The sequence below is a fragment of the Streptomyces sp. NK15101 genome (assembly GCF_020400725.1).
Classification (GTDB): domain Bacteria; phylum Actinomycetota; class Actinomycetes; order Streptomycetales; family Streptomycetaceae; genus Streptomyces.
Window position 1 is genome coordinate 1 of the sequence record NZ_JAINVG010000005.1, and the last position, 56,612, is coordinate 56,612.

Here is a 56,612-nt window from a genome sequence, read left to right on the forward strand (position 1 = left end):
CCTGGACGTCCTCCTGCTCGACCTGCCGCCGGGCACCGGCGACATCGCGATCTCGGTCGCGCAGCTCGTCCCGAACGCGGAGATCCTCGTGGTCACCACCCCGCAGCAGGCGGCGGCCGAGGTCGCCGAGCGGGCCGGCTCGATCGCCGTCCAGACCCACCAGAAGATCGTCGGCGTCGTCGAGAACATGGCGGGCCTGCCGTGCCCGCACTGCGACGAGATGGTCGACGTGTTCGGCACGGGCGGCGGCCAGAAGGTCGCGGACGGTCTGACGCAGACCACGGGCGCGACGGTCCCGGTCCTGGGCTCGATCCCGATCGACGTGCGGCTGCGCGAGGGCGGCGACGACGGCAAGCCGGTCGTCCTCTCCGACCCCGACTCCCCGGCGGGCGCGGCCCTCCGCGCGATCGCCGGCAAGCTCGGCGGCCGCCAGCGCGGCCTCTCGGGCATGAGCCTGGGCATCACGCCGCGCAACAAGTTCTGAGACGGCACGGCGAAGGGCGCCCCCGGCGGGGGCGCCCTTCGGCGTCTCCGGGCGCCGTACGGCGCCGAGGTCCTCGTCTCCGGCCGCCGTACGGCGTCGGGGCCCTCGTCCCTAGGCGCCGTACGCGCCGAGGTCCTTCACCTGCGAGAAGCCGAGCCCGTACGCGCTCATCCCCCGGCCGTACGCCCCGATGTGCACGTCCCCCGCGGACCCGGCGAGGACCCAGCCGAACTCGGACTCCCGGTAGTGGAAGGGCACCGGCACCCCGTCCACGGGCAGCGACAGGGTCGTCCAGGCGGGCCCGTCGAGGTCGTCGGCCAGTTCGAAGGCCGTCTCCGTCTGCTGGTCCAGCCAGTGGTCCCGCAGCGCGTGGTCGAGGGAGGCGGGCCAGGTCTGGGCGAGGAGCCCGGAGCCGGCCAGCCAGGCGGCGGAGGAGACGGTGGTGGCGTCGAGGACGCCGGTGCCGTCCCCGGTGCGGCGCACGGGGTTCGCGGCGACCGTCACGACGACGGCGAAGCGCTCCTTCTCCGCGCTGCCGGCCTCGGACTTTATCGACGGCTCGTCACCGTGGCCCATCGAGCCGTACTGGACGGTGCCGTCCGCCGCCGTGCCGACCTGCATCAGCCGGCGCGGTCCGGTGAACGCCTCGTCCAGCCCGTACCAGGCGAAGGGTGCGCGCAGAAAGCCGTCGGCTTCCACCCGACTCGTCGTCTTCATCTCGGCCGCCTCCTCGTTCCGTCAACAGAGGGAGGATAGCCACCGATGAGGAGCGGTTCGGTGACAGGCCGTCGTCAGGTGGCGTCGGAGTCGTACGGAGGGCGCTCGGCAGTGCCCTGATCGTCCCGCTTGTCCTGCTTCTTCAGCAGGTCCGGGGAGCCGTTGACCGCGGCGGGCGCGGGCGCCGACTCGCGGCCGTGGACGGCGTCGGCGACCTCGTTCATCTCCTTCTTCAGGTCGAAGGTGCCGCGCAGCTCCTTGAGCTCCTTGAGGTCCTCGTTGCTCTCCAGCTGCTTGCGGAGGAACGTCTTGGGGTTGAGGTCCTCGAACTCGAAGTCCTTGAACTCCGGTCCCAGCTCGCTGCGGATGTCCTGCTTCGCGCTGTCGGAGAACTCGCGGACCTTCCGGATGAAGCGCGAGACGTCCTGGATCACCTTCGGGAGCTTGTCCGGCCCGAAGACGAGCACGGCGAGGACCACGAGCGTCACCAGCTCGAGTGCGCCTATGTCGCTGAACACCTAGTAGCTCCTTCACGCCGGTCCAGGGCCCGGTCCACGGTACCCGCCCAAACTGTCGGACGGGTACCTCGCGGTGTCCGCCACACGGCGCTCAGGTGCCCTGGGAGGACCCGAGCGTCAACGTCTTTGTCAGCTCTTTGCCGTCCCGGCTCAGGGTGAGCTCCAGCTCGTCGCCGGGGCGGTGGGCGCGGATCTTCACGATGAGCTCCTCGCCGTTGTGCACGCGCTGGCCGTCGACCTTGGTGATGACGTCCCCCGGCCGGAGCCCGGCCTTGGCGGCCGGGCCGCCGGGGGTGACGGAGGCGGAGCCGTCCTTGCCCTTCTCGCCGACCCGGGCGCCGTCGCCGTTGAACTGCATGTCGAGGCTCACACCGATGACGGGGTGGGTGGCCTTGCCGGTGTTGATGAGTTCCTCGGCGACGCGCTTGCCCTGGTTGATCGGTATGGCGAAGCCGAGGCCGATGGAGCCGGGCTGGCTCGCGCCGCCGCCCTCGCCCTCGCCGGAGCCGCCGCCGGCGGCGCGGATCGCGCTGTTGATGCCGATGACCCGCGCCTTGGAGTCGAGCAGCGGGCCGCCGGAGTTGCCGGGGTTGATGGGGGCGTCGGTCTGGAGCGCGTCGACGTAGCTGATGTCGCTGCCGTCGCCCTTCTCGCCGCCGGCGGTGATCGGGCGCTCCTTGGCGCTGATGATGCCGGAGGTGACGGTGTTGGAGAGGTCGAAGGGGGCGCCGATGGCGACGACGGGGTCGCCGACGCGGACGTTGTCGGAGTTGCCGAGCGGCAGCGCCTTGAGGCCGGAGACGCCGGTGACCTGGACGACGGCCAGGTCGTAGCCGGTGTCCTTGCCGATGAGCCTGGCGCGGGCCGTCTCGCCGCTGGAGAAGGTCACCGAGATGTCCTCGGAGGACGCGGCACCGTCGACGACGTGGTTGTTGGTGAGGATGTGGCCCTTGGTGTCCAGGACGAATCCGGTGCCGGTGCCGGAGGAGCCGTTGCCCTTGACGTGCAGGGTGACCACGCCGGGCAGGGCGCTGGCGGCGATCCCGGCGACGCTGTCGGGGGCGCGGCCGGTGTCCCCGGCCTCGGTCTGCGGCAGCTCGACGGTGGTGAGGCCGCCGTTCCGCTCGACGTACGCGCCGATCCCGCCGCCGATGACGCCGGTGACCAGGGCGAAGACGAGCGCACCCGCGAGCGCGAGTCCCTTCCGGGACTTCTTCGCGGGCAGCGGCGGGACGCCGGGCCCGGGGGCGCTCCAGGGGTCGTACTGCACCCAGGGCGTGCCACCGGCCGGCGGCTGCGGCTGCGGGTGGGCGTGCACCTGCGGCTGAGGATGCGGCTGCGGGTGGGGCTGGGGGTGGGCCTGCGGCGGTACGGAGGCGGGCGGGCGCTGCACGGGCGGTGCGGGGGCCCACGGCCCCGGCTCGCCGTAGGGCGGCGTGCGGTACTCGTCGGGCGTGTGCAGGGGCTGCCGTGCCTGCGGCGCGGGGGCCTGGGCCTCGGGGGCCTGCGCCTCGGCCCCGGCGGGCACGGGGGCCGCCGCGGGAGCCGGTGCCGCCGCGGGCACGGCGACGGGCTCGGCCGCGGGCTCCGGGGCGGGCGCGGACTTCGTCAGCTCGACCGCGGGCGCGGCCTCCGGTGCCGGAGCCTCCGCCGCGGGCCCGGACCCGGCCGCCGCGGGCTCCGCCGCGAGCGGCGCGGACGCCTGGGGTCCGGGGGCCGGCGCCGTGCCCGTCGGATCGGCCGGCTCCTGCCCGGGCGAGGGCTGGGGCGCGGGCAGGGGGAAGTCACCGTCGCCCTCCTCGGCCGGCGGCGGCGTGGGTATCCGCGCCGCCTCCGGTGTGCTCGACGGCCGGCTCCACCAGTTCGGCTTCCCGTTGTTCATGCTCTCCCCGCAACAGCTGACCCGTCCGCGCCCCTGGGTCGGGCGCCCCTGTCCCTGGATTCAACCAGGTCGCGGGTCAGCGGTGGGAGCCGAGCGGTCCGGTCGTCGGGCTCGCCATCGGGCTGGGCCCGGGGGCGAAGGCCAGCTGGAGGGCCGAAGCCGTCGGCCGTACGAACGGCGAGAGGGCGAGGAGCGACTGCGGGGCCGGGCTCCGGAGCCGTACGGCCACCAGCGGAGCGGCGGCGGAGCGCACCGCGTCCGGCGGTACGGCGCCCGACGGGACGGTGCCCTGGGCCGCGGCCACGACCGGCCCGTGCGGGACCGCGGCCGGGGTCACCGCGGCGAGCGGCTCGGCGTCGCCGACGGACTGGGCGCCCGTCCGCTCGCCGGAACGCGTGCCGCGTCCGGTTCCGGTGCCCGTGCCGCCGCCGGTCGCGGTGGCGCGCAGCGGGGTGACGGCGCTGCCGGTGCCCTGGCCGCCGCGTGCGCTCGCGTTCACCGAGGCTTCGAGGGGCAGGGTGCCGCCGAGGGCGATCGCGGCGAACGAGACGGCGCTGGCCGCCGCGAAGGCGAAGCGCCGGCCCCGTCCGGAGGTCCCGGAGGGGCGGTGGCCGACGTCGTGGATGCGGAAGCCCGCACCGGGGACGCCGGGGCGCGGGGTGACGACGGCGGTGGCGAAGCCGTCCGACTTCACTCCGCCCGCGTCGAGGAGCTCTTCGAGGGGGCCGCGCGGTCCGCCGGACCCTCCCGGCCCGCCGGGTCCCCCGGGGAGCCCCTGGAGCCGGGCGAGGAAGCCCTCAGAGGGCGGTGGCGGAGCCGCCGAGGCGAAGACGCTCTTCAGCGTGCGCTGGGCGTCGGCCTCGGCCTTGCAACGGGCGCAGGTCGCGAGGTGGGCGAGGACCCGCTCGCGGGCGTCGTGGCCGAGTTCGCCGTCGACGAGCGCGGCCAGCCGGTCCCCGAGGTGGTGCTCCGCAGGGGTCGGCGACGTGGGACGTGTGCCGCTCACGCTGTCGCTGCCTCCCATCCGACGGAGGCGAGCGCACGCTCCGCCCGGGCCTCGGGCGAGCGGTGCTTGAGCGCCTTGCGGAGGTGGGAGCGGCCGCGGTGGATGCGGCTGCGGACGGTGCCGAGCTTCACGCCGAGGGTCGCGGCGATCTCCTCGTACGACAGTCCCTCGATGTCGCAGAGGACGACGGCCGCGCGGAACTCGGGCGCGAGGGTGTCGAGGGCCTGCTGCACGTCGGCGTCGAAGTGCGTGTCGTTGAACACCTGCTGCGGCGAGGGCTCACGGCTGGGGAGCCGCTCGGCGGCGTCGTCGGCGAGCGCGTCGAAGCGGATGCGCTGCTTGCGGCGGACCATGTCGAGGAAGAGGTTGGTGGTGATGCGGTGCAGCCAGCCCTCGAAGGTGCCCGGCGTGTACGTCGACAGCGAGCGGAAGACGCGGACGAAGACCTCCTGGGTCAGGTCCTCGGCGTCGTGCTGGTTGCCCGTCAGGCGGTAGGCGAGGCGGTAGACCCGGCCGCTGTGGGTGCTGACGATCTCCTCCCAGGTGGGAGGGGTCCACGCCTGCGATTCCGCATCCGATGCGAAGGTCGCGGTGGTGGGAGCGGAGTCGGTGGTGCGGAAGCGGTCAGCGGTGTCGGTCACGGATTTCGGCTCACCCGCCGACCTGAGAAGACGCCGAAGCACTCCTCCCCGATCCACAGGCGCAGCCGCACCTCCCCTGTCGGCTCTGGTGGTGTCCAGTGGAGCCCCTACCATAGCCACCCCGCCCGTTAGCTCCGGATAAGAATCTTTACGCGAATTTGGGGCCGGCTCGCCCGGCTGCCTCCTTCGCGTCCTCACCCCTGGTGAACGCACGGTCCCATCTGCGGGTTCCCGCTGACAGCGGATACAGTCACCGTTGCGTCAACTACGGGGACAGGAGAGGGCCATTACCGCCAACCGGCAGACGAGCTGGTCGTTCGCCGACGCCTTCGTCGCCGAGGACGAAGCTCTGCGCTGGGCCCGTGAGCGGGCCCGGGAGGCAGGGCTGCCCTCGGTGTCGCCGGGCACCGGTGGGGCGCTGCGCCTGCTCGCCGCGACGGCGGACGCCAAGGCGGTGGCGGAGATCGGCACCGGCACGGGCGTGTCCGGGATCTATCTGCTGCTCGGGATGCGGCCGGACGGCGTCCTGACGACGGTGGACCTCCAGCCGGAGCGCCAGCAGCTCGCCAAGACGGCGTTCCGGGCGGCGGGCTTCGCGGGCAACCGGGCCCGCTTCATTCCCGGCCGCGCCCTGGACGTGCTGCCCCGGCTCGCGGACGGCGGATACGACCTCGTGTTCTGCGACGGCGACCGGCTCGAATACCTGGACTATCTCGCTGAATCGTTGCGCCTGCTGCGACCGGGGGGTCTCGTCTGCTTCGAGGGGGTCTTCGCGGACGGCCGCACGGTCGATTCGGGGGCCCAGCCGGCGGAGGTCCAGCGGGTCCGCGAGCTGCTGCGCGCGGTGCGGGAGAGCCAGGAGCTCGTCCCCTCCCTGCTGCCGGTGGGCGACGGTCTGCTCTGTGCGGTACGACGCGGCTGACCGCTCGCCGCGCCGGGGCGCACCGCCCCGGGAGACACCGCTGCCCCGGTACGGCGGACCGTACCGGGGCAGCGCTCAGGAATCGTGGAGAAGAGGGTCAGCCGACGACCTTCTTGAGGGCGTCGCCCAGCGCCTCGGCCTCGTCCGGGGTCAGCTCGACGACAAGCCGACCGCCGCCTTCGAGCGGAACGCGCATGACGATGCCCCGCCCCTCCTTGGTCACCTCGAGCGGGCCGTCACCCGTCCGCGGCTTCATGGCCGCCATGCTTGTTCCCCTTCCTGAAACCAGCTCATCGTCAGCCGGGCAGCTCCTTGGTGTGGAGCACGCGTCACCGGCTTCGAACACATTGCTTCCAGGTCATTATCCCGCATGGCAGGACCCGATGACCAACATCGCTTGGCATCGCTTGCGCAACGCGCTCTCTCAAAACCCCACATTTCGGGGATCGGCCTGCGATACTTCGCCGCTCGACGTCGGAGCGGCTCCTTCCAATCTTTGACGCACCTCACATGGGCGGCACGGGTGATCTCCGCCATGCTGGGCTGGTCAACCACGCAATGAGGCGAAGGGAACCCGATGGCCGACACGGTGCTGTACGAGGTGAGCGACGGACTCGCCACCATCACGCTCAACCGGCCCGAGGCCATGAACGCGATGAACGTCGCGACGAAGGTCGCCCTCCGGGACGCCGCGGAGACGGCCGCGGCCGACCCCGCCGTCCGGGCGGTGCTGCTCACGGCGGCGGGCGACCGGGCGTTCTGCGTCGGCCAGGACCTGAAGGAGCACGTCGGCCTGCTCATGGCGGACCAGGAGTCCGGCACGCACGAGACCATGAACACGGTCCGTGACCACTACAACCCGATCGTGAAGGCGCTCACCGGCATGCGCAAGCCGGTCGTCGCGGGCGTGAACGGCGTCGCCGCCGGCGCCGGCTTCGGCTTCGCGCTCGCCGCGGACTACCGGGTGGTCGCGGACACGGCCTCCTTCAACACCTCCTTCGCGGGCGTGGCCCTCACCGCCGACTCGGGCGTGTCGTGGACGCTGCCCCGGCTGATCGGTGCGAGCCGCGCCTCCGACCTGCTGCTCTTCCCGCGCTCGATCAGCGCCCAGGAGGCGTACGAGCTGGGCATCGTGAACCGGCTGGTCCCGGCCGCCGACCTGGCCGCTGAGGCGGAGAAGGTGGCCCGCGCCCTCGCCGAGGGTCCGACGGTGGCGTACGCCGCCCTGAAGGAGTCCCTCGCCTACGGCGCCGACCACTCCCTCGCGGAGGCCCTCGGCAAGGAGGAGGAGCTCCAGACCCTGGCGGGCTCCTCGGAGGACCACACGATCGCGGTCCGCGCCTTCATCGCCAAGGAGAAGCCGCGCTACCTGGGCCGCTGAGGCCCGCGCCCGGGGCGGCTAACCGTCGCCCCGGGCCACGCAGCCCTTCAGGTGGTCGTCGACCAGGCCGCAGGCCTGCATCAGGGCGTAGGCCGTGGTGGGGCCGATGAAGCGGAGGCCGCGCTTCTTGAGGGCCTTGGAGAGGGCCGTCGACTCGTCGGTGACCGCCGGGACCTCGGCGAGCGTGCGCGGGGCGGAGCGGGTCGCCCGGTCGGGGGCGTACGACCAGATCAGCGCGTCGAGCTCGCCGGGGGACCAGTCGGCGAGCAGCTTCGCGTTGGCCAGGGTCGCGTCGACCTTGGCGCGGTTGCGGATGATGCCCTCGTCGGCGAGGAGCCGCTCGCGGTCCGCCTCGCCGAAGGCGGCGACGGAGGCGATCTCGAAGCCGGCGAAGGCGCGCCGGAAGCCCTCGCGGCGGCGCAGGATCGTGATCCACGAGAGGCCCGACTGGAAGGCCTCCAGGCAGAGCCGCTCGAAGAGCGCGTCGTCGCCGTGGACCGGGCGGCCCCACTCCTCGTCGTGGTACGCGACGTAGTCCTCGGTCGACAGGCCCCAGGGGCAGCGCAGACGGCCGTCGGGCCCGGGGATCGCCTCGCCCGTCACTTCTCGCCGCCCTCCCCGCCGGCGTCACCGGCGTCACCCGCGGGGCCCGCGCCCGCGAGCGCCTCCTCCAGCTCGGCGATCCGGGCGTCGCGCTCGGCGAGTTCGGCGCCGAGGCGCACGAGGACGTCGTCCACGTCGGCCATCCGGTAGCCGCGCGGGGCGACGGGGAGACGGAGCGCCTCGACGTCGGCGCGGTCCACCGGGCGGGCGACCGGGAGCGGGTCGACGAGCTGCTCGGGAGCCACCTCGGGCAGTACTTCGCCGTCGCCGCCGCCGACCACGGCGAGGGTCACCGCGGCCACGACCACGACCATCGTGATGAGCAGAAACCAGAACACCTGCGCGCCTCTCCCCGGAGTGGAAAACGTCCCGTGCCGATCGTGCCATGCGCCACTGACGGTTAGGGTCGCAGGCGAACGGACGCGAGGGAGGACAAAAGGGATGCTGCGCTTGGGACGGCGTGAATTCGGGCCGCACGAGCCGGTGATCATGGCGATCGTGAACCGGACCCCGGACTCCTTCTACGACCGGGGCGCGACCTTCCGGGACGAGCCCGCGCTCGCCCGGGTCGAGCAGGCCGTGGCGGAGGGGGCGGCGATCATCGACATCGGCGGGGTGAAGGCGGGCCCCGGCGAGGAGGTGACGGCCGAGGAGGAGGCGCGGCGCACGGTCGGTTTCGTCGCCGAGGTCCGCAGGCGCCATCCCGACGTGGTGATCAGCGTCGACACCTGGCGGGCGGACGTCGGCGAGGCGGTCTGCGAGGCCGGGGCGGACGTCCTCAACGACGCGTGGGGCGGGGTCGACCCGCGGCTCGCGGAGGTCGCCGCGAAGTACGGGGCGGGGCTCGTCTGCACGCACGCGGGCGGCGCGGAACCGCGGACCCGGCCGCACCGGGTGGAGTACGAGGACGTGATGGCCGACATCCTGCGGGTCACGGTGGGCCTCGCGGAGCGCGCGGTCTCGCTCGGCGTGCGGCGGGACGGGATCATGATCGACCCCGGGCACGACTTCGGGAAGAACACCCGGCACAGCCTGGAGGCGACGCGCCGGCTCGGCGAGATGACCGGGACGGGGTGGCCGGTGCTGGTGTCCCTGTCCAACAAGGACTTCGTGGGCGAGACGCTCGACCGGCCGGTGAAGGAGCGGGTGCTGGGCACGTTGGCGACGACCGCCGTCTCCGCCTGGCTGGGCGCCCAGGTGTACCGGGTGCACGAGGTCGCGGAGACCCGTCAGGTGCTCGACATGGTGGCGTCCATCGCGGGGCACCGGGCGCCGGCCGTGGCCCGGCGGGGCCTGGCGTAGGCCCCGGGGGCCGGGGCCCTGTGCAGGGCGCCCGGCACCGCGGGCACGACCGTCAGCGGCCCACTTCCTTCGTCACCAGGGCCACCGCCTCCTCCACGTCGTCCGTGACGTGGAAGAGGAGGAGGTCGTGCTCCGAGGCCTTGCCGCCGGCGACGACCGAGTCGCGCAGCCAGTCGACGAGGCCCTTCCAGTACTCCGTGCCGAAGAGCACGATCGGGAAGCGGGTGACCTTGCGGGTCTGGACCAGGGTCAGCGCCTCGAAGAGCTCGTCGAGGGTGCCGAGGCCGCCGGGCAGGACGACGAAGCCCTGCGCGTACTTCACGAACATCGTCTTGCGGACGAAGAAGTAGCGGAAGTTCACGCCGATGTCGACGTGCGGGTTGAGCCCCTGCTCGAAGGGGAGCTCGATGCCGAGGCCCACCGAGACGCCCTTGGCCTCCCTGGCCCCCTTGTTGGCCGCCTCCATGGCGCCCGGCCCGCCGCCCGTGATGACGGCGAACCCGGCCTCGACGAGCGCCCGGCCGATCCGCACGCCCGCCTCGTACTCCGGCGAGTCCGGCCTCGTGCGGGCCGAGCCGAAGACGCTGATCGCGCTCGGCAGTTCGGCGAGGGCGCCGAATCCCTCGACGAACTCGGACTGGATGCGCATGACCCGCCAGGGGTCCGTGTGGACCCACTCCGAGTCGCCCTCGGTGTCGAGCAGCCTCTGGTCCGTGGTGCCCGGCTGGACCTGGTCCCTGCGCCTGAGCACCGGCCCGAGCCGCTGCTCCTCCGGCTTCGTCTCCCCCTCGGGGACACCCATGGCCTGCTCCCTCCGTCGAACCGACGATCTTCTGGTGGGGTCAGGGTAGGTCCACAGAGGTGACGAAATCCGAAATTACGGGAGACGGGCGGTCAGCCAGTCGCGGAGGCGGGCCTCGCAGTGGTGGATGCGGTCGACGTGGACGTGCTCGTCGCGCTTGTGCGCGTACAGCGGGTCACCGGGGCCGTAGTTGACGGCGGGCACGCCCAGGGCGCTGAAGCGGGCGACGTCGGTCCAGCCGAACTTGGGCTGCGCGCTGCCGCCGACGGCCTTCATGAAGGCCTCGGCCGCGGGGTGGGAGAGGCCGGGCAGGGCGCCGGGGCTCTCGTCGTCGACGACGAACTCTGCGATGTCGCAGCCGTCGAAGAACTCGCGGACGTACGCCAGTGCCTCGGCCGGGGAGCGGTCGGGGGCGTACCGGTAGTTGACGGTGACGGCGCAGGCGTCGGGGATGACGTTGGTGGCGACGCCGCCCTCGATCCGGACGGCGTTGAGGCCCTCGTGGTACTGGAGGCCGTCGATGACCGGCTTGCGCGGCTCGTAGGCGGCCAGACGGGCGAGGATCGGCGCGGCGGTGTGGATGGCGTTGGAGCCCATCCAGGCGCGCGCGGAGTGGGCGCGCTCGCCGGCGGTGCGCAGGATGACGCGCAGGGTGCCCTGGCAGCCGCCCTCGACCTGGCCGTCGGAGGGCTCGAGGAGGACGGCGAAGTCGCCCTCCAGCCACTCGGGGTGCGCGGCGGCGACCTTGCCGAGGCCGTTGAGGTCGGCGGCGACCTCCTCGTTGTCGTAGAAGACGAAGGTGAGGTCGCGGTTGGGCTCGGGGACGGTGGCGGCGATGCGCAGCTGGACCGCGACCCCGGCCTTCATGTCGGAGGTGCCGCAGCCCCACAGGACGCCGTCCTCGTCGAGCCGCGAGGGCACGTTGTCGGCGATCGGCACGGTGTCGATGTGGCCGGCGAGGACGACGCGCTCGCCGCGGCCGAGGTTCGTCCGGGCGACGACGTTGTTGCCGTACCGGTCGACGGTGAGGTGCGGCAGGAGGCGCAGGGCCCCCTCGATCGCGTCGGCGAGCGGCTTCTCGGTCCCGCTGACGGAGGGGAAGTCGACGAGGGCGGCGGTGAGCGCCGCCCCGTCCAGGGAGAGGTCGAGGGGGGTGCCGGGCGGGGTGATGTCAGCCATGTGCCGACCCTAACGCGGCTCCAGTACGGTGGGCCCCGTGTCCGAGCCCACCCGCCCCCGCCGTCGTGGCCGCCGCGCCCGTTCCGCGGCCGCCTTCACCGTGCTCCTCGGCCTCGCCGCGTATGTGGCCGTCCACCAGATGACGGGGAGCACGGGGGCACCCCGGTGCAGTGTGGGCAGCGGGGACAACCGCTACGAGTTCACCCCGGAGCAGGCGTCCAACGCGGCGATGATCTCGGCGGTGGGCACCACCCGGGGGCTGCCGGAGCGGGCCGTGACGATCGCGCTCGCGACCGCGCTGCAGGAGTCCGCGCTGCGGAACATCGAGCACGGCGACCGGGACTCGCTGGGGCTCTTCCAGCAGCGGCCCTCGCAGGGCTGGGGGACGCCGGAGCAGATCATGGACCCGGTGTACTCGGCGGGGAAGTTCTACGAGGGCCTGGAGAAGGTCCCGGGGTACTCGCGGCTGCCGCTGACGGTGGCGGCGCAGAAGGTGCAGCGGAGCGGTTTCCCGCAGGCGTACGCGAAGCACGAGCCGGACGCCGCGCTGCTGTCGGCGGCGCTCACGGGCCGGTCGCCGGCGGCGCTGACCTGTACGGCGAGCGTGGCGAAGGGCCGGCCGGGCGATCCGGACCAGGTGCGCCGGGAGCTGGTGCGGGCCTTCGGCGAGAAGGCGGCGCCGAAGGCGGTGACGGGCGGTCCGAGCGCGGGCCGCTCGGCCTCGGAGCCGCCGGTGCTCGTGGTGCCGGTCCGGGGGGCGACGGGCGCGGGGAGCGCGCCGGGGGCCGGTTCGGACGAGCGGCGCGGCTGGGAGCTGGCGCAGTGGGCGGTCGCGCGGGCGGACGCGCTGCGCATCACGGAGGTCTCGTTCGGCGACCGCGTCTGGCGCGCGGGCGAGGCCGCCGGGGGCTGGTCGAAGTCCTCCCCGCCGACGACCGCGACCGACGCGTCGGTCCGCATGCGACTGGCGCAGTAGCCACGGGACGGCGCACGCGGGCGAGCGGGTCGGCGGAAGCCGCAGGAACGACAGCCGCCCCGAGCGTCCCCGGCGCGAGAGCCTTAGGACAGCCGCCGCCCCGAGCGCGCCCGGCGCCCCGGCCGACGGGGCGGCGCACGCACGCGCGCGAGTCCGCGCGAAAGCCGCCGGGGCGGCGCGCCTGTCCGGGGCGCGACGACCGGCGCAGGAACCGTAAGGCAGCCGGCCCCGCCTGCGCCCGGCCGACGGGGCGGCGCGTCCGTCCGGGCGCGACCGGCGTGAGAGCCGCACGCCGACCGTCACGGCGGCGGAGCCGGCCGTGTGCGGCCGGGCAGCCGTCGGCGGCGGTGGCGACCCGCGCGGCAGCCGCGCGGTCGGCCGCCGGGGCGGCAGGTCCGTCGCGTACGGCTCGCTCCGTGGCCGCCGGGGCGGCTTTCCGGTCGCCTTCGGTGTGGTGGGCGCCGCCCGCCGGAGGTTCCCGGCGTGGCTCGGCCGCACCGCGCACCCGTGCGGACGGTCACCCGGTCGTGGCATCGGCCGGGTGCGGAGCGGAAGGAATTCGCGCGGACTTCGCGGCTCTTTCCCCAGGCGTCACCCCTCCCCCTCGGTCCCCTTGGCGCACAAGGGAAGTGACGGTTCGGCAGAGCCCCTCACAATGACACGTTCGTCCGTTTTCCTCCCCACCCGACAATACGACGCATTGCCAACTCTTTACCTTCGGTCGCCGCAACCTCCCCCGCCCCGGGGCCGGTTGTCACGGCGTAATCGTCCTCTTCGTCGAAGGAGCACCATGTCCCTCTCCCTGACCCGCCGGATCGCCCGTGCCGCCCTCATCGTCGCGGCCGGAGCAGCCCCCGTGGTCGGTGCGGCCGGCTCCGCGAGCGCTCTGGACAACAGCCTCGCGCCGGCCGGCGCCCTCGGCGGCGTGACCGCCCTGGACGCCGCCGGGGCGGGCAGCGCCGTCGACAGCGCCTCGCAGACCGCGACCGGCGTGGTCGGCGAGACCGGCAGCAAGGCCGTCGGCACGGCCGTCCCGGCCACGGGCAAGACCCTCGGCACGGCCGGCAAGACCGCCACCCCCGCCGCGCAGGAGGTCGTCGGCAAGACGGCCGGCAGCACGGGCGAGGTCGTCGGCCAGACCGCCGGCGCCGCGGCCGAGAGCGCCGAGGGCCCCACCGGCGGCGCCCTGGGCGGTGGCCTCGGCGGCCTGCCGACCGGCCAGACCCTGGGCGGCCTGCCGATCGGCTGACCCGCGCCGGAACGCACGGAGGGCCCGGGGAGCACACGCTCCCCGGGCCCTCCGCCGCTTGCCGCCCGCTCAGCCCAGGCGCTTGACCGCGGCCTCGACCCGCTCGTCCGTCGCCGTGAACGCCACCCGCACGAACCGCTCCCCGGCCTCGCCGTAGAAGTCGCCGGGCGCGACCAGGATGCCCTTCTCCGCCAGGTACGCCACCGTCTCCCAGCACGGCTCGTCCCGGGTCGCCCACAGGTACAGGCTCGCCTCGCTGTGCTCGATCCGGAAGCCGTGCGCCTCCAGGGCCGCCCGCAGCGCCGTGCGCCGGGCCGCGTACCGCTCCCGCTGCTCGGCCACGTGCGCGTCGTCGCCGAGCGCCGCGACCGTCGCCGCCTGCACCGGCGCGGCGGTCATCATGCCGCCGTGCTTGCGGATCTGGAGCAGCTCGCCCAGGACGGCCGCGTCGCCCGCGATGAACGCGGCCCGGTAGCCCGCCAGGTTGGAGCGCTTGGACAGCGAGTGGACCGCGACGATCCCCTCGTACGAACCGCCGCAGACGTCCGGGTGCAGGACCGAGACCGGGTCGGCCTCCCAGCCCAGCTCCAGGTAGCACTCGTCGGAGAGGACGAGGACGCCGTGCTCGCGCGCCCAGGCCACGATCCGGGTCAGCTCGTCCTTGGCGAGGACCCTGCCGGTCGGGTTGGACGGGGAGTTCAGCCAGAGGAGCTTCAGCCCGGCCGGGTCCAGCTCCGTCGGGTCGTCGTAGACGACGGGCGTCGCGCCGCAGAGCCGCGCCCCCACCTCGTACGTCGGGTACGCCAGCCGCGGGTAGGCCACCACGTCGCCCGCGCCGAGCCCCAGCTGGGTCGGCAGCCAGGCCACCAGCTCCTTGGAGCCGACCACCGGGAGCACGTTCTCGTGGGCGAAGTCCACCGCGCCCAGGCGCCGCTCGCACCAGCCGGTGAGCGCGTCCTGGAGCTCCTTCGTGCCCCACACCGTGGGATAGCCCGGCGAGTCCGCGGCCGCGACCAGGGCCTCCTGGATCAGCGCGGGGACCGGGTCCACGGGCGTGCCGACGGACAGGTCCACGATTCCGTCCGGGTGGGTCGCGGCCGTCCTCTTGTACGGCTCCAGCTTGTCCCACGGGAAGACGGGAAGGCGCGAAGAGACTGCGCTCACGGGTTGGCTCACTTCCTCGTACGTACGGGAAACGCTTCGGTCCCGTACGGCGGCGAGGCCGTACGGGACCGAGGGCGAATGATCAGCCGTTCTGCGGCGGCAGGGCGGCGATGAAGGGGTGGTCGCGCTCGATCTCGCCGAGCTTGGAGGCACCACCGGGCGAACCGAGCTCGTCGAAGAACTCGACGTTCGCCTTGTAGTAGTCCTTCCACTCCTCCGGGGTGTCGTCCTCGTAGAAGATCGCCTCGACCGGGCAGACCGGCTCACAGGCCCCACAGTCGACGCATTCGTCCGGGTGGATGTACAAGGACCGCTTGCCCTCGTAGATGCAGTCGACGGGGCACTCCTCGATGCACGCCTTGTCCTTGACGTCGACACAAGGCTGCGCGATGACGTAGGTCACGCTGTCGTTCCTCCTCGATAGGGCTGGTCTGCGCGGGAGCGCGGCGTCGTCGATGCCCGCACCTAGTATCTCCGTTCTTGGGGGCGATCCGAACAGGAGGGGCGGAGAAGCTGTGGAAATCACCGGCGGAGGGCGTCTTGAAGTACGAATCACCAGCGCTGACGTGGGAAAACGTGTCTCCGTTCGGTACGTGACGGACTCGGCGGAACCGGGTGAGAAGTTCACCGACGCGGTCGGCGTTCTCACATCATGGGAAGCCGGTGTGCTGCTGATCACACGAAAGAGCGGCGAGAGCGTCCGCATCGCGGAACCCCGCCTCGTCTCGGGCAAGGTCGTCCCGGCCGCCCCGGCCCGCCGCCGCGGCCCCTCGGCCACCTTCGCGGAACTCGCCCGCGCCACCGCGCGCGCATGGCAGCCGGTCGAGAGCGAGGCCCTGGGCGAGTGGACCCTCCGCGCGGCCGGCGGATTCACCCGCCGCGCCAACTCCGTCCTCGCGCTCGGCGATCCCGGGCTGCCGGTCGCCGAGGCCCTGACGCACGCGCGCGCGTGGTACGCGGCCCGGAAGCTCCCCGCGTACGTCCAGGCCGCCACCGGCGCCGAGGGCACCCAGGAGCTGCTGTGCGCCGCCCTCGACCGGCACGGCTGGCGGCGCGAGGTCTCCGCCGAGGTGCGGATCGGGGCGCTGGCCCCGATCGGCGACCTGGACGCCGGCGTCTCCGCCGTGCGCCTCTCCCGGACGGTCGACGAGGCCTGGCTGCGCCGCTACCAGCGCTTCGAGGAGGCGAGCCCGGCCGTCCGTTCCGTCCTCTCCTCCGGCCCGAGCGTGTGGTTCGCGTCCGTCGCGGGCACGGAAGGGGTACCCGCGGCGATCGGACGCTGCGTGGTCGACGGCCGCTGGGCCGGCTTCATGGCGGTCGAGGTCGACCCCGATCAGCGCCGCCGGGGCCTGGCGACGTCGATCATGACGGCGCTCGCCCGGCAGGCGCTCGACGAGGGCGCGTCGGCGGCCTGGCTCCAGGTGGAGGCGGACAACGACGGCGCGCGGGCCCTGTACGACGGGATGGGCTTCGCGCCCCACCACCACTACCACCACTACCGATGGGTCGAGGCGTGACGGAGGACGTACCACCACCGGACGGACCGGCGGGCGCATCCGAGGAGGCGGACCGGGGCGACTGGCGGCGGGAGTTCGCCGAGGAGGCCCGCGCCGAGCGGCCCGACCTCGCCCGGCTCTGCCTGCTGATCGGCGCGGTGGCCGATCCGGCCGTCACCCGGCGCGACCTCGACGAGGCCGAGATCGAACTCGACCGGCTCGCCGGGCTCGTCCCGTACGCGACCCGGATCACCGGCGACTGGACCGCCGAACTGGCCGCGCTCCTCGGCCGCCGCGAGGGCTTCGAGGGCGTGCCGGCCGACTACCAGCGGCTGGAGTCCTCGCTCCTGCACGAGGTGCTCCGGCGCCGCCGGGGCCTGCCCATCCTGCTCTCGGTCGTCTGGATGGAGGTCGCCCGCCGGGCCGGCGCCCCCGTGTACGGCCTCGGCCTGCCCGGCCACTTCGTCGTCGGCTTCGGCGACCCGGCCGACCTGAACCTCGCCGACCCGTTCGCGGGCGGGCGGGCGATGACGGGCGCGGACGCCGAGCTCCTGGTGGCGAGCGCGACGGGCGAGGCGCTCGACCGCTCGATGCTCCGCCCCGCCGAGCCCGGCGCGATCGTCCTCCGGATCCTCAACAACATCCGCGCCTGGGCGTCCTCGCGCCCCGAGCGCTCCGACGTGGCCCTGTGGGCGGTGGAGCTCGCCCTGCTGCTCCCCTCCCACCCGGCGAGGCTCCGCTACGAGCGGGCCGAGCTGCTCGTCCAGCGCGGGGAGTTCCTCGCGGGGGCGGTGGAGATGGAGGCGTACGCCCAGGTGATGGACGCGGTGGACCCGGAGTCCGCGACGACGATCCGACGGCGGGCCCAGGCGGCACGGGCGCTGCTCAACTAGGGTCCCGCGAGTGGCTCATTGTGATCGTTCGAACACCCTGCGTGGCGATACTGTCTGCAACGGTCACGCCCACGCACGGGCGCGGCACCACGTCACCAGCAGAAAGGCCGACCTCGTGACCTCTACGACGGCGGATCTGGTCCGGCAGAAGATCGAGCGATCGTTCGACCTCATGGACGTCAACACCGACGGCTACGTGGACTGGACGGACTACCAGCAGCTCGTCGACCGGTACATCGCCAACCTCCCCCTCGGCAGGAACGACCCCCGCGCCGGCGGGATCCAGGCCTTCTACCAGATGTACTGGTACGAGCTGCTCCGGCACGCGCAGGCGAACGGCCAGCGGCTCACGAAGGAGCAGTACGTGGAGGCCAACCGCCTGGCGAGCATCGACACCAGCCGGCTCAACATGGTCGAGGGCAGCGCCCACGCGATCTTCGACTGCGCGGACGTCAACGGCGACAACCAGCTCAGCAAGGAAGAGTTCGAGACCTTCCTGGGCAAGGTCTGGAAGGTCTCCCAGGTCGACGCCATCGAGACCTTCCACAAGATGGACCTCGACGGCGACGGATCCATCTCGCGGCAGGAGTTCGTCCGGGCGGCACACGAGCACTTCTACTCGAACGACCCGAACACTCCCGGCAGCGTCTTCTTCGGGCACCTCTGACGGTCGCCGCGCCCGGTCCGCCGAGAAGGCGCCGGGCGCGTGCCCGGAACGTCCCGAGCCCCCGTCCCTCGGTGGGACGGGGGCTCGAGGCCCGAGCGGGGGCCCTCAGCCCTCGCCGCTCAGGTCGATCGTCTTCGTGCGCTCCGCGAGGGTCTTGCCCCTCAGGGCGTCGCGCATCACGAAGGCCACGTCGTCGGCGGAGACCTGGTGCTTGGTGCCGTCGCCCTTGGTGATCATGACGCCGTCGAAGGCCCCGTCGAGGAGCCGCTCGATCGCCTTCTTGTCGTAGACCTCGACCAGCCGGCCGTCGACGGCCTTCATGGAGAGGATCTGCGGCAGCGACCGCGCCGGACCGAAGTCGATGTGCTTGCCGCCCGCCTGGATCCTGATCAGGCCGGACATGGCGGGCGTCGCGAACTCCTTCATCGCCCGGTCCAGCTCGGCCTTGGTGACCTGCGGATTGCGGGTGGTGACCGGCAGCTCGACCAGCTTGTTCTGCCCCGTCTCGACCTGGGCGCGGAAGGCGTCCTGGACGGAGATCATCGAGCGCTGGACGTCCAGGCCCTTGCCGGGCCTGCCCTCGACCGGAGTCACCTTGTTCGGGGCGAAGAGGATGGTGCCCTCGGTCGCCGACGCGGAGGTGCCGGCCAGGTCGGTCAGGGCGACGGCGAGCTTCTCCTTGTCGACGGGGAACACCGGCTTCGCGACCCGTTCGCCGCCGAAGAGGGAGCCGATGACCGAGACGGGGTTGTAGTCGCTGCCCGCCGCCGCGCGGACGGTCTCCTGGCTGTCGAGCGCCAGGCCCGCCTTGTCCGGGGCCAGCTGGACCTTCTTGCCGCCGACGCCGAGCTGGAGCGGGGTGGTGGCCCGCTTGCCGAACACCGCGTCCAGCTTGTCGACGGCCTCCTCCTTCGTACCGCCGCCGATGTCCACACCGAGCACCGTGGTGCCCTTGGGGACCTCGGAGTGGTTGAGGAGCAGCCCCGCGCCGTAGGCGACGCCGGCGACGCCCAGGACGCCGGCGGCGACGAGGACCAGCTTGGAGCGGCCCTTCTTCGCCTTCGCCGGGGCGCGGTCGGCCGCCGGGGCCGGACGCGGCGCCGGCGCGGGAGCCGGGCTGGTCCGCTCCTCGATGCGCGGGGTCAGGTTCGGACGGGCCGCCGTCGGCGGGACCACGGGGATGCCGCTGGTGAGCGTGTCCCCTGAGATGTGGGCGCCGTTGTCGCCCGTCGCGCCCGGTCCGGGCCTGGGCGCCGGGGCGGGCTGCTGGGGCGTCAGGATCGCGGTGTCGTCGGACATGCGGGGCGCGCCGCCGCCGGCGAACGGGGCGCCGGCGCCCTGGCCGCCCCCGAAGGGGTGGGGGGCGGTGGCGGCGCCGCCGAGGGAGGCGGTGCCGGTGACCGGTCCCGTGGTGGGACCGGTCGGCGCCGCCGGGGCACCGGGAGCGCCCTGACCGCCCGGGCCCCCGGGGCCGCGGTAGGCGGGCGCGGCCGAAGTCCCGTCGTACATCGGCGTGCCGGCGGCCGGAGTGCCGTCGTACATGGGCGTGCCGGCGGCCGGGGTCCCGTCGTACATCGGCGTGCCGGCTGCCGGGGTCCCGTCGTACATCGGCGTGCCCGCGGCCGGGGTCCCGTCGTACATCGGCGTGCCGCCCGCAGGCGTGCCGCTCTCGTACAGCGGGTTGCCCGGCGGTGTCGGGGCGGGCGCGGTGACCGGGCGGCTCGACGGGGTGGTGCCGACCGTCGGGACGCCCGAGGTCGCCGAGCCCGCGAAGCCCGTGCCCGGGGTGTCCGGTCCCGCCGGCGCCGGGGCCGGAGCGGGCTTGGCGGCCGGCGCGGGCGCGGGAGCCGGAGCCGGACTGGGGGTCGCCGCCTTGCGGGGGGCGAACCAGTCGCTCGTCTCCTTCGCCTTCGGCGCCTGCGGGGCCTCCTCGGCCGCACGCGGGGGCTCCGGGGCCACGGGCTCGGGCTCCGGTTCCGGCTCCACGGCGGGCTCGGGGTCCTGGGCGGTCGCCTCGTTGACCGTCTTGCGGACCACGACCGGCGGGATCGGACGCGAACCCGGGATGTTGATCCGGATCCGGGTCGTCAGCGTCGTCTCGGTCTTGGGCTCCTCCGGCGGCGCGGGCGCGGCGGTCTCCTCCGGCGCGTCCTGCGTGGGGTGGAGCGACGGATACTGGCGGGATCCGTACGGCGGGGTACCCGAGGGGTACGCGGCTCCCCCGCGCCCCTGGGCGCCGGAGGACGAACTGTCAGTCTCTCGACCAGTTTCACGACTCAAAGCAGGATCTCCCGGTTGGCTCCACCGCCCGCTCTTGCTGATGCTCGTGTTGACCCGGGCGGTTCGGCGGCGCGCACCACCATACTGAACCCCGCCGACTCATACCCGACCCCTGGGTCCAGGACGACGGGCAATCCGGCCGAAGTCCGGGCGACCCCGGCCTCAAGTCGTGCTGTTCACGGGGTCGGTCGCGGCAGCCGGGGCAGAGTGGCGCACATCACAGCGAGTGCCATGCCTCCGAAGAGGAAGAGCAGCTCGCCGCCGCCTCCGCCGAACACCCCGTCGCCCTCGGGGCGTCCGACGCTGAGCAGGACGACGGCGACGAGCCAGCCGCCGGCGGCGGAGGCGACGCCGACCTGGGTGCCGGTGGCGCGGAGCCCTCCGTAGAAGAGGCCGGAGGCGGCGAGGAGCGCGAGGAGCAAGCCGCCGGGGAACCAGGCGGCTTGGACCAGGGCTCCGGCGGTGCCGACGAGGGCGCCGAGGACGAGCAGGACGCCGTACGCGGCGTACCGGACGCCCGGGGAGGGCGTCGGAGCGGAGGCCGGGGAGGGCGTCGAGGCGGTGGTGCTCACGTGGCCACCCCCGCGAAGAGGTCCGTCTCGCGCTCGCCCTCGGGGGCGCCCGGCGTGCCCTGGACCAGCTCGTAGTACTCGGTGGTGAAGATCGGCTGGGCGAGGTCGTTGGAGAGGGCGAAGAAGGGACCGTCGACGGCGACTTGGGTGGCGTGCGCGGCCATCGCGGCGCTCTTGCGGGCGGCGTACGCGGGCTCGGCGGCGATCTCGGTGGTGATCCGGTCCTCGTCGACGACGCCGGGGACGTCGTCGATCGCGGCGACGGCCGGGAAGACGGAGCCCTCGGCGCGGAGCCGGGCGAACGCGGCCTCGGCGGCGGGGCGCGGGACGCGGTTCCAGTAGATCTTGGCGATCGTGTGGGCCGGTCCGAGGTCGGGGCGGTAGTCCGGGTCGGCGGCGAGTTCGGCGGCGCGGGTGGCGACGCGGTGGGCCTGGATGTGGTCGGGGTGGCCGTAGCCGCCGTCGGGGTCGTAGGTGACGAGGACCTGCGGGCGGGTCTCGCGGATCACCTCGACGAGGTGGGGTGCGGCGGTGTCGACGTCGGTGTTCCAGAAGGCGCCCGCGCGCTTGTTCTGCTCGGCGCCCATCATTCCGGAGTCGCGGAAGCGCCCGGGGCCGCCGAGGAAGCGGTGGTCGGTGACGCCGAGCTCGGTCATCGCGGCGGCGAGTTCGCCGACGCGGTGCGGGCCGAGCCGGTCCTCCCGGTCGGGGGCCAGGTGGGCGAGGTCGGGCGGGATGACCTCGCCCTCCTCGCCGAGCGTGCAGGTGACGAGGGTGACGAGGGCGCCCTCGGCCGCGTACCTGGCCATGGTGGCGCCGTTGTTGATCGACTCGTCGTCCGGGTGCGCGTGCACGAGCAGCAGACGGCGGGCGGGGAGATCGGACATGTCCCCCACCCTACGAGGTCAGGCCGGGAGCGAGGTCAGAACTTGATGCCGCCGACCATGTTCGCCACGTTCGTGGTGAGGGTGCTGATCGACGGGGCGATGGACGAGCTCGCCAGGTAGAAGCCCAGGAGAGCGCTGATCGCCGCGTGTCCAGCCTTCAACCCGGATTTCCGGATCAGAAGGAAGACGACGATCGCCAGCAGCACCACCACGGAGATCGAGAGTGCCACGGCGGTTCACCTCCACACTTCTTCGGTCGGATATTCGAGCGGTTCGGTCGATCAGCATGTGCCAGAGGGCATGCCAGTCCGATGCATACCCACCTAGCGCTACGGATCATAACTATCCGTGCGGCCGCATCGATCGGCGGACGGAGGCACGAGGGGGGCGCACAGCGCTAGTTTCAGCCGCATGACCTTGTCTTCGCAGCAGCCGGCCACACCCTCGGCCGGGCTCTCCTTCCCCCGCCAGCACGCCCGGACCCAGCGGTTCGGCCTGGGGGTCCCGCGCGGTTTCTCGGTCTCCCCGGACGGGGAGCGCGTGGCGTTCGTCAGATCCGGTTCGGGGACGGACCGTTCGCACCGGCTCTGGGTGCTCGACCTGCCGCGGGACGGCGAGCCCGCGGAGCGGCCGGCCGCCGACCCGACGGCGCTCCTCGCGGGCGCCGAGGAGGAGTTGTCGCCGCAGGAGCGGGCGCGCCGGGAGCGGAGCCGGGAGGGCTCGGCGGGGATCGTGGCGTACGCGGTGGACGCGGCCGTGGAGTTGGCGGCGTTCGCGCTGTCGGGGCGGCTGTTCACGGCGGAGCTGCGGGCGGGGACGGCGCGGGAGCTTCCGGTGCCGGGGCCGGTGATCGATCCCCGTCCCTCGCCGGACGGGCGGTTCGTGGCGTACGTGGCGGAGGGCGCCCTGCGGGTGGTGGGCGCGGACGGTGCGGGCGACCGGGAGGTGGCGGGCCCCGAGGACGATCACGTGTCCTACGGATTGGCCGAATTCATCGCCTCGGAGGAGATGGGGCGGGAGCGCGGCTACTGGTGGTCGCCCGCCTCGGACCGGCTGCTCGTGGCGCGGGCGGACGACCGGGCGGTGCGGCGCTGGTGGATCGCGGACCCGGCGCACCCGGAACGGGAGCCGCAGCGGGTGGGGTATCCGGCGGCCGGGACGGCCAACGCGGAGGTGCGGCTGTTCGTGATGGGCCTCGACGGGTCCCGCACGGAGGTGGTGTGGGACCGGGAGCGGTACCCGTACCTGGCGCGGGTGCACTGGTCGGCGGCCGGGGCGCCGCTGCTGCTCGTGCAGACGCGGGACCAGCGGGAGCAGCTGTTCCTGGCGGTGGACCCGGAGTCGGGGAAGACGGCCGTCGTGCGGGCGGAGACGGATCCGGCGTGGCTGGAGCTGCACCACGGGGTGCCGGCGTGGGGACCGGGCGGGGGGCTGGTCCGGGTCACCGACGAGGGCGGGGCGCGGGTCCTGGCCGTCGGGGACGAGGTGTGGACGGACGCGGGGCTGCACGTCCGGGCGGTGCTCGACGTGGGGGCGGACGACGTCCTCGTGTCGGCCTCGGCGGGTGAGGCGGCGGCGGAGCCGGAGACCGGCGAGATCCATGTGTACCGGGTGACCGGGCGGGGCGCGGAGGGGCTGACGCGTCTGTCGGAGGGTGTCGGCGTGCACGGCGCGGTGCGCTCGGGGGCGGTGACCGTCCTGGTGTCGGCGCGGCCGGAGGCGCCGGGGAGCGTGGCGCGGGTGCTGCGGGACGGCGAGCCGGTCGCGGTGGTGGCCTCGTACGCCCAGCGGCCGGTGATCTCCGCCCGGGTGCGGCTGACGGAGGCGGGGGCGCGGCGGATCCCGTGCGCGGTGCTGCTGCCCTCGGGGTACGAGGAGGGGGACGGGCCGCTGCCGGTCCTGATGGATCCGTACGGCGGTCCGCACGGGCAGCGGGTGCTCGCGGCGCACAATCCGCATCTGACCTCGCAGTGGTTCGCCGACCAGGGCTTCGCGGTGGTCGTGGCGGACGGGCGGGGCATGCCGGGCCGCTCTCCCGCCTGGGAGAAGTCGATCGCGCGGGACTTCGGGGTGACGCTCGACGACCAGGTGGAGGCGTTGCGGGCGCTGGCCGGGGGCCTCCCGCTCGATCTGGGCCGGGTGGCGATCCGCGGCTGGTCGTACGGCGGCTACCTGGCGGCCCGGGCGGTGCTCCAGCGGCCCGACGTCTTCCACGCGGCCGTGGTCGGGGCGCCGGTGACGGACTGGCGGCTGTACGACACGCACTACACGGAGCGGTACCTCGGCACCCCGCAGGACGATCCGGAGGTGTACGCGGCGCAGTCGCTGCTGACCGACGACGGCCTGACGGCGCCGGAGGAGCCGGCCCGGCCGATGATGGTCGTGCACGGTCTCGCCGACGACAACGTGGTGGTGGGGCACGCGCTGCGGCTGTCGTCGGCGCTGCTCGCGGCCGGCCGGCCGCACGAGGTGCTGCCGCTGTCCGGGGTGACGCACATGACGCCGCAGGAGCAGGTGGCGGAGAACCTGCTGCTGCTCCAGGTGGACTTCCTGAAGCGGTCGCTCGGCATCACGCGGTAGGGCGGGCCCCGCGTCACCAGCCGGGCGGCGTCGGACGGGGCGGGGCCGGGGGCCGCGCTCCGGCCGCCGCCGGGTGCGGTCCGGGCGCGGCGGGGGCGTCGCGCCCGGCCAGGAGCACGAGCGCCGCGAGACCGGCGAGGAGGCCGAAGACGGAGGTGAGGACGTCCGCCGCGTCCACGGTGGTGAGGTCCCCGAGGCGGGGGAGGGGCTCGTACCGGACGGCGCGGGCGACCCCGCCGAGGCCGCCCGCGGTCAGGAGCGCGGCGGCGAGGAGTCCGAAGGCCCGGGCGTGGCGGGCCCGGGTGAGGCAGGAGACGGCGGCCGTGCCGTACAGCCCGGCGGTCGTCGCCGACAGCCAGGCGGGCGGGGGCGCGAGGGCGGGTTTGACGACGGAGCGGCCGCCGGTGAACCGGTCGACGGTGGCTTCGAGGGGCAGCTCGCCGGCCCTGTACAGCTCCCAGCCGGTGAGGAGGAGCGCGGCGGCCGCGAGGAGGATCCCGGCGGCGACGGCGGGGCCGGTCCGGGGGCGGGCGGGCTGCCGCTCGTGCGGGTCGTCCGCGGGGCGGCGGCCGGCGACCGCGGTGAGGACGAGCCCGACGGCGAGGGCCAGTTCGAGGAGGGCGGTGACGAGGGCGCCGCTCCCGGTCGCCCAGAGCCCGGGGAGGCGCAGGGCGAGGGTGGCGGTCCCGGCGGCGGCGAGGGCGGAGGCCGCGTGCCGGGAGCGGAGGGCGGCGACGGCGGTGGCGGTGTAGGCGGCGAGGAGCACGGGGTCGAGCAGGGAGGTGGTGGACCGTCCCCGGGTCGGGAGGTGGTGGTCCCCGGCCCAGTACCAGGCGAGGTCGGCGGGCGAGCCGAGCACGGCGAGGTCCTGGAGGATCCACACGGCGGCGATGAGGGCGAGCGCGGCGCAGAGCGCGGCGCCGGTGAGACGTGCCGGTCGTGTCACAGTCACGGCTCCGATACTCACCGTCGCGACCGGCCGGGACAAGCGGTTCCGCATGAACAGTGGACGGCGGCCGGCCGGGGCGGCATGGTGCGCCCCGGCCGGCTCACGGCACCCGCACGGGCCGTACGTAGACGACCCTGCCCCGTCCGTATATCGGAACCGATTCCGTGAAGTTGCCTGCCGGTTAAGGCACTTCGGTCAGGGTGCTCAGGTCAGGGCGCTTCGGGCGTCTCCGGGGGGACGACCTGCTTCTCCTCCGCGAAGTGGCAGGCGGAGTCGTGCTTGGCGGGGCTGTCGGTGAGGCGGAAGACGGCCGGGACGGCGAGGAGCGGGACCTCCAGCTCGCACCGCTCCTGGGCCTTCCAGCAGCGGGTGCGGAAGCGGCAGCCGGAGGGGATGTTGGCCGGGGAGGGGACGTCCCCGGTGAGGATGATCCTTTCGCGGTGGGCGCGCGCCTCGGGGTCGGGGACGGGCACGGCGGAGAGCAGCGCCTGGGTGTAGGGGTGGGTGGGGTGGTCGTAGATCTGGGTGTCGGTGCCGATCTCGACGATCCGGCCGAGGTACATGACGCCGACGCGGTCGGAGATGTGCCGGACGATCGACAGGTCGTGGGCGATGAAGACGTACGACAGGGAGAACTCGGTCTGCAGGTTGTCGAGGAGGTTGACGACCTGCGCCTGGACGGAGACGTCGAGCGCGGAGACCGGCTCGTCCGCGACGATGATCTCGGGCTGGAGGGCGAGGCCGCGGGCGATGCCGATGCGCTGGCGCTGACCGCCGGAGAACTGGTGCGGGTACCGGTTGATGTACTCCGGGTTCAGACCGACGACGTCGAGCAGCTCCTGCACCTTGCGGCGCCGGTCGCCCTTCGGGGCCACCTCGGGGTGGATGTCGAAGGGCTCGCCGATGATGTCGCCGACCGTCATGCGCGGGTTGAGCGAGGTGTACGGGTCCTGGAAGACCATCTGGATGTTGCGGCGGACGGCCTTCAGCGCGCGCGGCGAGAGTCTGGTGATGTCCTCGCCCTTGTAGCGGATGCTTCCGGAGGTCGGCCGTTCCAGGTTGACCAGCATCTTGGCGACGGTGGACTTGCCGCAGCCGGACTCGCCGACGATGCCGAGGGTCTCGCCGGCGGCGAGGTCGAAGTCGACGCCGTCGACGGCCTTGACGGAGCCGACCTGCTTCTTGAGGAGGATGCCCTGCGTCAGCGGGTAGTGCTTGTGGAGGTCCCGGACCTCGAGGATCGCCTCAGCCATGGAGGCACTCCTTCCAGAAGTGGCAGGCGCTGGCACGGGGTACGGGCGATTCGGTGACGTCGTACAGCGGGGGGACGTCGGTGCGGCACCGGTCCCGGGCGAGCGGGCAGCGCGGGTTGAAGGAGCAGCCGGGCGGGATGGCGAGCAGGTTGGGCGGGAGGCCCTTGATCGCGTAGAGCTCCTGGCCCTTCTGGTCCAGGCGCGGGATGGAGTCGAGCAGGCCCCGGGTGTAGGGGTGGGCGGGGGCCTTGTAGATCTCGTGGACGGGCGCCTGCTCGACGATCTTGCCGGCGTACATGACGGCGATCTTGTCCGCGACGTCGGCGACGACGCCGAGGTCGTGGGTGATGAGGATGAGGCCCATGTGGAGCTCGCGCTGGAGCTCGGCGAGGAGCTCCATGACCTGGGCCTGGACGGTGACGTCGAGGGCGGTGGTGGGCTCGTCGGCGATGATCAGTTCGGGTTCGAGGGCGAGCGCCATCGCGATCATGATGCGCTGGCGCATGCCGCCGGAGAACTGGTGGGGGTACTGGCCGACGCGTTCCTTGGCGGCGGGGATGCGGACCCGGTCCATCAGCTCGACGGCCTTGGCCCGGGAGTCCTTGCGCGACATCCCCTTGTGGACCTGGAACATCTCGCCGAGCTGGTCGCCGACGCTGAGGACGGGGTTGAGGGAGGACAGCGCGTCCTGGAAGATCATCGCCATCTTGGCGCCGCGGATCTTGCGCCGTTCCTCCTCCTTGAGCTTGAGGAGGTCCTGCCCCTGGAAGAGGATCTCGCCGCCGCTGATCCTCCCGGGCGGGATGTCGAGGATGCCCATGACGGCCTGCGCGGTGACGGACTTGCCGGAGCCGGACTCGCCGAGGACGGCGAGGGTCTCGCCGGCGTTCACCGAGTAGTTGACGCCGTTGACCGCCTTGGCCACCCCGTCACGGGTGTGGAACTCCACGTGCAGGTCGCGCACTTCGAGCAGCATGGGTCCCTACCTCAGCTTGGGGTCGAGGGCGTCGCGCACCGCGTCGCCGAGCATGATGAACGCGAGCACGGTGACGGCGAGCGCGCCGGCCGGCCAGAGCAGCATGTGGGGCGCGTTGCGGATGTACTGCGACGCCGAGGAGATGTCGATGCCCCAGGAGACGGTCGGCGGCTTCAGCCCGACGCCGAGGTACGACAGGGTCGCCTCCAGGGCGATGTACGTGCCGAGGGCGATGGTGGCGACGACGATCACCGGGGCGATGGCGTTCGGCGTGATGTGCCGGAGCATCATCCGGGAGTTGGAGGCGCCCAGCGCCCGGGCGGCCTGGACGTAGTCGTTCTGTTTGGCGGTGATGACGGAGCCGCGCGCGATGCGGGAGAGCTGCGGCCAGCCGAGCAGCACCATGAAGCCGATGACCGGCCAGACGGTGGAGCTGGTCACCACGGACAGGAGCACGAGGCCGCCGAGGACGACGGGGATGGCGAAGAAGACGTCGGTGAGCCGGGAGAGGATGCCGTCCCAGGCGCCGCCGAAGAAGCCGGCGAGTCCGCCGAGGATGCCGCCGAGGACGGCGACGCCGAGGGTGGCGAGGACGCCGACGGTCACGGACGTCCGGGCGCCGTAGACCGTACGGGTGTAGACGTCGCAGCCCTGGCCGTTGAAGCCGAAGGGGTGGCCGGGCTGGGAGCCCTCCTGGGCCTTGGACAGGTCGCAGTCGAGGGGGTCCCCGGAGGCGATCAGCGAGGGCCAGATGGAGATGACGACCAGGAAGAGGATGACGAGCCCGGAGACGATGAAGACGGGGTTGCGGCGCAGGTCGTGCCAGGCGTCGGACCAGAGGGAGCGGGGCTTCTTGTCGGGACCGGTTCCTTCGGGTCCCCCGGGTGTCTTCTCCAGCGTCTCCGCCTCCGCCGTGCCGAGGTCGGAGGCGCCGCCGGCGCCGGTGGAGGCGATGGCGCGCCCTTCCTCTCCGTACGACTCAAGGGGCTCAAACGGCTCAGGCATAGCGGATCCTCGGGTCAAGGACGGCGTACAGGAGGTCGACCAGGAGGTTGGCCAGCAGGAAGACCAGGACGAGGACGGTCACGAAGCCGACGACCGTCTGGGTGTTCTGGCGGACGATGCCCTGGTAGAGCTGGTAGCCGACGCCGTGGATGTTGAAGATCCGTTCGGTGACGATGGCGCCGCCCATGAGCGCGCCGACGTCGGCGCCGATGAAGGTCACCACGGGGATGAGGCTGTTGCGCAGCAGGTGCCGGCCGACGACCCGGCGGCGGGGCAGGCCCTTGGCGACGGCGGTGCGGACGTAGTCGGCGCGCTTGTTCTCGGCGATCGAGGTCCGGGTGAGCCGGGTGACGTACGCCAGGGAGACGGAGGCGAGGACCAGGCCGGGGACGATGAGCTCGTCGAAGGTCGCCTCGGACGAGACGGCCGGATTGATCCAGCCCCATTCGACGCCCAGGAGGTATTGGACGAGCAGGCCGGTGACGAAGGTGGGGACGGAGAGGACGACCAGGGTCAGCAGCAGGACGGTGGTGTCGACGGGGCGGCCGCGCTTGAGGCCGGTGACGACGCCGAGGCTGATGCCGATGACGATCTCGAAGACGATCGCGACGATGGTGAGCCGGATGGTGACCGGGAAGGCGTTGGCCATCAGCTCGGTGACGGGCTGGCCGTTGAAGGCGGTTCCGAAGTCACCGGTGAACACGTTGCCCATGTAGGTCAGGTATTGCTGCCAGACCGGCTTGTCGAGGCCGAACTCCTTCTCCAGCTGGGCGGCGGTCGCCGGGTCGCAGGCGCGGTCGCCGCAGAGTCCGGCGATGGGGTCGCCCATCACGTTCACCATCAGGAAGATCAGCAGCGTGGCGCCGAAGAAGACCGGGATCATCTGCAGCAGCCGCCGGATCACGTATCGACCCACGGAGGCCTCCAGGGTGGGTGGGTTGCGGGACGGCGTACGGCCCGGCGCGGGGATCCGCGGCCCGGGCCGTGCACCGCCGGACTGCTACGGCCTCACTTGACCTTGATCTGGTCGTAGACCGGGACGCTGAAGGGGTTGAGGGTGACGTTCGAGACCCGCTCCGAGTAGCCGGCGCTGCCGTTCTGGTACCAGAGCGGGATGGCGGCCATGTTGTCGCGGACGACCCCCTCGGCCTGCTGGAAGAGCCCGATGGCCTTCGCGGTGTCGGACTCGGCGTTGGCCTCGTTGATGAGCTTGTCGAACTCGGGGTTGGTCCACTTGCCGTCGTTGGACGAGGCGTTGGTGTAGTACAGCGGCTGGAGGAAGTTCTGGATGAGCGGGTAGTCCATCTGCCAGCCGGCGCGGAACGGGCCCTTCATCTTCTGGGTGCTGACCTGGCTGCGGAAGTCGGCGAAGGTGCCGATCGGGTTGCCGACGCAGGCCCTGTTGTTGCCGAGAGCGTTGTTGATGGAGTTGCAGACGGCGTCCACCCACTCCTTGTGGGAGCCGGTGTCGGCGTTGTACGAGATCGTCATCGTGCCGCCGGGGATGCCGCCGCCCTCGGCGACGAGCTTCTTGGCCTGGGCCGCGTCGTACTTGCAGAAGTCGCCGCAGACGTCCTTGTAGCCGCCCTCCTCGCCGAGCACCGGGGAGGTCCAGTCGACGGCGGGGGTGCGGGTCTTCTGGAAGATCGTCTCGGTGATCTGCTGACGGTTGATCGCCATGGAGAGGCCCTGCCGGAGCTTCTCCTGGCCCGGCTTGTTCCACGCGGGGTCGTAGAACGGGAAGGAGAGGGTCTGGATGATGCCGGCGGGGACGTTGATGTACCGGTCGCCGAGGTCGGCCTGGACGTTCTTGAGCTGCGAGGCGGGCACGTCGTCGACGAGGTCGAGGTTGCCGGCCGTCAGGTCCGTGTAGGCGGTGTTGTTGTCCGTGTAGACCTTGAGGGTGATGCCGCCGTTCTGGGCCTTGTCGGTGCCGGGGTAGGCGTCCCACTTCTTGAGGACCATCTGGGAGCCCTTGGAGTAGGAGTCGACGGTGTACGGGCCGTTGCCGACGGGCTTCGAGAGCCAGCCGGCGTGGTCGGTGTAGAACGCCTGCGGGAGCGGCGAGAAGGCCGCGTATCCCAGGGTGATGGGCCAGGTGGAGAACTTCTGGGTGAGCTTGACCGTGAAGGTCTGGGGTCCGGTCACCTTGAGGCCGGACATGGTCTCGGCGGTGGGCTGGCCCTTCTCGGGGTGGACCTGGTCGTAGCCCTCGATCTGGCCGAAGAAGGCGGCGTTCTTCTGGTTGTTCTTGAGATGGGCGCCGTAGTTCCAGGCGTCGACGAAGGACTTGGCGGTGACCTTCTCGCCGTTCGAGAAGGTCCAGCCGTCCTTGACCGTGATGGTGAAGTTCATCGAGTCGGTGGTCTCGATCTTCTCGGCGAGCATGTCCTTGGCCTCGCCGGTCTTCGGGTCGTACTGCTTGAGCCCCCGGAAGATCATGGAGAGGACCTTGCCGCCCTGGACCTCGTTGGTGTTGGCGGGCTCCAGCGGGTTCTGCGGGTCGCCCCACGAGGAACTCACGGTTCCGTCGGCCCCTCCGCCGCCACCGCCGCTGTCGCCGCCGCCACAGGCCGTCGCCGCGAGGGCGACGGCGGTGGCCAGTGCGGCCCACTTGGCGTGCGTGGCTCCGCGCATGGAGTGCCTCCCGAATGTCCTAAGCCTGACTTAGGCCCCAATATCACCCGATATTGACGGGGGTGCACTTCGATGGCGGCCGGACGGACGCCCCCGGGACGGCCGGGACGTCCCACCGGCCGCCGGCACGGCGAAGGGCGCCCCCGTTCCGTACGTACGGAACGGGGGCGCCCTTCTGCGTTCAGTGCGTCAGTGCACCGGGACGACCTGCTTCTCCTCGGCGAAGTGGCACGCCGAGAAGTGGGCGGCCGGGGTGTCCTCGCCCTGGAAGCGCTGCGGGACCGCGAGGACCGGCACCTCCTGCGCGCACTTCTCCTGCGCCTTCCAGCAGCGGGTGCGGAAGCTGCAGCCCGACGGCGGGTTGGCCGGCGAGGGGACGTCACCGGTGAGGATGATCCGCTCGCGGTGGGCGCGGGCCTCCGGGTCCGGCACCGGCACCGCGGAGAGCAGCGCCTGGGTGTACGGGTGCGTCGGGTGCTCGTAGATCTGCTCGTCCGTACCGATCTCGGCCATCTTGCCGAGGTACATGACGCCGACGCGGTCGGAGATGTGCCGGACGATCGACAGGTCGTGCGCGATGAAGAGGTAGGACAGGTTGAACTCGTCCTGCAGCTTCCCCATCAGGTTGATGACCTGCGCCTGGACGGAGACGTCCAGGGCCGAGACCGGCTCGTCGCAGATGATGATCTCCGGGTTGAGCGCGAGGCCGCGGGCGATGCCGATGCGCTGGCGCTGACCGCCGGAGAACTGGTGCGGGTACCGGTTGATGTACTCCGGGTTCAGACCGACGACGTCGAGCAGCTCCTGCACCTTGCGGCGCCGGTCGCCCTTCGGGGCCACCTCGGGGTGGATGTCGAAGGGCTCGCCGATGATGTCGCCGACCGTCATGCGCGGGTTGAGCGAGGTGTACGGGTCCTGGAAGACCATCTGGATGTTGCGGCGGACGGCCTTCAGCGCGCGCCCGGACAGCTTGGTGATGTCCTGGCCCTTGTAGAAGACCTCGCCGGCGGTGGCCCGCTCCAGGTTCATCAGGAGCTTGGCGACCGTGGACTTGCCACAGCCGGACTCGCCCACGATGCCGAGGGTCTCGCCCTGGTAGAGGTCGAAGGAGACCCCGTCCACGGCCTTGACCGCGCCGACCTGCTTCTTGAAGAGGATGCCCTGCGTCAGCGGGAAGTGCTTCTTCAGGTTGCGCACCTGGAGGATCGGCTCGCCGCGGCCCACGGGGGCGTCGAGGGCGGCGGCCACGGCCTCGTCGTTCTTGCTGAGGTCAGCCATGGATCGTCTCCTTCCAGAAGTGGCAGGCGCTCTTGCGGCCCGGGAGATCCGCGCCGTCCCGCTCGGTGACCGGCACCAGGGCCGGGATCTCCGTGCGGCAGATGTCGTCGGCCTTGGGGCAGCGCGGGTTGAAGGCGCAGCCGCTGGGCACCTTGAGCAGGTTGGGCGGCAGGCCCTTGATCGCGAAGAGCTCCTGGCCCTTCTGGTCCAGGCGCGGGATCGAGTCCAGCAGACCGCGGGTGTAGGGGTGGGCCGGGCGCTTGTACAGCTCGTGCACCGGCGCCTGCTCGACGATCCGGCCGGCGTACATCACGGCGATCTTGTCCGCGACGTCGGCGACGACGCCGAGGTCGTGGGTGATCAGGATCAGACCCATGTTGTATTCCTGCTGGAGCTCCGCGAGGAGGTCCATGACCTGGGCCTGGACGGTCACGTCGAGAGCCGTGGTGGGCTCGTCGGCGATGATCAGGTCCGGCTCCAGGGCGAGCGCCATGGCGATCATGATGCGCTGGCGCATGCCGCCGGAGAACTGGTGGGGGTAGTCGGAGACCCGCGCCTTGGCGGCGGGGATCTTGACCTTGTCCATCAGCTCGATGGCCTTGACCTTGGCGTCCTTCTTGGACAGGCCCTGGTGGACCCGGAACATCTCGCCGAGCTGGTAGCCGACGGTGAGGACCGGGTTGAGGGAGGACAGCGCGTCCTGGAAGATCATCGCGATCTTCCGGCCGCGGATCTTCCGGCGGTCCTCCTCGGACATCTTCAGCATGTCCTCGCCGCGGAACAGGATCTCGCCCTGCGGGATCTTGCCGGGCGGCATGTCGAGGATGCCCATGATGGCCTGCGCGGTGACGGACTTGCCGGAGCCGGACTCGCCGAGGACGGCGAGGGTCTCGCCGGCGTTCACCGAGTAGTTGACGCCGTTGACCGCCTTGGCCACACCGTCACGGGTGTGGAACTCGACGTGCAGGTCGCGGACTTCGAGCAGCGGGGCGGTGTGGTCGCCGTCGCGCGGCGCGGGGACGGCCGCGGTCTTGTCGATGATGCTCATCTGTTACGCCCTCCTCAGCGCAGCTTGGGGTCGAGGGCGTTGCGGACGGCTTCGCCGAGCATGATGAACGCCAGGACGGTGATGCTCAGCATGATCGAAGGCCACAGCAGCACGTGCGGAGCGATACGGATCTGGGCGACGCCGGCGGAGATGTCGACGCCCCAGGAGACGGTCGGGGCGGCGAGGCCGAGTCCGAGGAAGGACAGGGTGGCCTCGGCCGAGATGTAGCCGCCGAGCGCGATGGTCGCGACGACGATCACGGGGGCCATGGCGTTCGGCAGGATGTGCTTGAACAGGATCCGGGTGGTGCCGGCGCCGAGGGCCTTCGCCGCGTGGACGTAGTCGGCCTGCTTGACCGTGATCACGGCACCGCGCATGACGCGGGTGATCTGGGTCCAGCCGAGGAACGCGAGGGCGAAGACGACGACCCAGACGGTCCGCTCGACGAAGGCCTGCAGGACGACCATGGCGCCGAGCAGGAAGGGGATGCCGAAGAAGACGTCGGTGACACGGGAGAGCACCGCGTCGACCCAGCCTCCGAAGTAGCCCGAGATCATGCCCATGATGCCGCCGACGATCGTGACGATCGCGGTGACCGTGATGCCGACGATGATCGAGGCGCGGGTGCCGTGGATCAGGCGGGCGTAGACGGAGCGGCCCTGCTGGTCGTAGCCCAGCCACTCGGGCGAACCGACATTGCCCAGCTCGGGCTTGCTCAGGAAGTGGTGCACCAGGTCGCCGGCGGTCGGGGACGCGCTGGTGAAGAGGGTCGGCCACGCCGAGATCAGCAGCAGCAGCGCGATCAGGGCCGACGAGATGATGAAGTACGGGTTGCGGCGCAGGTCGGCCCAGGCGTCGCCCCAGAGGCTACGGGCCTTCTCCTGCTTCGCAGCCGGCGCGGACGCGTCCACGGAGGGGGGCGCGACGGCATCCTCGACGGCGGCTGCGGTCTTGGTCACGTCAGGCATACCGGATCCTCGGGTCCAGGACCGCGTACAGCAGGTCGATGAGCAGGCTGGTGACGAGGTAGACGATCACCAGGATGGTGACGAGGCCCACCAGGGTCGAACCCTCGCGCCGGGAGATCGACTCGGCGATGACGCCGCCGACTCCGTGGATGTTGAAGATCGCCTCGGTGACGACCGCGCCGCCCATGAGGGCGCCGATGTCGGTGCCGAGGAAGGTGACCACGGGGATCATCGAGTTGCGCATCAGGTGGACGCCGATGACCCGGCGCTTCGGCAGGCCCTTGGCGACGGCCGTGCGCATGTAGTCGGCGCGCAGGTTCTCCGCCATGGACGTACGGGTGAGCCGCGCCACGTAGGCGAGGGAGAGGCCGCCGAGCACAATGGCCGGAGCGATCATCTCGCTGAGCACGGGCTCGGTGCTGACGTTCGGCGCGATCCAGCCCAGGTTGAAGGCGAACACCATCTTGATGATGTAGCCGAGGACGAAGACCGGGATCGAGATGATCAGCAGGGTGAAGATCAGGATCAGGTTGTCGGCCAGGCGGCCGGCGCGCAGACCACCGACGATGCCCAGGCCGATGCCGAAGACGAGCTCGATGGCGAACGCCAGGGCGGCCAGCTGGAGCGTGATGGGGAACGCGTCGCCCAGCACCTCGGTGACCGGCAGTCCGTTGCGGATCTGGGTGCCGAAGTCGAGGTGAAGGACCATGTCCCGCATGTACGTGACGTACTGCACCGGCAAGGACCTGTCGAGACCCAGCTCGTGGCGCTTCGCGGCGAGCGTCGCCGGGTCGGCGCCCTTGTCGCCGAACATCGCCAGCACGGGGTCACCGGGCAGGCTGTGCACCATGAGGAAGATCAGCAGGGTTGTCCCGAGGAATACCGGGATCATCTGGAGCAGTCGTCGTGCGACATAACGCCCCATCATGCCTCCGTTGAGATGTGACAGCGCAACCGACGGGCCCTCCCCCGACGGCGTGCCCGGATCCGGGCACGCTGGTGTCGTGGAAGGGCCCCCCAGCCGCTGCGTAAGGCACCGAAACGGGACTGACGATCCGTCAGTCCCGTGACGGTGTGCGGACTACGCTTGGGTGATTACTTCTTGACCTCGACGCCGGTCAGGATCGGGTCGCCGTCCTGGCCGTAGGCGACACCCGAGACCTTCTCGGAGAAGCCCGCGTTGACCTTGTAGTACCAGAGCGGGATGGACGGCATGTAGTTCTTGAGGTCCTTCTCGATCGCCTGGTAGGCCTTGACGGACTCGTCAAGGGTCTTGGCGGAGTCGGCCTTCGCGATCTTGGCGTCCAGCTCCTTGTTGGAGAAGTCGCCCTGGTTGCCGCCCGCACCCGTGCGGAACAGGTCCGAGATGAAGTTGGCGTTCACCGGGTAGTCGAGCACCCAGCCGGAACGGTAGAGCGACTTGACCTGCTTGGTCTTACGGGCGGTCAGGTCGGCCTGGAAGTCCGGCTTGCCGTCGCCCACGCACTGGACGCTGGTGGCCTGCTGGATGGAGTTGCAGACAGCGTCCACCCACTCCTTGTGGCCACCGTCGGCGTTGAACTGGATGGAGATCTTGTTGCCGGGGACGCCGCCGCCGGCCTTGATGAGCTCCTTGGCCTTGGCGGGGTCGTACTTGGTGACGCCGTTGCCGCCGTCCTCCTGGAAGCCCAGGACGCCCTTCGCGACCCAGCCGGTCGCGGGCTCACGCGTGCCGTTCAGCACCGTCTTGGTGATGGTGGCGCGGTCGATCGCCATGGACAGACCCTGGATGACGCGCGGGTCGATCTGCTTCGGCTTCTTCCACTGGTCGGCGTAGAAGGCGACGGCGATGGTCTGGATCGCGGAGTACGCCTGGTCCACGGCGCGGTCGCCGAGGTCCTGGCGGTAGACCGGGAGGTCCTTCGGCGCGATCTGACGCAGGACGTCGACGTTGCCGGACTTCAGGTCCTCGTACGCGGCCTCGAGGGTGGTGTAGTTCTTGAAGACCACACCGCCGTTCTTCGCCTTGTTCGGGCCCTTGTAGCCGTCGAACCGGGTGATCTCGATCTTCTTCTTGTGGTCCCAGCTCTTGAACTTGTAGGGACCGTTGCCGACCGGCTTCTGGCCGCCGGCGACCGGGTCCTTGTAGAAGGACGCCGGGAGCGGGGCGAAGACGATGTAGGCGAGCTTGTGGCCGAAGTACGGGACGGCCTTGGTGAGCTCGATCGTGAAGGTGTTCTCGTCGACGACCTTCAGACCCTCGAGCTTGTCGGCGGTCTGCTTCGCGCCCTCGGCGTCCGGGTGGACCTTGTCGTAGCCCTTGATGTCCGCGAACCAGGACGCGAGGCCCTGGGCGTTCTTCAGGCTGGCGTTCCAGTTCCACGCGTCCACGTAGGACTTGGAGGTGACCGGGGTGCCGTCGTGGAAGGTCCAGCCCGGCTTGAGCTTGACGGTCCAGGTCTTCGAGTCCGTCGTGGTGACCGACTCGGCGTTGATCATCTCCAGGGAGCCGTCGGCCTTGTAGTCGACCAGGGTCGAGAACAGGCCGGCCATGACGGCGGAGCCGTTGGACTCCATCGTGTCACCGGTGAGCAGCGGCTTCTCGGGCTCGCCCAGCTCGACGGAGAAGATTCCGTTCGGGTCAACAGCGCCCTTGGCGTCGTCGCCGGTCCCGCTCTTACCCCCGCCACAGGCGGTCGCAGCAAGGGCGACGATGATCGCGCCCGTTACCCACTTGGCGCTCTTGGCACCGCGCATGGGTTCCTCCTCATGAGTCCACTTTGTCACTACAAGAGGGGCACTCCGAGTTTCGCCGACACCCCTGACGGCTTTGGACTCAAGTGCCCCGAGTGTGCTCGTGAGTCGGCACTCCCCACAGTGCGTGACCCATTGACCCGAGCTCAATGGAGCCAACTATTAAGTACGTCCGGGCTGTAAACCACACTTAAGCGGTCTCGTTTTGACAACATCACCGGGCCCTGAGTGACCGAAATCCGGACAAAATGAGCACAGACAGACACGCCCGAAACGGACTGTTAACACACGTACCGGAGAGCGATCGCCGATATGCGGACACTCGGTCACCGAAATGGAGTTGACGGAACTTGACGAAAAGCCCGGACCCCCACAGTGCCTGTGGGGGTCCGGGCTCCGGTGCTGACGTCGTGTCAACCGCGAGCGGCGAAGATCACAGAAGCGTGATCTACCCCGCCGTCATCGGCCGTATGCGACCTTACTCAGCCGTTCTTGGCGCGGGAAGCGGAACGGCCGCGCTCCTTCTGGTCCAGGACGACCTTGCGGATGCGCACGGCCTCCGGGGTGACCTCGACGCACTCGTCGTCGCGGCAGAACTCCAGCGACTGCTCCAGGGAGAGCTTGCGCGGCGGGACGATCGCCTCGAAGGAGTCGGCGGAGGAGGAGCGCATGTTGGTGAGCTTCTTCTCCTTGGTGATGTTCACGTCCATGTCGTCGGAGCGGGAGTTCTCACCGACGATCATGCCCTCGTAGACCTCGGTGCCCGGGTCCACGAAGAGGACGCCGCGCTCCTGGAGGTTGGTCATCGCGAAGGCGGTGACCGCACCGGCGCGGTCGGCGACCAGCGAACCGTTGTTGCGGGTCTGCAGCGGGCCGAACCAGGGCTCGTGGCCCTCGTGGATCGAGTGGGCGATGCCCGTGCCGCGGGTGTTGGTGAGGAACTCCGTACGGAAGCCGATGAGGCCGCGGGACGGCACGACGAACTCCATGCGGACCCAGCCGGAGCCGTGGTTCGACATGTTGTCCATGCGGCCCTTGCGGACGCCCATGAGCTGCGTGACCGCGCCCATGTGCTCCTCGGGGACGTCGACCGTGAGGCGCTCGACGGGCTCGTGGATCTTGCCGTCGACCTCCTTGGTGACGACCTGCGGCTTGCCGATGGTGAGCTCGAAGCCCTCGCGGCGCATCTGCTCGACCAGGATGGCGAGCGCGAGCTCACCACGGCCCTGGACCTCCCAGGCGTCGGGACGCTCGGTGTCGAGGACGCGGAGCGAGACGTTGCCGACGAGCTCGCGGTCCAGGCGGTCCTTCACCTGGCGGGCGGTGACCTTGCGGTCCTTGACCGCGGACTTGGCGTCCGCGCCCTTGCCGGTGCCGCCGCGGCCGACGAGCGGCGAGGTGTTGGTGCCGATGACCATGGAGATGGCGGGCTGGTCGACCGTGATCAGCGGCAGCGCGATCGGGTTCTCCGGGTCGGCCAGGGTCTCGCCGATCATGATGTCCGGGATGCCGGCGACGGCGCAGATGTCACCGGGGCCGGCGACCTCGGCCGGCTTGCGGGTGAGCGCCTCGGTCATCATCAGCTCGGTGATGCGGACGTTGGAGATCGTGCCGTCCCGCTTGATCCACGCGACCGTCTGGCCCTTGCGCAGCTCGCCCTGCTCGACGCGGAGCAGCGCGATGCGGCCGAGGAAGTTGTCGGCGTCGAGGTTGGTGACGTGGGCCTGGAGCGGCGCGCCCTCCTCGTACGACGGGGCCGGGACGTGCTCCAGGATGGTGGAGAAGAACGGCTCCAGGCTGTCGGAGTCCTGCGGGACCGTGCCGTCCTCCGGCTTGGTCAGCGAGGCGATGCCGTCACGGCCGCAGGCGTAGACGATCGGGAACTCGATCTGGTCCTCGTCCGCGTCCAGGTCCAGGAAGAGGTCGTAGGTCTCGTTGACGACCTCGTCGATCCGGGAGTCCGGGCGGTCGGTCTTGTTGATGCAGAGGATGACGGGCATCCGGGCCTGGAGGGCCTTGCGCAGCACGAAGCGGGTCTGCGGGAGCGGGCCCTCGGAGGCGTCGACGAGGAGGACGACCGCGTCCACCATCGACAGACCGCGCTCGACCTCGCCACCGAAGTCGGCGTGGCCGGGGGTGTCGATGATGTTGATCGTGATCGGGGCCCCGCCGTCCTTGGGGTGGTACTTCACCGCCGTGTTCTTGGCGAGGATCGTGATGCCCTTCTCACGCTCCAGGTCGTTCGAGTCCATCATGCGGTCGTCGAGCTGCTGGTGGGCGGCGAAGGCACCGGCCTGCTTGAGCATGGCGTCGACGATGGTCGTCTTGCCGTGGTCGACGTGGGCGACGATGGCGACGTTACGGATGTCGTGGCGCGTGGGCATGGGTGGCTTGCGCTTCTCTCGGATCGTGGGAATCGGCGTCAGTTCCTCTTACGCCCGCCGGGCGGACGCGCCACGGCTATGTCCTATGGTACGGGGCCGCCGCGCAAGGGGCTTCCCCGGCCGAGATCCGAGTGGTAATCCTGAGGGTTTTCAAGGGTGTGGGGGGCCGTGCAGGGGGTCGTGCGACCGGGTCAAGGGGCCGACGCGATCCTGCCCGCCGGGATCACCGGCGGGCAAGGAACTTGAGCTGGTTCTGAGGTTGTGACCTGCGGTTTCAGAGGTTTCAGCGGTTTCGTTCGGCTCCGTTGGAGGATGCGGGCTTCTTGTAGCCGATGTCCTGGTAGCGGGGGGTGGCGAGTCCCCAGGCGCCGGCGTTCACGAGATCGGCCCTGGCGGCGACGAGCTGCGGGCGCTGGTAGAGGGGGATGGATCCCGCGGCGGCCCAGATCCGGGCGTCGGCCTGGCGCACCAGCTCGCGGGCCTCCTCCTCGTCGAGCGTCCCCGCCGCCTGGTCGAACAGCTGGTCGATGCGGTCGGTGCCGACCCGGGAGTAGTTCTGCTCGACGAGGAGCGAGCCGTCCGAGGCCGGCTCGGGCTTGGCGAAGATCGGGCGGGCGTCGGTCGCCGGGAAGGCGGAGGCCGGCCAGGAGTAGAGGGCCAGGTCGTAGTCGCCCGAGGCCACGTGGTCCTTGAAGAAGCTCTCGTCGGAGACCTTGGTGACCTCGGTGCGGATGCCGACCGCGTCGAGCATCCGGACGATCCGGTCCCCGACCGCCCGCAGCGACTCGGAGCCGGGCCCGGACGGCAGGACGAAGCGGAGGCTGAGGGCCTTGCCGTCCTTGCCGAGGGCCTTGGCGGCGTCGGGGGCGGTCACGGGGGCGGCGGTGCCGCGCGGGGCGTAGGCGCCGGCCACCCCCTGGTCCGGCTTGGCGGCCTGGTCCGGCTTGGCGGCCGACTGGGCGGCGCGGCCACTGGAGCCGGTTCCGGTGTCGAGCGCCTCGGCGCGGGCGAGGAGCGCGGCGCTCTGGCGGGCGGCGTCGGGGGCCGGGGTGAGGAGGCCGGTGCCGTTCTCGGGGCCGTTCGCGCCGATGACGGGGGCGGGGACGGCGCGGCGGTCGCCGGGCTTGTCGTCGCCGACGATGTAGAGGCCCTCGTCGGACGCGGTGTCGTCGCCCTTCTTCTTGGCGTCGGTGGAGCCCGCGTCCTTCTTCTCCGGCTCCTTCTTCTCCTTCTTCTCCGCCTCCTCCTTCTTCGCCGACTCCTCCTCCGACTCGCTGCCCGCCTTGGTGCCGGCGGGCTTCCGGAGCGCGCCGCCCGGGACCCAGCCCGCGTCGGCGAGGAGCGCCTGCGCCTCCTTGGTGTCCTGGTCGCCGAGCGCGTCGCTGCTGTCCGCGTACGCCGCCTGTCCCGCGAGGGCGAGGTGGCTGCCCGGGGGCTTGGCGGGGAGGCCGAGCGGCTTCAGTACGGATTCGGCCAGTTCCTGACGGTCGATGGCGCGGGCCACCGCGCGCCGGACCCGCTCGTCGGCCAGCGGGCCGGACTCGCCGTTCAGCGAGAGCTGGGTGTAGGCGGGCTCCAGGGACTTGCGGACCACGTACTTCGCCAGGGCGTCCTGGGCGCTCGCGTACCGGTCGATCGCCTCCTGGTTCTTCTTGCGGGCGGTCCTGACCTCCGCCGCCTTCTCGTCGTCGGAGCCGTGGGCGAGGGCCCAGGACCGCAGGGCCTTGGAGGGGGTGACCGCGGCGCCGGGGCCGTGGGCGAGGGCGGCCTGGGCGCCGTTCCGGCCGGCGCGGGCGTCCCGGAGGGCGAGGGAGATCCGCTCGGCGGTGGACCGGTCGATCTCGGCCAGGTCGAGGTTGCCCGCGGCGAGCGCCTCGGCCCGGTCGGCGCGGGGGACGGCCTTGAGGACGAGGCTTTCGAGCTTGGCCTGCTGCCCCCACCAGCGGGGGTTGCGGGCGAGGGTGACGTCGCCGCCCTTCCGGTCGATCTCCTTGAGCAGGAACGGTCCTGCAGTGACCTTGAGGGTGGTGCGCGCCCCGTCGTTGAAGGAGTTCGGGGAGCCCATCACCTGCTTGGGGTAGAGGGGCGTGAAGAGGGACTGCCAGTCGGCGTAGGGCTTGGCGAAGGTGACCCGCACCTCCAGGTCGTTCTTGCCCCGCTCGATCTTCTCGATCCGCTCGTAGCCGGAGTTGCGGGCGGTCCAGTACGCGGTGTCGCGGCCGCTCAGCGCGCGCCACTGGGCCACGAAGTCCGGGGCGCCGATCTCGCGGCCGTCGCTCCACACCGCCTGCTGGTTGAGCTTGTAGAGGACGACCTGCTTGGGCTCGGTCTCGATGACCTGCGCCGACTCCAGGTAGTCGGGGTCGATCCGCGGCCGGCCGCGCTCGTCGAGCGTGTAGAGGGAGGGGAGCACGGCTCCGGCGATCCGCGAGGTGGTGCCGTCGGCGTCGGCCTGGAAGGTGTTGAGCGTGGTGGGCAGCGCGTCGACGGCCCAGCGGAGGGTGCCGCCGTCGGCGACCCGGTCGCGCGCCGCGGGCGCGTTGTCCTGGGCCGCGAGGGCGGCCTCGTCGCTCTCGTCGTCGGAGCTGCAGCCGGCGAGGACGGCGACGGCGAGGACCGCGCTGGTGAGGGCGGCGACGGAGCGGAGTGTGCGGGAGCGGGGGCTCCTGGAGCATGTCCTCCCGTGAGGGGCGCCGATCTGGGACATGACTTGTACCCCTTCGTCCAGATTTATTCCATTTGGAGATGATCAGACCTATTGCTCATACACTGAAAAGGACGGACCGGATTCGGCCACGGCGACACGGCGGCGCGACCGGCAAACCCCACTCGTGCGGCCCAACCACCCGTGCACACGACTTCCCAAGCGGGATGTGACGCGCGACACTCACGAAGGTGAGGGCAACCATGTCCGTTCAGGACGACCTGGCGGCCGTCAAGCGCCGCCTGCAGGACCTGGAACACACGGTCGAAGAGCTGGAACGCCGCGTCGTGGCGGAGCGGGTCGCACCTGCCGCGCCCGCCTCCGGCCCCGCCGCGAGCATGGTGACCATCCCCGACGACCCGTACGACGCCGGGAAGTGGACCGACGTCGACGACGAGGGCCTGGGAGCACGCGACCGCCACGCGCCGTAGAGCCGAGGAGGCCCTGTTGGCCACAGGTACGGAACCCCCGAGGAGCCACGGAGCCGCGACGGGGGTGCGCTCCCCGGGGCGCGCCTCCATCGCGGCCCGCCATCTGCGCACCGACCGCTGGTGGCTCTCCCCCGCCGCCACCGCGCTCGGACTGCTCGCCTTCGTCGCGTACTCGACGTGGCGGGCGTTCGCGAACGCCGACTACTACGCCGCCCCCTACGTCTCCCCGTTCTACTCGCCCTGCCTCGCGGAGAACTGCGTCCCCATGCGCGGCGGGCCGAACTGGGAGGTCTTCGGCAGCTGGTGGGGACTCTCCCCCGCCCTGCTGATCCTGGTCTTCCCGCTGGGCTTCCGGCTGACCTGCTACTACTACCGCAAGGCGTACTACCGGGGGTTCTGGGCGGCACCCCCGGCCTGCGCGGTCGCCGAACCCCACCGCACGTACACCGGCGAGACCCGCTTCCCGCTGCTCCTGCAGAACCTCCACCGGTACTTCTTCTACGCGGCGCTGCCGGTCGCCGGGATCCTCACGTACGACACCGCGCTGACCTTCCGGGACGCCGACTACGCCTGGGGCCACGCCGGGCTCGGGACGCTGGTGTTCCTCGTCAACATCGTCCTGATCTGGGCGTACACCCTCTCCTGCCACTCCTGCCGGCACATCGTCGGCGGCCGTCTGAAGCACTTCTCGAAGCACCCCGTCCGCTACCGGCTGTGGACCTGGGTGGGGCGCCTGAACCGGCGTCACATGCAACTCGCCTGGGCGTCGCTGATCAGCGTCGCCGTCTGCGACCTGTACGTGTACCTGCTCGCCACCGGCGCCTTCGACGACCCGAGGTTCTTCTGACATGAGTCCTGTGAGCTCCGTGGAACGGCAGCGGTGGGACGTGGTCGTGGTCGGCGCGGGCGGCGCCGGGCTGCGGGCCGCGATCGAGGCGCGCCGGGCCGGCGCGCGCACCGCCGTCATCTGCAAGTCCCTCTTCGGCAAGGCGCACACGGTGATGGCCGAGGGCGGCATCGCCGCCTCCATGGCGAACGCCAACGAGCACGACGACTGGAAGACGCACTTCCGGGACACCATGCGCGGCGGGAAGTTCCTCAACCAGTGGCGGATGGCCGAACTGCACGCCCAGGAGGCCCCCGAGCGGGTCTGGGAGCTGGAGACCTGGGGCGCGCTCTTCGACCGGACTCCGGACGGCCGGATCTCGCAGCGCAACTTCGGCGGCCACGAGTACCCCCGGCTCGCGCACGTCGGCGACCGCACCGGCCTCGAACTGCTGCGGACCCTCCAGCAGAAGGTGGTCGGACTCCAGCAGGAGGACCACCGGGAGAGCGGCGACCACGAGGCGCGCCTGAAGGTCTTCCAGGAGTTCACCGTCACCCGGATCCTCAAGGACGGGGACGGGAAGGTCGCCGGGGTCTTCTGCTACGAGCGGGAGAGCGGGCGCTTCCTCGTCCTGGAGGCGCCCGCCGTCGTCCTCGCGACCGGCGGCATCGGCAAGTCCTTCAAGGTGACCTCGAACTCCTGGGAGTACACGGGCGACGGCCACGCGCTGGCCCTGCTCGCGGGGGCGCCCCTGGTGAACATGGAGTTCGTGCAGTTCCACCCGACCGGCATGGTCTGGCCGCCGTCGGTGAAGGGGATCCTGGTCACCGAGTCCGTGCGCGGCGACGGCGGGGTGCTGCGGAACTCCGAGGGCCGGCGCTTCATGTTCGACTACGTCCCCGACGTCTTCAAGGAGAAGTACGCCGAGTCGGAGGAGGAGGGCGACCGCTGGTACGAGGACCCCGACCACAACCGGCGCCCGCCCGAGCTGCTGCCGCGCGACGAGGTGGCGCGGGCCATCAACGCCGAGGTGAAGGCGGGGCGCGGCTCCCCGCACGGCGGGGTGTTCCTGGACGTGTCGACCCGGATGCCGGCGGAGACGATCCGGCGCCGGCTGCCCTCGATGTACCACCAGTTCAAGGAGCTGGCGGACGTCGACATCACGGCCGAGGCGATGGAGGTCGGGCCGACCTGCCACTACGTGATGGGCGGCGTCGCCGTCGAGTCGGAGACGGCCGCCGCCCTCGGCGTGCCCGGGCTCTTCGCGGCCGGCGAGGTCGCGGGCGGCATGCACGGCTCCAACCGGCTCGGCGGGAACTCCCTCTCCGACCTGCTGGTCTTCGGTCGCCGGGCCGGGCTGCACGCGGCGGAGTACGCGGCGGGGGCGGCGCACACCGGGGCCGGCGAGGAGGCGGTGGAGGCGGCGCGGACGGAGGCGCTGGCCCCGTTCCGCGACGGGCCCGCGGAGAACCCGTACACCCTCCACCAGGAGCTCCAGCAGACGATGAACGACCTCGTCGGGATCATCCGGCGGGAGGGCGAGATGGTCGAGGCCCTGGCGCGGATCGCCGCGCTGCGGGAGCGGGCCGGGCGGATCGCGGTCGAGGGGCACCGGCAGTTCAACCCCGGCTGGCACCTCGCCCTCGACCTGCGGAACATGCTGCTGGTCAGCGAGTGCGTCGCCCGGGCCGCCCTGGAGCGCACCGAGTCCCGGGGCGGGCACACCCGCGAGGACCGGCCGGCGATGGAGCGGTCGTGGCGCCCGGTGAACCTGCTGTGCCGGGCCGAGGACGGCGGAATCCTCCTGGAGCGGGTGCGCACCGAGCCCATCAGGCCCGATCTGCTCGCCCTCTTCGAGAAGGAGGAGCTGGCGAAGTACCTGGCGGAGGAGGAGCTGGACGCATGAGCACGTATCAGGCCCACTTCCGGATCTGGCGCGGCGACGCCGGCGGCGGGGAGCTGACCGACTACACCGTCGAGGTGCACGACGGCGAGGTGGTCCTCGACATCGTGCACCGGCTCCAGGCCACCCGGGCCCCCGACCTGGCCGTCCGCTGGAACTGCAAGGCGGGCAAGTGCGGGTCGTGCTCGGCCGAGATCAACGGCCGGCCCCGGCTGATGTGCATGACCCGGATGTCGGTCTTCACGCGGGACGAGGTGGTCACCGTCACCCCGATGCGGGCCTTCCCCGTCGTCCGCGACCTCGTCACGGACGTCTCCTTCAACTACGCGAAGGCCCGGGAGATCCCGGCGTTCGTCCCGCCCGCCGGACTCGGCCCCGGCGAGTACCGGATGAAGCAGGAGGACGTGGACCGGTCACAGGAGTTCCGGAAGTGCATCGAGTGCTTCCTGTGCCAGGACACCTGTCATGTGGTGCGGGACCACGAGGAGAACAAGGAGGCCTTCGCCGGGCCCCGCTTCCTCATGCGGGTCGCGGAGCTCGACATGCACCCCCTGGACGCGGCGGAGGAGGCCGGGATCGACCGGCGGCGGACCGCGCAGGAGGAGCACGGCCTCGGCTACTGCAACATCACCAAGTGCTGCACCGAGGTCTGCCCGGAGTCCATCCGGATCACCGACAACGCCCTGATCCCGCTGAAGGAGCGGGTCGTGGACCGGAAGTACGACCCGCTGGTCTGGCTCGGGAAGACGATCGGGCGGCGGAAGGACTGAGGCCCCGGGCCTGCCCTCAGGCCGCCGCGCCCGCGCTCCAGCGGCCGAGGACCGGCTCGGCGAGGGTGCGGGCGAGGCGGCACAGGGTCTGCCCGTGCAGGTCGAACAGCTCGTCGCGCGAGGAGAAGCGCCCGAGGTCCGTACGGAGGTGGGCGGAGAGGTCGCAGGGGGCCGAGCCGGCGCACGCGGCCGGGACGTCCCAGTCGACGGTGGTCCGGGCGACGGCCTCGAAGAGCGTCTCCGCCCCGGAGTTGGTGAACCCGCCCCCGTGGCCGCCGGGCGCGAGCCCGGTGAACAGCTCGGCGATCGGCACCCAGGCGGTGCCTCCGGCCTCTTCGAGACGGAACTCCGGCCAGGCCAGCAGGACCTCCTCCGGGACGAACGCGCGGAGCCTCGGGAACCTCGGGTACCAGAAGGTGCCGTCGACGAGCAGGCCGCGCACCCGGGTCTCCACGCCGAGGGACCGGGCCACCGCCTCCAGGACCGCCATCCGCTGGCTGCACGAGCCGCGCCCGAGCCGCAGCGTGCGCGACACCCGGCGCCGGTCCTCGACGGAGTACACCGGTCGCACGGCGGTGACGATGATGCCGTGCGCCACCTGGAGCCGGGCGCGGTCGGTGACCGCTCCCCGCTCCTCGGACTCACGCAGCACCCGGGCCACGAGCGCGGTCACGAGGGGGTGCTCCCGGTCCAGGACCGGGGTGGGCCGGGTGGACCCGGGCACCTCCCGCGCGGGCGCCTCCGCGTCGGGAGCGCGGAAGGCGCGGTCCGCCCCGGTGGTGCGGACGGTGCGGACCGGCATCAGCAGACGGCTGGTCATGACGTACTCCCCCTCGTCGGCGGCCCGCCCCCCGGGCCGCGCGGCACCATCCTCCTCCGCCCGTTCCCGTTCCGGCGCCCGGGGTCCCCTCCCCGGATCAGAGCCAGCCCGCGCGGTAAGCCGCCCAGTCCCCCTCCTCGGCCGCGAAGTCGACGTACAGGGCCAGGCCGAAGCGCTCGCGGTCGGGGTCGGTGCGGCCGAGGCCGAGTCTCGCCCCCTTGACGGCCGCGGCGACCGTCTCGGCGTTCTCGTGGTGGCCGAGGTCGTCCTCGTGGAAGAAGGGGAGGCCCATGAGCAGGTCCGTGGTCTCGGGCGTCACTTCGAGGGCGAGGGACGTCTGCTGGGCGACGTACCCACCGTAGAGGCTCTCCAGCGGCATCCAGGTGTCGTACGACATGACGGCGATCTGGTCGACGCGCCGGGCGACCTCGCCGAAGAACTCCTGCGACCACCACTTCTCGCTGCCGTTGGAGCTGACCGCTCCGAGCGCCGTGTGGGCGCCCGGCAGCGGGTCGATCTGGTGGGCGGCGACCGAGAGCGGGACCTTGCGGGCCCGGGTCAGCTCCCCGAGGCCGTCGAGGAGGGAGAGGTAGTCCCGGTCGTCGGAGTGCAGCGGCTCCAGGTCGAAGTGGACCCCGTCGAAGCCGGCGTCGAGGATCTGCCGGGCCGAGCCCACCACGGCGCGGCGTGACCCGGCGTCCTCCAGGCGCAGCCCCACCGGTCCTTCGGTGGCCAGGACGTCGCCCAGCCAGGCCTGCACCCGTATCCCGGGCATCGCGCGGTGCACCCCGTCGATCAGCCACCTGGCACGGGGGTACTTCGCCGCCGGCAGGGTGCCGTCGTGCTCCAGGGGCCCGGCGTGCACGTACAGGTCGCGTATCCCGCTGTCCTTCAGGCGTGCGGCGAGGGCCGCGAGGTCGGCGTCCTTCTTCCGTCCGTCGACCCAGGCGTGCCCGATCCAGAAGGCGTCCTTGCCGCGGGTCCTCGCGTCCTCCCTGAGGTCGCCTGCGTAACTGACGCGCAGGGCCAGGGCGCCGAAGAGCGGGGGCACCACGAGCAACAGGACGAGTCCGAGGACGAACCAGCGCCCCCGCCTCCACACACGCCTCAGCCGTCCGTCCACCCGAGCCCCCCAAGAGCCGTCGCGTCACTGGAACCACCGTAGCGGCGGCTACCGACAGTGACGCTCGGGCACCCGGAACGGTTTCCGGACGCCATGGGTCCGGTCGCGAGCGAACATACGCGGACATAACCTCCCCCTTGTGACACGAACAGCCACCCGAGCCCTTGTCGCGGTGCTGGTGGCGGCGTGGTGGCTCCTCGTGCCCGCCGTACCCGGCGCCCGCGCCGACGACCCCGTCGTCCTGTCCCGGGACGGTCAGGTCACCGACCGGGTCGGCGCCCTCGGCGACCGCCGCGCCTCCGTGGACCAGGCCCTCGACCGGCTCTACGAGGCCCGGCGCGTGCAGCTCTTCGTCGTCTACGTACGGGACTTCTCCGGGCGCTCGGGCCAGAGCTGGGCCGACGCCACCGCGGAGCGCAACGCGCTCGGCCTCGACGACGTCCTGCTCGCCGTCGCCACCCACGACCGGCAGTACGGCTACTCGGCCGACCCCGGCTCCCGCTTCACCCAGGACCAGCTCGACGAGGTCGCCAGGACCGCGATCGAACCGGCCCTGCGGAGCAACGACTGGGCCGGCGCCGCCATCGGAGCGGCGAACGGCTACGCCGCCGTCCTCGCCGGCCGGCCGGTCCCCGCACCGACGCTCACCCCCGGCCCCGCCGACCCCGGGGCCGCGGCCGACGACGGCACCTCGGCGACCGACCTCGTCCTGCCCGTGGTCCTCGTCGGCGGCGCGGGAGCCGTGGCGGCCTACGCGTACGCCAAGCGGCGGCGGCGCGCCGAGACCCGCACCACACCGCGGGGCGGGCAGGGCTGGGGCCCTCCGAAGGAGACCGCGCCGCCGTCCCTGGACGAGCTCGACGGGGAGGCGCGCCGGACACTGGTCGCCACCGACGACGCCGTCCGCACCAGCCAGGAGGAACTGGGCTTCGCCTCCGCCCAGTTCGGCGAGGAGGCCGTGCGCCCCTTCACCGAGGCGGTCGACTTCGCCGAGGAGCAGCTGACGGCCTCGTTCCGGCTGCGGCAGAAGCTCGACGACTCCTTCCCCGAGGACGACCCGACCCGCCGGGCCATGCTGGACGAGATCCTCCGCCGGTGCGCCGAGGCGAACGCGCGTCTCGACGCCGAGACGGAGGACTTCGACCGGCTCCGGGCCCTGGAGCGCACGGCCCCGGAGGCGCTGTCCGCGGTGGAGGCGGCCCTCCGCGAGCAGACCGAGCGGATCGGGACGGCCGAGGCGACGCTGACCGCGATGCGCGAGCGGTACGCCGAGACGGCGGCCGCGCCCGTCGCGGGCGACGTCGAACAGGCGAAGGACCGGCTCGTGTTCGCGACGACCCACGTCGACCGGGCCCGCCGGCGGATCGACGCCGGCGACAACGGCGGGGCCGCCGTGCACATCCGGGCCGCCGAGGGAGCCGTGGACCAGGCGGTCCGGCTGATCGAGGCGGTGGACCGGCGGGCGCAGGACCTGGCCGAGGCCGTGGGGAAGCTGACGGGCGCGCTCGCGGAGACGGACGCGGACCTGGCGGAGGCCCGCGGAATGTTGAGGGGGACCGCCGAGGGGGTGTCCACGGCCGACCTCCAGGGCCGGATCGCCCGCGCCGAGTCGGTGGCCGCCGAGGTGCGGCGCGGGGTGGACGCCGGGCGGTACGACCCGATCGACGCCCTGCGCCGGGTCGAGGAGGCCGACGGGGCGCTCGACGCGGCGCTGGAGGGCGCGCGGGAGCGCGAGTCGGGGACGCGGCGCGCCCGCGCGCTCCTCGACCAGGTGATGCTGACGGCCCGTTCGGCGATCGGGGCGGCGTCCGACTACATCACCACGCACCGGGGCGCGGTGGGCAGCGAGGCCCGTACGCGTCTCGCCGAGGCCCGGCGCCGCTGGGAGGAGGCGCGGTCGCTCGCCGCCGCCGGCGACCCGCGGACGGCCCTCGGGGAGGCGCAGCAGGCGGACGCGCTGGCCCGGCGTGCCCAGGACCTAGCCGAGCAGGACGTCCGCACGTACGGGAACCCGAACGGCCTGGGCGGGGTGGCGGGAGCGGGCGGGAGCGGTGGCGGCGGGCTCGGCGGTGCGGTGCTCGGCGGCATCGTCCTCGGCGGGCTGTTCGGCGGCCGGGGAGGCGGACGCGGAGGGGGCGGTTTCGGGGGCGGAGGTTTCGGGGGCGGAGGTTTCGGCGGCGGAGGTTTCGGCGGCGGGCCCGGCAGCTTCGGCGGCGGCGGCACGCGCGGTCGGCTGGGCGGCGGAGGCCGCTTCTGAGGACGGCCGTCCCGTCCCCTCGTACGCAAGGAGAACGAACATGAGCAGCAAGCAGTCCATTCTCGGCCGGATCGCCCAGCTGGCGAAGGCGAACGTCAACGCCCTCCTCGACCAGGCGGAGGATCCGCAGAAGATGCTGGACCAGCTGATCCGCGACTACGCGAGCAACATCGCGGAGGCGGAGGAGGCGGTGGCGACGACCATCGGCGACCTCCGGCTGATGGAGCAGGACCACCAGGAGGACGTGGCCGCGGCGAAGGAGTGGGGCGCCAAGGCGCTCGCCGCGAGCCGGAAGGCGGACGAGCTGCGGAGCGGCGGGCAGACGGCGGAGGCGGACCGCTTCGACAACCTGGCGAAGGTGGCGCTGGGCCGCCAGCTGCAGTCGGAGAAGGAGGCGCGGACGGCGGAGCCGACGATCGCCGCGCAGACCGAGGTGGTGGCGAAGCTCAGGACGGGTCTCGACCGGATGGGGGCGAAGCTGGGCGAGCTGAAGGCGAAGCGCGACGAGCTGGTCGCCCGCGCCAGGTCGGCCCAGGCGCAGAACCGGATGATGGACGCCGTGCAGGAGGTCGACGTGCTCGACCCGACGAGCGAGCTGAGCCGCTTCGAGGACAAGGTGCGCCGGGAGGAGGCCCGGGCGCTGGGCAGGCAGGAGCTCGCCGCCTCTTCGCTCGACGCCCAGTTCGAGCAGCTGGACTCGCTCGGCGACAGCGCCGAGATCGAGGCCCGGCTGGCCGCGCTCAAGAGCTGATCCCTTACGAGGGAAGACCGGTCCCGTACGCGGGAACGCCTCAGAACATGCTGAGGAGCTGCTCCACCGTGGGCTCCGCCGTCCCCTCCCCGTCGGGCAGGGCGAGTTCGAACCAGACGGTCTTGCCGCGCGGGGTGCGGCGGGAGCCCCAGGAGGAGGAGAGCAGCCCGACGAGCTGGAGGCCGCGGCCGCCCTCGTCGGTGTCCCGGGCCCTGCGGCGGCGCGGCTGGACCAGGCCGGAGTCCCAGACCTCGCAGACGAGGGTGCGGTCGCGCAGCAGGCGCAGCCGGATCTCGCCCTCGCCGTAGCGCAGGGCGTTGGTGACGAGTTCGCTGACGAGGAGTTCGACGGTGTCGACGAGCGGTTCGAGGTCCCAGGCCGCGAGCTGGGCGCGGGCGAGTTCGCGGGCCCGCCCGACCGAGCGGGGTTCCCTGGGCAGCCGCCAGTCGCCGACCGCCTCGCTGGGCAGCCCCTGGATCCTGGCCATGAGGAGGGCGATGTCGTCCTCGCCGTGACCGGTGTTCAGGCTGGTGAGGACCCGGTCGCAGACGTCCTCCAGGGGGCGGGCCGGGTCGGTGAGGGCGCGCCGGAAGGCCTGGAGGCCTTCGTCCAGGGGGTGCTCGCGGGACTCGACGAGCCCGTCGGTGTAGAGGGCGAGGAGGGCGCCCTCGGGCAGTTCGACCTCGACCTCCTCGAAGGGTTCCCCGCCGACGCCGAGCGGCATCCCGGGGGGTACGTCGAGGAGCATGGCCTCCTCGCCGGGTTCGACGAGCACCGGCGGGAGGTGCCCGGCGTTGGCGAAGGTGCAGCGGCGGGTGACCGGGTCGTAGACGGCGTAGACGCAGGTGGCGAGGTAGACCTCGGAGAGTTCGGGTCCACGGTTCTTGTGGGCGCGGGACTGCTGGGCGCCGATGGGGGCGCCCAGGCCGCGGGCGATCTCGTCGAGGTGGGAGAGGACTTCGGCGGGCTCCAGGTCGAGCTGGGCGAGGGTGCGGACGGCGGTGCGGAGTTCGCCCATGGCGACGGCGGCGCGCAGGCCGCGGCCCATGACGTCGCCGATGACGAGGGCGGTGCGGTGGCCGGGGAGCTCGATGACGTCGAACCAGTCGCCGCCGACCTCGGTGGCCGCGGTGCCGGGGAGGTAGCGGCAGGCTATGTCGAGTCCGGCGGCCTCGGGGTCGCCGGGCGGGAGCAGGCTGCGCTGGAGGATGAGGGCCCGCTCGTGCTCGCGGCGGTAGAGGCGCGCGTTGTCGATGCAGACGGCGGCGCGGGCGGCGAGTTCGACGGCGAGGGCCCTGTCGCGCTCCCCGAAGGGCTCGCTGCCCTTGGTGCGGGAGAACTGGACGAGGCCGACGACGGTGTCGTGGGCGGTCATGGGGACGACCAGGGTGGACTGGACGAGGTCCCCGTCGGAGCCCGGGACCGTCCGGACGCGTCCGGTGCGCAGGGCTCCGGCACAGGGCGAGTTGAAGGGGTAGCGGTGGACGGCGCCGACCTCGATGGGCACGGGTCCGCAACAGCCGCTGCCCGGGCTGTGGCCCTCGTCCGTCCGGAGGGGGGTGTCGGAGACGGCGCTGGTGAAGGCGACCCGGCGGAGTTCGGCGCTGCCCGCGCCGTAGCCGACGTCGTGGGAGTTCCCCCACCGGCCCGGCGGTGCCTCGTCGCCGGTGAGGAGGCCCTGGTAGAGGTCGACGGAGGCGAGGTCGCAGAAGCCGGGGACGGCGACGTCGAGGAGCTCGCGGGCGGTGGCCTCCAGGTCGAGGGAGTTGCCGATGCGGGCTCCGGCCTCGTTGAGGAGGGCCAGGTTGCGGCGGGCGCTGGCGGCTTCCCTGGCGGCGTTGTGGCGGCGGGTGACGTCGATGCCGAGTCCGGCGACGCCGATCGGGCGGCCGGAGCCGCTGTGCACGCGGTAGAGGTTGATGGACCAGTGGCGGCGGTCCCTGGCGCCGGGGGCGGCGCCGACGATCTGGAAGTCGGTGACGGACTCGCCGGTCTCCAGGACCTTCCGGAGGGCGGTGGTCATCCGGTCGGCCTCGGCGCGGCCCAGGTAGTCGTGGACGGTCCGGCCCCGGTGGTCGTCGGCCTTGCCGCCGAAGACGGTGGCGAAGCGCCGGTTGGCCCGCTTCACGGTGAGGTCCGTGCCGAAGAGGAGGAAGCCGAAGGGGGATTGGCCGAATATCGCCTGGGAGGCGGCGAGGTCGGTCTCGATGCGGCGCAGGGCCCGCACGTCGACGACGATGCAGAGCGCGGCCCGTTCCCCGGTCTGGGTCTCGCTCGGCATGACGTACATCTCGGCGATGCCCCGGGGCCGGTCCTCGCCGGGCATGCGGAACGGGACGAGACCCGTCCACTCCTTGCCGTCGAGGATCTCCTTGACCCGTCGGTGGCCGCGCTCGCGCAGGTCGGCGGGCATGAAGGCCTCGACGGGGTCCTTGCCCCTGGCCTCCTCCGCGGTGACCCCGAAGAGGTCCACGGCCCTTCGGCTCCACTGCTCGACGAGGCCGTCGGGCCCGATCGAGAAGGACGCCACCCGGATGTAGTCATAGATGGAGCCGGGCGGGCTGCTCTGCCACACGACGCCGCCGCTCGCCGTCTCAGGTATCTCGCTCACGCGACCGTCCCCTCCAGCTCACCGCACCGGACCGGCCATGCCCGCAGTATTCAATACGGCAGGCCCCGACGGTACGACGTTCACGATCACAGGGTGGTCTCGTTCGTCCCTCGTCGAGTACCGGTGATCGTTGTCCCACCCTGTTTACTCACCAGGGAGAGCCAGCTCGAACCATACGGTTTTGCCCGCCCTTCCTCTACGGGTTCCCCAGCGGCGAGCGGAGCAGGCCACGAGCGCGAGGCCCCGGCCCCCTTCGTCATCGGGCCCCGGGACCCGTTCGGTCGGCGGATCCGGAAGCGGATCGGAAACCTCCACCAGGAGCGCCGGCGACCGCGCCGGGTCGGCGCCGTCGCCGTGGGGACGGACGAGCCGGACGCCGATGGGGCCGGAGGCGTACCGCAGGGAGTTGGTCACCAGCTCGCTGACCAGCAGGACGGTCACATCACCGAGGGCCGTGTCGAGCTCCCAGGCACGCAGGGTCTCGCGGACCGCGTGGCGGGCCGTGCGCACGGCGTTCGCCTCCGCCGGGAAGTTCCACTCGGCGCGGTCGCCGTCGGTGTCGATCACACCCGATCACTTCCCCAGCCGTGCGTCAGCAGGAAGGTCCATGCCCTCTCCCAAGGGGTCATTCTGGACATACCCGCTATTTAGGACGGGATATCCCGACGGGAGCGTCGGCAGGCGCACGGTGGCACGAACGGCGTAGGGACTCAGTCGCGCGCTCCGTCGACGGGGGTCGCCGGCAGTCGCAGCGCGGCCTCGGCCACGGCGGGGCGGTCCTGGTCGAGCCAGTCGACCGAGTCCAGCTCGTGCCGGGAGAGCCAGCGGAGCTCGTCGTGGTCCTCCAGGGGGCGCGGTTCGCCGGAGAGCAGCCGGGCGGTCCACACCCGCAGGACGTATCCGGGCTTCAGCGGCCACTCGCCGGGGAGGCGTTCGCCCGGCTCGACCTCGACGCCGAGCTCCTCGCGGAGTTCGCGGACCAGGGCCTCTTCCGGACTCTCGCCCGGTTCGAGCTTGCCGCCGGGCAGTTCCCAGCGACCGGCGAGCTCGACGGGGGCGCTGCGGCGCGCGGCGAGCAGCCGGCCCCCGTCGTACAGGGCGCCCGCGACGACGACCACGACGCCGGCTCCCCGGTCGGGGCCGGCGTCGCGGTGGGGCTCGTGGGGCGCGGCGGGTTCGGTGGTGCGTTCCGTCATGGGCGCGAGCGTAGCCCGGCCCGGTCGGCACCCGCCGGGGTCAGAGGGCAGGGCTGCCGATGCGCTCGACCCAGTAGAGCTGCTTGTGCCCGCGGTCGTCGAGACTGTCCGCGATCTTCTGGGCTTCGTCCTTGGTGGCGTACCGCCCCACCCGGTAGCGGTTGCCGTTGTCGTCCTGCCGTATGACGAGCCAGGGAAGGACGGTGCCGCTGTCGGTCATCAGGCTTCTCCCTCCGCCGGTCCGGGTGCCGCTAAGGATCTCCGGGAAACCGCAATCCGCATATGCCGGAGCTTACGCCTGACCTTCACACAGCGGATACGGGTTTTCACAAAGAGGCACGGATCGGCCGGGAACCGACGGAGGGAGGCCGAAGGTCACACCTCGGGCGGCAGGGCGGGGCGGTCGGCACCGGCGTCAGGACGGGCCGGCGGGCACCGCGCGGCCGGGGACACGGACGCCCGACGGACCGCCCGTCACGCGGACGCGGACGGACACACCTGCCGACGCGTCACACCGCGGCCCCTTCGAGTTCGGGCGGGGGCGGCGGGGCAGGACGCGGCGCCGCGAGGCGCCGCGCCCTGCGGGGGGGGCGGCGCCGGCGGGAGGCGCCGGCGGGAGGCGCGGTATCTGCCGAGGGGCGGCGCCCGCCGAAGGGCGGCGCCCGCCGAAGGGCGGCGCCCGCCAGAAGCACGGCGTCCGCGAGGGGCGGTGCCTGCGAGGGGCCCGGTATCGGTAACAGTCCCGGCCGGCCGCGGAAGAAGCGCGGCAGGAGCCGCCCGTGGCTACCACCGGCGGCGGCCCGCAGGCGCCGCGGGGCGACAGGGACTGACGGGCCGTCGCCGTCGCCCGCCCGCCCGCAGAGAACCGACGGCCGTGGCTGTCGCCCGGTCTCGGGGTGGGCAGCCCGAGGACTGACGGCCCGTCGCCCCACCTCCCCGCCGGGACTGGCGGCCCGTCACCCTCGCCCGGCCGCAGGGGTCGGCAGGCCGTCACGCGGGCCGTCGGCCCCGTTCAGCGCACCGGCAAGTGGTACGCGATGCGGTACCGGTCGGCCGGGACGACGACGTCGGCCGTCTCGACGGCGCGGCCCGAGGCGTAGTACGTGCGCTCCACGACCATGACCACGTGCCCCGGCACCCCGCCGAGGGCGAGGAGTTCCTCCGCGAGGCCGGGCCGGGCCCCCACCTCCTCCACCACGTTGTCCACGACCACGTCGATGGCCGCCATGCGCTCGACGACGCCGCAGCCCCCCAGGGGGCCCTCCTCGGGCAGCATGACGGGCGTCCGGCCGGTGACGGCGAGGGGCTCCCAGGAGGTGGAGACCATCATGGGCTCGCCCCCGTCCCGGTACACGTACCGCGTGCGCATCACCCGCTCCCCCGGCTCGATGCCGAGCCGCTCGGCCACCTCGACGCTCGCCGGCTCCTGCTCGCTGCTCGACTCCCAGGTGCCGCGGGCCCCTTCGGCCGCCTGCTCCTGACGGAAGGGGCTGGCGCCGGACGCGGGACGGTAGCCGGAGCGGGCGATCCGCCGGGGCACGGGGCGCTCGCGCACATAGGTCCCCGAACCCGAGCGCCCCTCCACGAGCCCCTCGGCCATGAGCACCTTGCGGGCCTCCAGCGCGACGGTGTCCGACACCCCGTACTCCTCGCGGATGCGTGCCTGCGAGGGGAGGCGGGTATGCGGCGGAAGCGAGCCGTTGGCGATCTTCTCCCGCAGATCGCTCGCCACGCGCAGGTAGGCGGGCTGCTCACCGAACGTCACTGGACACTCCCCTCAGGTTGACT

The 56,612-nt window shown here is 72.2% G+C and carries 52 protein-coding genes; 16 read left to right on the top strand and 36 right to left on the bottom strand.

From position 1 onward, the window contains the following. Nucleotides 1–484 (top strand): P-loop NTPase (locus K7G60_RS03680; protein WP_225799317.1); only part of this gene is annotated, 484 nt, incomplete at its 5' end. A gap of 111 nt (nucleotides 485–595) precedes the next feature. Here the strand turns inward: K7G60_RS03680 and K7G60_RS03685 are convergent. The 5 genes from K7G60_RS03685 to sigE all read right to left on the bottom strand — a co-directional run bounded on the left by K7G60_RS03685 (nucleotide 596) and on the right by sigE (nucleotide 5,362). Continuing rightward, a complete protein-coding gene (locus K7G60_RS03685) occupies nucleotides 596–1,201 on the bottom strand; it encodes a hypothetical protein (protein ID WP_225799318.1) in 606 nt (201 codons plus the stop codon). Between the two features lie 74 nt (nucleotides 1,202–1,275). Continuing rightward, on the bottom strand, nucleotides 1,276–1,719 hold the full coding sequence (locus K7G60_RS03690) for a sec-independent translocase (protein WP_225799319.1): 444 nt from the start codon (nucleotides 1,717–1,719) through the stop codon (nucleotides 1,276–1,278). 91 nt (nucleotides 1,720–1,810) lie between these two features. Beyond that, nucleotides 1,811–3,601: a S1C family serine protease gene (locus K7G60_RS03695; RefSeq protein WP_225799320.1), complete on the bottom strand. Its 1,791-nt coding sequence runs from the start codon at nucleotides 3,599–3,601 to the stop codon at nucleotides 1,811–1,813. 76 nt (nucleotides 3,602–3,677) lie between these two features. Then, a complete protein-coding gene (locus K7G60_RS03700; RefSeq protein ID WP_225799321.1) occupies nucleotides 3,678–4,607 on the bottom strand; it encodes an anti-sigma factor in 930 nt (309 codons plus the stop codon). Next, a complete protein-coding gene (gene sigE, locus K7G60_RS03705) occupies nucleotides 4,604–5,362 on the bottom strand; it encodes an RNA polymerase sigma factor SigE (RefSeq protein ID WP_225799322.1) in 759 nt (252 codons plus the stop codon). Before sigE ends, K7G60_RS03700 begins: the two co-directional genes overlap by 4 nt. Nucleotides 5,363–5,504: 142 nt before the next feature. On the opposite strand from sigE, the gene K7G60_RS03710 reads away from it, so the two are divergent. After that, nucleotides 5,505–6,170: an O-methyltransferase gene (locus K7G60_RS03710; protein WP_093874218.1), complete on the top strand. Its 666-nt coding sequence runs from the start codon at nucleotides 5,505–5,507 to the stop codon at nucleotides 6,168–6,170. A 97-nt stretch (nucleotides 6,171–6,267) separates the two neighbouring features. Here K7G60_RS03710 and K7G60_RS03715 read toward each other — a convergent pair whose 3' ends face one another. Continuing rightward, entirely contained in the window at nucleotides 6,268–6,435 is a 168-nt protein-coding gene (locus tag K7G60_RS03715; RefSeq protein WP_009997451.1) for a DUF3117 domain-containing protein, read from the bottom strand. Between the two features lie 312 nt (nucleotides 6,436–6,747). Here K7G60_RS03715 and K7G60_RS03720 point away from each other — a divergent pair, with 312 nt between their 5' ends. Continuing rightward, entirely contained in the window at nucleotides 6,748–7,551 is an 804-nt protein-coding gene (locus K7G60_RS03720; protein ID WP_225799323.1) for an enoyl-CoA hydratase/isomerase family protein, read from the top strand. Between the two features lie 18 nt (nucleotides 7,552–7,569). Here K7G60_RS03720 and K7G60_RS03725 read toward each other — a convergent pair whose 3' ends face one another. Together K7G60_RS03725 and K7G60_RS03730 are read right to left on the bottom strand one after the other, a co-directional pair. Next, on the bottom strand, nucleotides 7,570–8,154 hold the full coding sequence (locus tag K7G60_RS03725; protein WP_308080121.1) for a DNA-3-methyladenine glycosylase I: 585 nt from the start codon (nucleotides 8,152–8,154) through the stop codon (nucleotides 7,570–7,572). Beyond that, complete coding sequence (locus tag K7G60_RS03730; RefSeq protein ID WP_225799324.1) at nucleotides 8,151–8,492, bottom strand: hypothetical protein; 342 nt, start codon at nucleotides 8,490–8,492, stop codon at nucleotides 8,151–8,153. Before K7G60_RS03730 ends, K7G60_RS03725 begins: the two co-directional genes overlap by 4 nt. Before the next feature lie 103 nt (nucleotides 8,493–8,595). On the opposite strand from K7G60_RS03730, the gene folP reads away from it, so the two are divergent. Beyond that, nucleotides 8,596–9,456: a dihydropteroate synthase gene (gene folP, locus K7G60_RS03735; protein WP_225799325.1), complete on the top strand. Its 861-nt coding sequence runs from the start codon at nucleotides 8,596–8,598 to the stop codon at nucleotides 9,454–9,456. 52 nt (nucleotides 9,457–9,508) lie between these two features. Here the strand turns inward: folP and K7G60_RS03740 are convergent, their stop codons facing one another. Then, on the bottom strand, nucleotides 9,509–10,258 hold the full coding sequence (locus K7G60_RS03740) for a TIGR00730 family Rossman fold protein (protein ID WP_225799326.1): 750 nt from the start codon (nucleotides 10,256–10,258) through the stop codon (nucleotides 9,509–9,511). Nucleotides 10,259–10,333: 75 nt separating this feature from the next. Then, entirely contained in the window at nucleotides 10,334–11,437 is a 1,104-nt protein-coding gene (gene dapE, locus K7G60_RS03745) for a succinyl-diaminopimelate desuccinylase (protein WP_225799327.1), read from the bottom strand. A 28-nt stretch (nucleotides 11,438–11,465) separates the two neighbouring features. Between dapE and K7G60_RS03750 the strand changes: the two genes are divergently transcribed. Beyond that, nucleotides 11,466–12,413, top strand: coding sequence for a hypothetical protein (locus K7G60_RS03750; RefSeq protein WP_225799328.1), 948 nt, complete (start codon nucleotides 11,466–11,468; stop codon nucleotides 12,411–12,413). A 790-nt stretch (nucleotides 12,414–13,203) separates the two neighbouring features. After that, nucleotides 13,204–13,662: an ATP-binding protein gene (locus K7G60_RS03755; protein WP_225799329.1), complete on the top strand. Its 459-nt coding sequence runs from the start codon at nucleotides 13,204–13,206 to the stop codon at nucleotides 13,660–13,662. A gap of 69 nt (nucleotides 13,663–13,731) precedes the next feature. Here the strand turns inward: K7G60_RS03755 and K7G60_RS03760 are convergent, their stop codons facing one another. Both K7G60_RS03760 and fdxA read right to left on the bottom strand, forming a co-directional pair. Next, complete coding sequence (locus K7G60_RS03760; RefSeq protein ID WP_225799330.1) at nucleotides 13,732–14,826, bottom strand: bifunctional succinyldiaminopimelate transaminase/glutamate-prephenate aminotransferase; 1,095 nt, start codon at nucleotides 14,824–14,826, stop codon at nucleotides 13,732–13,734. A gap of 82 nt (nucleotides 14,827–14,908) precedes the next feature. Next, complete coding sequence (gene fdxA, locus K7G60_RS03765; protein ID WP_015035968.1) at nucleotides 14,909–15,229, bottom strand: ferredoxin; 321 nt, start codon at nucleotides 15,227–15,229, stop codon at nucleotides 14,909–14,911. 112 nt (nucleotides 15,230–15,341) lie between these two features. Here fdxA and K7G60_RS03770 point away from each other — a divergent pair, with 112 nt between their 5' ends. The 3 genes from K7G60_RS03770 (at nucleotide 15,342) to K7G60_RS03780 (ending at nucleotide 17,882) form a co-directional block, all read left to right on the top strand. Continuing rightward, a complete protein-coding gene (locus K7G60_RS03770) occupies nucleotides 15,342–16,343 on the top strand; it encodes a GNAT family N-acetyltransferase (RefSeq protein WP_225799331.1) in 1,002 nt (333 codons plus the stop codon). After that, the gene (locus K7G60_RS03775) at nucleotides 16,328–17,215 is read left to right on the top strand and encodes a transglutaminase-like domain-containing protein (RefSeq protein ID WP_263985481.1); all 888 of its coding nucleotides are present in this window, start codon (nucleotides 16,328–16,330) and stop codon (nucleotides 17,213–17,215) included. The genes K7G60_RS03770 and K7G60_RS03775 overlap by 16 nt, the downstream gene beginning before the upstream one ends. A 115-nt stretch (nucleotides 17,216–17,330) precedes the next feature. Further along, nucleotides 17,331–17,882, top strand: a complete 552-nt coding sequence (locus K7G60_RS03780; protein WP_225799333.1) for an EF-hand domain-containing protein — start codon at nucleotides 17,331–17,333, stop codon at nucleotides 17,880–17,882. 105 nt (nucleotides 17,883–17,987) lie between these two features. On the opposite strand, the gene K7G60_RS03785 is transcribed toward K7G60_RS03780, so the two are convergent. The 4 genes from K7G60_RS03785 to K7G60_RS03800 all read right to left on the bottom strand — a co-directional run bounded on the left by K7G60_RS03785 (nucleotide 17,988) and on the right by K7G60_RS03800 (nucleotide 21,851). Then, complete coding sequence (locus K7G60_RS03785) at nucleotides 17,988–20,162, bottom strand: hypothetical protein (RefSeq protein WP_374115580.1); 2,175 nt, start codon at nucleotides 20,160–20,162, stop codon at nucleotides 17,988–17,990. Nucleotides 20,163–20,338: 176 nt separating this feature from the next. After that, nucleotides 20,339–20,734 carry a DUF6113 family protein gene (locus K7G60_RS03790; RefSeq protein WP_225799334.1) on the bottom strand — a complete coding sequence of 132 codons (396 nt, stop codon included), beginning with the start codon at nucleotides 20,732–20,734 and terminating at the stop codon, nucleotides 20,339–20,341. Continuing rightward, on the bottom strand, nucleotides 20,731–21,621 hold the full coding sequence (gene mshB, locus K7G60_RS03795) for an N-acetyl-1-D-myo-inositol-2-amino-2-deoxy-alpha-D-glucopyranoside deacetylase (RefSeq protein WP_225799335.1): 891 nt from the start codon (nucleotides 21,619–21,621) through the stop codon (nucleotides 20,731–20,733). Before mshB ends, K7G60_RS03790 begins: the two co-directional genes overlap by 4 nt. A 35-nt stretch (nucleotides 21,622–21,656) precedes the next feature. After that, nucleotides 21,657–21,851, bottom strand: coding sequence for a hypothetical protein (locus K7G60_RS03800; RefSeq protein ID WP_225799336.1), 195 nt, complete (start codon nucleotides 21,849–21,851; stop codon nucleotides 21,657–21,659). Between the two features lie 181 nt (nucleotides 21,852–22,032). Here K7G60_RS03800 and K7G60_RS03805 point away from each other — a divergent pair, with 181 nt between their 5' ends. Further along, nucleotides 22,033–24,201, top strand: coding sequence for a S9 family peptidase (locus K7G60_RS03805; protein ID WP_225799337.1), 2,169 nt, complete (start codon nucleotides 22,033–22,035; stop codon nucleotides 24,199–24,201). Between the two features lie 13 nt (nucleotides 24,202–24,214). On the opposite strand, the gene K7G60_RS03810 is transcribed toward K7G60_RS03805, so the two are convergent. From K7G60_RS03810 to K7G60_RS03870, 13 genes are all read right to left on the bottom strand, one after another. Then, on the bottom strand, nucleotides 24,215–25,153 hold the full coding sequence (locus K7G60_RS03810; protein WP_225799338.1) for a hypothetical protein: 939 nt from the start codon (nucleotides 25,151–25,153) through the stop codon (nucleotides 24,215–24,217). Nucleotides 25,154–25,359: 206 nt separating this feature from the next. After that, on the bottom strand, nucleotides 25,360–26,403 hold the full coding sequence (locus K7G60_RS03815) for an ABC transporter ATP-binding protein (protein WP_225799339.1): 1,044 nt from the start codon (nucleotides 26,401–26,403) through the stop codon (nucleotides 25,360–25,362). Then, nucleotides 26,396–27,379: an ABC transporter ATP-binding protein gene (locus tag K7G60_RS03820; RefSeq protein ID WP_225799340.1), complete on the bottom strand. Its 984-nt coding sequence runs from the start codon at nucleotides 27,377–27,379 to the stop codon at nucleotides 26,396–26,398. The genes K7G60_RS03815 and K7G60_RS03820 overlap by 8 nt, the downstream gene beginning before the upstream one ends. Before the next feature lie 6 nt (nucleotides 27,380–27,385). Beyond that, nucleotides 27,386–28,384 carry an ABC transporter permease gene (locus K7G60_RS03825; RefSeq protein WP_225799341.1) on the bottom strand — a complete coding sequence of 333 codons (999 nt, stop codon included), beginning with the start codon at nucleotides 28,382–28,384 and terminating at the stop codon, nucleotides 27,386–27,388. After that, nucleotides 28,377–29,300 carry an ABC transporter permease gene (locus K7G60_RS03830; RefSeq protein WP_225799342.1) on the bottom strand — a complete coding sequence of 308 codons (924 nt, stop codon included), beginning with the start codon at nucleotides 29,298–29,300 and terminating at the stop codon, nucleotides 28,377–28,379. The genes K7G60_RS03825 and K7G60_RS03830 overlap by 8 nt, the downstream gene beginning before the upstream one ends. 92 nt (nucleotides 29,301–29,392) lie before the next feature. Continuing rightward, entirely contained in the window at nucleotides 29,393–31,021 is a 1,629-nt protein-coding gene (locus tag K7G60_RS03835) for an ABC transporter substrate-binding protein (protein ID WP_225799343.1), read from the bottom strand. A 189-nt stretch (nucleotides 31,022–31,210) separates the two neighbouring features. Further along, nucleotides 31,211–32,299, bottom strand: coding sequence for an ABC transporter ATP-binding protein (locus K7G60_RS03840; protein ID WP_225799344.1), 1,089 nt, complete (start codon nucleotides 32,297–32,299; stop codon nucleotides 31,211–31,213). Further along, on the bottom strand, nucleotides 32,292–33,347 hold the full coding sequence (locus tag K7G60_RS03845; RefSeq protein WP_225799345.1) for an ABC transporter ATP-binding protein: 1,056 nt from the start codon (nucleotides 33,345–33,347) through the stop codon (nucleotides 32,292–32,294). Before K7G60_RS03845 ends, K7G60_RS03840 begins: the two co-directional genes overlap by 8 nt. A 14-nt stretch (nucleotides 33,348–33,361) precedes the next feature. Then, nucleotides 33,362–34,315, bottom strand: coding sequence for an ABC transporter permease (locus tag K7G60_RS03850; protein ID WP_225799346.1), 954 nt, complete (start codon nucleotides 34,313–34,315; stop codon nucleotides 33,362–33,364). Further along, entirely contained in the window at nucleotides 34,308–35,240 is a 933-nt protein-coding gene (locus K7G60_RS03855; RefSeq protein ID WP_225799469.1) for an ABC transporter permease, read from the bottom strand. The genes K7G60_RS03850 and K7G60_RS03855 overlap by 8 nt, the downstream gene beginning before the upstream one ends. 170 nt (nucleotides 35,241–35,410) lie before the next feature. After that, nucleotides 35,411–37,051 (bottom strand): ABC transporter substrate-binding protein, encoded by a 1,641-nt coding sequence (locus tag K7G60_RS03860; RefSeq protein WP_225799347.1) that lies wholly within the window; start codon nucleotides 37,049–37,051, stop codon nucleotides 35,411–35,413. 479 nt (nucleotides 37,052–37,530) lie between these two features. Further along, the gene (gene typA / locus K7G60_RS03865) at nucleotides 37,531–39,432 is read right to left on the bottom strand and encodes a translational GTPase TypA (RefSeq protein WP_225799348.1); all 1,902 of its coding nucleotides are present in this window, start codon (nucleotides 39,430–39,432) and stop codon (nucleotides 37,531–37,533) included. Nucleotides 39,433–39,715: 283 nt separating this feature from the next. Beyond that, complete coding sequence (locus K7G60_RS03870; protein WP_225799349.1) at nucleotides 39,716–42,139, bottom strand: ABC transporter family substrate-binding protein; 2,424 nt, start codon at nucleotides 42,137–42,139, stop codon at nucleotides 39,716–39,718. A gap of 200 nt (nucleotides 42,140–42,339) precedes the next feature. On the opposite strand from K7G60_RS03870, the gene K7G60_RS03875 reads away from it, so the two are divergent. From K7G60_RS03875 to K7G60_RS03890, 4 genes are read left to right on the top strand one after another with little or no spacing between them, the layout of a single operon-like run. Further along, complete coding sequence (locus K7G60_RS03875) at nucleotides 42,340–42,567, top strand: hypothetical protein (RefSeq protein ID WP_225799350.1); 228 nt, start codon at nucleotides 42,340–42,342, stop codon at nucleotides 42,565–42,567. A 16-nt stretch (nucleotides 42,568–42,583) separates the two neighbouring features. After that, entirely contained in the window at nucleotides 42,584–43,414 is an 831-nt protein-coding gene (locus K7G60_RS03880; RefSeq protein WP_225799351.1) for a hypothetical protein, read from the top strand. Between the two features lie 10 nt (nucleotides 43,415–43,424). Beyond that, on the top strand, nucleotides 43,425–45,299 hold the full coding sequence (locus K7G60_RS03885; protein ID WP_225799470.1) for a fumarate reductase/succinate dehydrogenase flavoprotein subunit: 1,875 nt from the start codon (nucleotides 43,425–43,427) through the stop codon (nucleotides 45,297–45,299). Then, on the top strand, nucleotides 45,296–46,066 hold the full coding sequence (locus K7G60_RS03890) for a succinate dehydrogenase/fumarate reductase iron-sulfur subunit (RefSeq protein WP_225799352.1): 771 nt from the start codon (nucleotides 45,296–45,298) through the stop codon (nucleotides 46,064–46,066). Before K7G60_RS03885 ends, K7G60_RS03890 begins: the two co-directional genes overlap by 4 nt. 16 nt (nucleotides 46,067–46,082) lie before the next feature. Here K7G60_RS03890 and K7G60_RS03895 read toward each other — a convergent pair whose 3' ends face one another. Further along, nucleotides 46,083–46,886, bottom strand: coding sequence for a transglutaminase-like domain-containing protein (locus K7G60_RS03895; protein ID WP_225799353.1), 804 nt, complete (start codon nucleotides 46,884–46,886; stop codon nucleotides 46,083–46,085). Nucleotides 46,887–46,983: 97 nt separating this feature from the next. Beyond that, on the bottom strand, nucleotides 46,984–48,009 hold the full coding sequence (locus K7G60_RS03900) for a hypothetical protein (protein WP_374115581.1): 1,026 nt from the start codon (nucleotides 48,007–48,009) through the stop codon (nucleotides 46,984–46,986). Between the two features lie 139 nt (nucleotides 48,010–48,148). Here K7G60_RS03900 and K7G60_RS03905 point away from each other — a divergent pair, with 139 nt between their 5' ends. Both K7G60_RS03905 and K7G60_RS03910 read left to right on the top strand, forming a co-directional pair. Further along, a complete protein-coding gene (locus K7G60_RS03905) occupies nucleotides 48,149–50,266 on the top strand; it encodes a TPM domain-containing protein (protein ID WP_225799354.1) in 2,118 nt (705 codons plus the stop codon). 40 nt (nucleotides 50,267–50,306) lie between these two features. Next, nucleotides 50,307–51,017: a PspA/IM30 family protein gene (locus tag K7G60_RS03910; RefSeq protein WP_225799355.1), complete on the top strand. Its 711-nt coding sequence runs from the start codon at nucleotides 50,307–50,309 to the stop codon at nucleotides 51,015–51,017. A 40-nt stretch (nucleotides 51,018–51,057) separates the two neighbouring features. On the opposite strand, the gene K7G60_RS03915 is transcribed toward K7G60_RS03910, so the two are convergent. From K7G60_RS03915 to K7G60_RS03935, 5 genes are all read right to left on the bottom strand, one after another. Continuing rightward, nucleotides 51,058–53,628, bottom strand: a complete 2,571-nt coding sequence (locus K7G60_RS03915) for a SpoIIE family protein phosphatase (RefSeq protein ID WP_225799356.1) — start codon at nucleotides 53,626–53,628, stop codon at nucleotides 51,058–51,060. A gap of 144 nt (nucleotides 53,629–53,772) precedes the next feature. Next, the gene (locus K7G60_RS03920; RefSeq protein WP_225799357.1) at nucleotides 53,773–54,195 is read right to left on the bottom strand and encodes an ATP-binding protein; all 423 of its coding nucleotides are present in this window, start codon (nucleotides 54,193–54,195) and stop codon (nucleotides 53,773–53,775) included. Between the two features lie 143 nt (nucleotides 54,196–54,338). Then, on the bottom strand, nucleotides 54,339–54,824 hold the full coding sequence (locus tag K7G60_RS03925; protein ID WP_225799358.1) for a (deoxy)nucleoside triphosphate pyrophosphohydrolase: 486 nt from the start codon (nucleotides 54,822–54,824) through the stop codon (nucleotides 54,339–54,341). A gap of 40 nt (nucleotides 54,825–54,864) precedes the next feature. After that, a complete protein-coding gene (locus K7G60_RS03930; protein WP_225799359.1) occupies nucleotides 54,865–55,044 on the bottom strand; it encodes an SPOR domain-containing protein in 180 nt (59 codons plus the stop codon). 792 nt (nucleotides 55,045–55,836) lie between these two features. Next, complete coding sequence (locus tag K7G60_RS03935) at nucleotides 55,837–56,589, bottom strand: GntR family transcriptional regulator (RefSeq protein WP_225799360.1); 753 nt, start codon at nucleotides 56,587–56,589, stop codon at nucleotides 55,837–55,839. Nucleotides 56,590–56,612 lie beyond the last annotated feature (23 nt).

What these genes read in the sequence shown, in the direction of transcription:
- K7G60_RS03685 (WP_225799318.1), bottom strand. Translation starts at nt 1,201, where the DNA reads ATGAAGACGACGAGTCGGGTGGAAGCCGACGGCTTTCTGCGCGCACCC.
- K7G60_RS03695 (WP_225799320.1), bottom strand. Translation starts at nt 3,601, where the DNA reads ATGAACAACGGGAAGCCGAACTGGTGGAGCCGGCCGTCGAGCACACCG.
- sigE (WP_225799322.1), bottom strand. Translation starts at nt 5,362, where the DNA reads ATGGTAGGGGCTCCACTGGACACCACCAGAGCCGACAGGGGAGGTGCG.
- K7G60_RS03715 (WP_009997451.1), bottom strand. Translation starts at nt 6,435, where the DNA reads ATGGCGGCCATGAAGCCGCGGACGGGTGACGGCCCGCTCGAGGTGACC.
- K7G60_RS03720 (WP_225799323.1), top strand. Translation starts at nt 6,748, where the DNA reads ATGGCCGACACGGTGCTGTACGAGGTGAGCGACGGACTCGCCACCATC.
- folP (WP_225799325.1), top strand. Translation starts at nt 8,596, where the DNA reads ATGCTGCGCTTGGGACGGCGTGAATTCGGGCCGCACGAGCCGGTGATC.
- K7G60_RS03740 (WP_225799326.1), bottom strand. Translation starts at nt 10,258, where the DNA reads ATGGGTGTCCCCGAGGGGGAGACGAAGCCGGAGGAGCAGCGGCTCGGG.
- dapE (WP_225799327.1), bottom strand. Translation starts at nt 11,437, where the DNA reads ATGGCTGACATCACCCCGCCCGGCACCCCCCTCGACCTCTCCCTGGAC.
- K7G60_RS03755 (WP_225799329.1), top strand. Translation starts at nt 13,204, where the DNA reads ATGTCCCTCTCCCTGACCCGCCGGATCGCCCGTGCCGCCCTCATCGTC.
- K7G60_RS03775 (WP_263985481.1), top strand. Translation starts at nt 16,328, where the DNA reads ATGGGTCGAGGCGTGACGGAGGACGTACCACCACCGGACGGACCGGCG.
- mshB (WP_225799335.1), bottom strand. Translation starts at nt 21,621, where the DNA reads ATGTCCGATCTCCCCGCCCGCCGTCTGCTGCTCGTGCACGCGCACCCG.
- K7G60_RS03805 (WP_225799337.1), top strand. Translation starts at nt 22,033, where the DNA reads ATGACCTTGTCTTCGCAGCAGCCGGCCACACCCTCGGCCGGGCTCTCC.
- K7G60_RS03815 (WP_225799339.1), bottom strand. Translation starts at nt 26,403, where the DNA reads ATGGCTGAGGCGATCCTCGAGGTCCGGGACCTCCACAAGCACTACCCG.
- K7G60_RS03820 (WP_225799340.1), bottom strand. Translation starts at nt 27,379, where the DNA reads ATGCTGCTCGAAGTGCGCGACCTGCACGTGGAGTTCCACACCCGTGAC.
- K7G60_RS03825 (WP_225799341.1), bottom strand. Translation starts at nt 28,384, where the DNA reads ATGCCTGAGCCGTTTGAGCCCCTTGAGTCGTACGGAGAGGAAGGGCGC.
- K7G60_RS03835 (WP_225799343.1), bottom strand. Translation starts at nt 31,021, where the DNA reads ATGCGCGGAGCCACGCACGCCAAGTGGGCCGCACTGGCCACCGCCGTC.
- K7G60_RS03840 (WP_225799344.1), bottom strand. Translation starts at nt 32,299, where the DNA reads ATGGCTGACCTCAGCAAGAACGACGAGGCCGTGGCCGCCGCCCTCGAC.
- K7G60_RS03845 (WP_225799345.1), bottom strand. Translation starts at nt 33,347, where the DNA reads ATGAGCATCATCGACAAGACCGCGGCCGTCCCCGCGCCGCGCGACGGC.
- K7G60_RS03850 (WP_225799346.1), bottom strand. Translation starts at nt 34,315, where the DNA reads ATGCCTGACGTGACCAAGACCGCAGCCGCCGTCGAGGATGCCGTCGCG.
- K7G60_RS03855 (WP_225799469.1), bottom strand. Translation starts at nt 35,240, where the DNA reads ATGGGGCGTTATGTCGCACGACGACTGCTCCAGATGATCCCGGTATTC.
- K7G60_RS03860 (WP_225799347.1), bottom strand. Translation starts at nt 37,051, where the DNA reads ATGCGCGGTGCCAAGAGCGCCAAGTGGGTAACGGGCGCGATCATCGTC.
- typA (WP_225799348.1), bottom strand. Translation starts at nt 39,432, where the DNA reads ATGCCCACGCGCCACGACATCCGTAACGTCGCCATCGTCGCCCACGTC.
- K7G60_RS03870 (WP_225799349.1), bottom strand. Translation starts at nt 42,139, where the DNA reads ATGTCCCAGATCGGCGCCCCTCACGGGAGGACATGCTCCAGGAGCCCC.
- K7G60_RS03875 (WP_225799350.1), top strand. Translation starts at nt 42,340, where the DNA reads ATGTCCGTTCAGGACGACCTGGCGGCCGTCAAGCGCCGCCTGCAGGAC.
- K7G60_RS03890 (WP_225799352.1), top strand. Translation starts at nt 45,296, where the DNA reads ATGAGCACGTATCAGGCCCACTTCCGGATCTGGCGCGGCGACGCCGGC.
- K7G60_RS03895 (WP_225799353.1), bottom strand. Translation starts at nt 46,886, where the DNA reads ATGACCAGCCGTCTGCTGATGCCGGTCCGCACCGTCCGCACCACCGGG.
- K7G60_RS03910 (WP_225799355.1), top strand. Translation starts at nt 50,307, where the DNA reads ATGAGCAGCAAGCAGTCCATTCTCGGCCGGATCGCCCAGCTGGCGAAG.
- K7G60_RS03925 (WP_225799358.1), bottom strand. Translation starts at nt 54,824, where the DNA reads ATGACGGAACGCACCACCGAACCCGCCGCGCCCCACGAGCCCCACCGC.
- K7G60_RS03930 (WP_225799359.1), bottom strand. Translation starts at nt 55,044, where the DNA reads ATGACCGACAGCGGCACCGTCCTTCCCTGGCTCGTCATACGGCAGGAC.